Below are 55,648 nucleotides of genomic sequence, written 5' to 3'. Positions count from 1 at the left end.
CGTCGCAGCAGCCGTTTAGCCACAAAGGGGCGTTTTATCAGGTCGAGGATAATCTCACCGAGGTGAAGCCCTGGCACAAGCCGCGCGTGCCGATCTATTTTTCCGGCGCGTCGGCGGCGGCGGTAGAGGTTGCCGCGCAGCACGCCGACGTTTATATGATGTGGGGCGAGCCGCTGGATCAGGTTAAAGCCCGTATCGCCGAGGTGCGCGCCGCAGCGAAAAAGGTCGGCCGCGAGGATCAGATCCGCTTTAGCCTGTCGCTGCGTCCGATACTGGGCGCGACCGATGAAGAGGCCTGGCAGCGCGCCGACCATCTGCTGGCGCAGGCGCAGGCGAATATTGGCGGCAAGGCGATTCAGCCTGACAGCAACGCCGGCTCGCAGCGCCTGTATCAGCTGGCGACGGCGCGCAAGGTCTATGACCGCTGCCTGTGGACCGGCATCGCTGCGCTTTCCGGCGCGGCGGGCAACTCCACTTCGCTGGTCGGCTCGCCGCAGACCGTGGCCGACGCGGCGCTGGAATATTATAAGCTCGGCATCACCACCTTCCTGTTCCGCGGCTTCGATCAGCTGCGCGACGCGGCAGAGTATGGACGCCTGCTGCTGCCGGCGATCCGCGCGCGCGTGGCGGCGTATGAGGCGGAACAGATCTCGGCGGCCTGATCCTTCACGGGCCGCTTTCCGCGGCCTTCTTTATTTTCTTTCACTGCTTTTTGCGAACCGCCTCGACGCGAGGAATTTCATCTCTTGATGGCCGTGCCACTTGCTATGTATAAAATTTTATACAAAAATAGCAGGAGATTACATCATGCCGTCGGATACAGAACTGCCTCAACCCAAACCGCTATTTTGGTGCGGCTCCGCCAAAACCGATCTCATCGCCTTTCCTTCCTTGCCTCGAGCGCGCGCGGGAAAGGAGTTGAGGAAAGTACAGTTCGGCTTAATGCCTGCAGATTTCAAATGGGTCAGTAAATGGGGCGCAGGCGTTATTGAAATTCGCATTCAGGAAGAAGAGAGCATTTTTCGCGTGGTTTGTGTGGTGTGCTTTCCGGAAGGGATCTACATACTGCATAGTTTTCAGAAGAAAACGCAAAAAACCCGTCGCCATGATGTTGAGATTATTCAGGCCCGCTATCGCGATGTCACGCGTCATCGCAGGAGTGAAAAATGAAACAGCAACCCCGTGATCTTGTACAGAATATTACGCAGCCGGACGATAATCTTTTCAGCGAGTTAGGGTTTTCCGATGGCGAAGCAGCACGGCTTCAGGCTGAATCCGACCGCGAAATTGCGCTGCTCATCAATATGAAAAAGCAGATGATGACCGAAATCGCGCAATGGATGCAGGCGCAGGCCATCCGTCAGGTCGACGCGGCCGCCATCATGCATATCAGCCGCCCACGTGTCTCTGACGTGGTGAACCTGAAAACAGAGAAATTCACGCTGGATGCGCTAATTGGTATGGCCACCAGCATCGGAAAAAAAGTGCATCTGGTCGTGGAATAAAAAAGGCGACGCAGGGGTCTGCGCCGCCTGAAGGGCTTTTCTGAGGCTCTGTCAGAAGCGATAGGTCGCCGATACCGAGAAGTTACGCGGCGCGCCGTAAACGTTATAGGCGCCGACCCAGGTGTCGTACTCTTTGTAGAACAGGTTGTTCAGGTTGGCCTGCAGCGACAGGTTCTTATTCACCTCGTAACGGGCGAACAGATCCACCAGCGCGTAGCTGCCCTGACGTGCGCGCCAGGTGCCGTTGCCTTCCGGCGCGCCGACATCCTGCCAGGTGTGCGTCTGCCAGTTGGCGCCGCCGCCCAGCGTCAGCTGCTCCAGCATCGGCAGGCGATAGCTGGTAAAGAGCTTAAAGGTGGTGCGCGGCAGCTGCGAGTTGTAGGCGTTGCCGTCGCGATCCTGCGCCAGATAGGTGGTGCCGCCGACGGTCATCTGCCAGTTGTCGGTGAGCGCGCCGTTCAGCTCAAACTCGACGCCGCGGCTAACCACGCCATTTTTCGCCACGTAGGCGGTGGACTGCGAACCGGGAATAATCTGCCCGGTGTCTTCGCCGACGTTATCCAGCTCGGTGCGGAACACCGAGAGCGTGGTGGTCAGGCGGCTGTTGAGCCAGTCGGACTTCACGCCCACTTCGTAGTTTTTACCGATCACCGGCGACAGGAAGGCGCCGCTGCTGTCGCGGTAATCCTGCGGCTGGAACACCGAGGTATAGCTGGCGTAGGCGGACCAGTTTTCCGCGAAGTCGTAGATCAGCCCGCCGTATGGCGTGGTGTTGTTTTTCTCCAGCTCCTCGCCGGTGGCCAGGGTCTGACGATTCCAGTTGGTATAGCGCGCGCCGAGGATCAGATGCAGCGGATCGGCCAGCGAGATACGCGTCGCGAGGTAGACCGATTTTTGACGCACCGTGGTGCTGTCTGCCGTCAGCTCGCGCGGGCCCCAGTCGGTTTCCGGGAAATCGCCGTTGTAATTGTTGTAGTTGCCCAGCTCCTCCGCTGAGATATTGGCCCAGGAGCTGTAGTATTTGTTGTCCTGACGGCTGTAGTTAACGCCGACCATCAGCTCATGCTGACGTCCCAGCAGCTCGTAGGGCCCGCTGGCGAAGGCGTCCACCGCGTCCACCTTGCGCTTGCCGGTGTTGTAGCCGGTGCCGCCCACCACCGGATAGTTTGCGTACTGCGAGACGCCAAGACCGGTAGTTTTATCGAAGTAGCCGTTGAGGTAGAGCTGCTTGCTGTCGAGGAACATTTCGTTGTGCGTGCCGTTAACCGTAAGGTTCCAGCCGTTGTCGAAATCCTGTTTCAGATTAACGAAGACTTTTTTGTTCTCTTGATCGTTATAGGCCCACTCCGGCGCGGTGTTGTAGCCGCGACGTGAATGGATCTGCGTGCCGTCGGTGTACCAGCGCGGCGTGCCGCTCCACATCGTTGAATCAGTGTCGACCTGGGAAAACTCATAGCCCACAGACAGGGTGGTGGAATCGGTGAGATCGGCGTCAACCACGCCGTAGACAAACTGCTTCTGCGCGCCGTAGCGTTCGATAAAGCTGTTCTTGTCCTCATAGCCCGCCACCAGGCGGCCGCGCACGCTGCCGTCGCTGTTGAGCGGCGTCGAGAGATCGGCGACGTAGCGCTGCTTGCCCCAGCTGCCGTAGGTGGCAGAGACGCTGCCGGTAAACGCTTTGCTGTCGGCGTGTTTGCGCACCATGTTGATGGCCGCCGAGGGGTTGCCCGGCCCGGTCAGCAGGCCGGTGGCGCCGCGCACCACTTCCACGCGCTCGTAGAGCGCCATATCAGATTTGGCGTCGCCCAGGTTCCAGTTCGAGGCAAAGGTGGTCGGGATGCCGTCAACCATAAAGTTGTCGATAGGGAAACCGCGAGCGTAATAGGTGATGCGATCCATATCGGGGCTGACAGCCGTGATCGCCGTGGTGTTGTGCAGCACGTCATTCAGTGAGTTGAGCTGCTGATCTGCCATACGCTGTTTGCTGACGATGGTCACCGACTGCGGGATATCGCGCGCGGTCAGCGCCATTTTGGTGCCGGCGCGGGTAATGGGCACGCTGTAATCCTGCGCCGCCTGCTGGCCGGTGTCGGTGGCGCTGCCGTCGACGGTCAGCGTTTGTTCGCTGGTCGTGGCGGTTTCGGCAGCCTGCGCGCTGTGCGCGACGCTGGCGGCAATCAGCACGGCCAGCAGTGAACGTTGCAGTGGACGTGCGCAGGCGGCGTCGCCGGCGCGGTTTTCCCTGACGCGCTGAACATCAAAAGACATCACTCTTCCTCGTTTTATTATGGGTTGTTGCTGCCACTGTGGCCGGTGACAGGCGCGCTGCCCGGCTGTCGATGCTCTCTTAACGTGATGCTGTAGTAAAGCAAATGAGAAATATACGCATTGTCATTATCATTGCAAGTAATTGTTAGAAAATGCTGCAAAAAGAGAACGCAACGGCGCAGGGAAGAATCCACTGAAAAATAAGAGGTTTTAGGGAGGCCGAAAGCAGAATAACGCGTCACAACTGGAATCTACGGGAAAGTGTGGAACGTCACACGCGTGCTGAGGTTAGCAAATAACGTTATTGAGCTGCACGCGCGTGGCTTTACGTCTGCTGCGGAAAACAGCTATGCCCTCTTTCGCCACCTGGCGACAGACTCCGCCGCTTATATCCCGGCCTGCACCCTAATAAGCATCTCAGCGCGAAAAGGATATTAGCGTGCCAACGGGCGATTAACATCACGCCGCACCTGCCGCGTCGCTTTGAAAATTTATTTCAGATTATTCATTGCTGAAACAGATATAACGCATTTTATGTGCGTTATTGTTGCGCCCGTCACTATTGTTATCGCCGGGCGGGCTATTCGCGTGCCGATATTCGCCGCCAGGGAATATTGCCGCTCTCAACGATCACGCTGCGCAATGGCTAAGACACCTCTGACAGAAAATGGTCCTTTATTGGCTATCCTGTTGATAATGAAAGCAGGCACTGGGTTTACGCCTGTCAACGAGCAGGCTGTTTTATATTTAGTCTTGTTATTTTATGCGGGCGGATTAACTCCCCTGAGGTAGCGAGCCAAATGTTATTTAAACGTGTCAATCTGCACGCTGGCTTATTTCCTTTAAGGTTTTTTTACCGTAAACTGCGCGCTTTACATATTTATATTCGTTAAGGGTTATATCCATGAGTGATGCGCTGAAAGCATTGAATAATCTTCGTACGCTTCGCGTTCAGGCACGTGAAATTGAGCTGGACGTGTTAAACGAAATGCTCGAAAAGTTCTCTGTCGTGGTTGCAGAACGTCGTGACGAAGTAAACGCCGAACAAGCCGCGCAAAAAGAAAAAGCGGAAAAGCTGGCGTTGTATAAAGAGATGCTGATGAAAGACGGCATCGATATTTCCGATCTGGCGGATCTGGCGCAGACCGAAAACAAGCCGAAAGCGAAACGCGCGCCGCGTCCGGCTAAATATAAATTCACCGATGAAACCGGCGAAACCAAATTCTGGACCGGTCAGGGCCGCACCCCTTCGCCGATCAAAAAAGTGCTGGATGCAGGCGGTTCGCTCGACGAATTCCTTATCTAGTCAACAGGCGCTGATTTCAGCGCCTTTTTTATGCCTGCCGCTCCGCCGTCGCGCACAGCAGCGCGCGCAGCCAGCGATGGCCCGCATCGCGATGCGTGCGTTCATGCCAGGCGAGATTCTTGGTAAAACCGGGGATCGCCAGCGGCGGCGCCAGCGCCTTAAGGCCCGGCAGATCGCGCGCCAGCCGCTCTGGCACCACCGCTAGCAGATCGCTGACGCGCAGTATCTCCGGCAGCACCATAAAGCTGCTGACCGCCAGGGTAATGCGGCGTTCGCGCCCCAGTGCCGCCAGCGCCTCGTCCGTGACGCCGCGAAACGGCCTGCCGCTGTATGAGACCAGCGCCTGATCGAGCTGGCAAAAGGCGTCCAGCGTCAGCGGCTGCTGCGCGGCGGGATGATCGTCGCGCAGTAGACAGATATAGCGCTCGTCGTAGAGCGCGCGCGCATGAAGATCGGCGGGCGTGGTGTCGGGCGTCATCAGCGCCGCATCCACCTCGCCCCGCTCCAGCTGTCCCTGAATCTGCTCATTGCTTACCGGCACCACCGCCACGCGGATGCCGGGCGCCTGTTCGCGCAGCGCCGCCATAAAGGGCACCACCAGCGCGCGCAGCGCATAGTCGGTCGCCGCCAGGGTAAAGGTCAGGGTCGCGCTGGCGGGGGTAAAGGCGGCAGGCCGCAGCAGCCGCTCAACGTCGTGCAGGATCTGCTTAACCGGCGCGGCCAGCTCCAGCGCGCGCAGCGTCGGCACCACGCCGCGCTGGCTGCGGGTAAACAGCGGATCGTCGAACGCCTCGCGCAGACGGGTCAGCATACCGCTCACCGCCGGCTGCGTCAGCGCCAGCCGCTCGGCGGCGCGCGTTACGCTGCGTTCATCAAGCAATGCATCCAGGGTTTTTAGCAGGTTTAAATCGAGCGTGCGCAGATCGTGGTGCACAACAGAACTCCTTTGCGGCTATCGTGCAAAAGGGTAGCAAAAAGGCGCAAGGGATGATATCTGCGAGGCGGCCGGCGGCCGCCTGCAAAACGAGAGCGATTAGAGCGCTGGCAGACCGAGATTCTCACGCAGCGTGGCGTAGGCGTAATCGGTCGGGAACAGGCCGCGACGGCGCAGCTCCGGGATCACCAGCTCAACGAACAGATCCAGCTGCTCCGGCATAATGGCGGGCATAATGTTGAAGCCGTCTGCGCCGCCCTGCTCCAGCCACAGCTGGAAGTCGTCGGCGATATCCTCCGCCGTGCCGACAATCACCCGATGCCCGCGCGAACCCGCCGCGATAGCCGCCAGCTCGCGCAGCGTCAGGTTTTCACGTTTCGCCATATCGGTCATCAGCTTGACGCGGCTCTGGTTGCCTTCGCCCAGCGGCACCTCCGGCACCGGGCCATCCAGCGGGAAGTGGGAGAGATCCATACCAAAACGCAGCGAGAGCTGTTTCAGCCCGTTGTCGATATCGACCAGGGTGTTCAGCTCTTTCCACAGCGCTTTCGCCTCGTCGCGCGTGCGGCCGACAATCGGCATCACGCCCGGCATGATCACCACGTGCTCCGGGTTACGACCCGCCGCCGCGACCTGCGCTTTCTGCGACTGATAAAACGCCTGCGCCTCTTCCAGACTGGCAGCGGCAGTAAACACCACTTCGGCGGTCTCTGCCGCCAGCTTCTGCCCGTCGGCTGAGGAGCCCGCTTCGATAATCACCGGACGCCCCTGCGGCGAGCGCGTGATGTTCAGCGGCCCCTGCACCTGGAAATGCTCGCCGACATGGTTAATCGGGTTGATTTTGTCGTTGACGAAGTACTGTCCCGAGGCGGCGTCTGGCTGCACCGCGCCCTCTTCCCAGCCTTGCCACAGCTTGTTGGTGACCTGCAAAAACTCGCGCGCACGCCCATAGCGCTCAGCGTGGTTTGGCATATCGTCGCGGCTGAAGTTTTTCGCCACGTCGGTGGAGAAAGAGGTCACCACGTTCCAGGCGGCGCGGCCGCGGCTGATATGATCCAGCGAGGAGAAGGTGCGCGCCATGGTGAAGGGATCGCTGAAGGTGGTCGACGCGGTGGCGGCAAGGCCGATGCGTCTGGTGTTGACCGCCACCGCTGACAGCATGGTCAGCGGCTCCAGACGCGCCATGGTGGACGGCAGACGATACATGCTGGTCGCCAGCGCATCGCCGACGAAAAAGAGATCGAAACGTCCCGCTTCCGCTTTCTGCGCCAGGCGGATCAGCCAGTCGATATCGGTTGGCGCGCCCAGCTCTTCGGTCAGGCGCCAGCCGCTGACGTGGTGCCCTACCGGCTGAACGAAAAGACCAAGACGCAGACGATTTTTTGCAGATGAACTGTCCATATTGTTTCCCTGATAAAGATAAGCGCCGTCTCTGGGCGGCTATGAAAAATGATCGGTGGCGATTAACGCTTTTTCCAGCGCCGCCGGCGTGACCGCAAACGGCAGCCGCGCCGCGCTGGCGGCCGGAAAGCGGATAGCGCCCGCCAGACGCTGCAGCGCCGCGCGGCGATCGCCCGCCAGCTCAGGCAGCCTGAGCGGCGCGCCAAAGCGGCGCAGCAGCGCCACCAGCGTGGCATCCGGTTCGCCGTCTGGCTGCTCCATTATCGACTGCACCAGCAGGCTAAATCCCACCTTCTCGCCGTGCAGCCAGTGATGCAGCTCCGGCATATCGGTCAGACGATTATGGATAGCGTGGGCGAATCCGGGCGTCGGTAGAGTATCGCGCATACTGTTGGCCAGTCCAGCCAGGACGATACTGGCGTCGATAATGCGCTCCAGCGCGAAGCTGGTCTGCCCCTGCTGGTTGGCCTCGACCGCTTCGTCGCCCCACTGCTGAAAGGCGTCTAACGCGCGCTGCGCCGCCATCACCTTCAAATCCAGCGCCAGGCTGTCGGGATTATGGCGCTGGTAGGGACGAAACTCGTACCACTTCGCCAGCGCGTCGACGATGCCCGCTTTCAGATAGCGCACGTCGCTGCGGGCGATAATCTCGCTGTCCACCAGCACCAGCGCCGGCATCTTGCGCAGCGGCTGACTGCGCAGGTGGCCGCCCTGCGCGTTATAGACGATCGCCACCGGCGACCAGGCGGCGCAGGTGGCGGCCAGCGTAGCGAAGTTAATCACCGCGACCTGCTCCAGCCCGTCGCCCGCCGCTTTGGCGCAGTCCAGCACGCGCCCGCCGCCGACGGCGAGAATCGCCTCTGCGCCCTGCTGCGCCGTATTGCGCTGCAGCCGCTCGATCGCTTCGTCGCTGCATTCGCCGTCCAGCATTTCCAGCTGCCAGCGAATGCCCTGGCTCTCCAGGCTATGGGTCAGTTCAGGATTAACCGCCTGCCAGGCGCGCGGCGATGAGAAGATGCGCAGATGGGTGGCCAGCGGACGGATATGTTCTCCGGCCTGGGCGCGGATCCCGGCCTGCTGTAGATAGGCTTGAGGCGATTTAATGGCTAACACGGCGTATTCCTGCAGTGGGTCTGCTGCCCTAAAAGTAGCGGGGAAACAGAGGGATATTGAGGTTATGCCCTTGCGCGGCGCATGCAGGGCATAGTACGACAACCGGTAATTTAAGCAACGCGTTCCGCCGCGATCCTTCTTCACAAATTCGCATTAGCTTAGCGAGTTTTCAGATATAGCGGCGCGTCACTTGTTGCTACTCTGCGAGTTCCTTTTTTGCATTACGGAGATGATGATGCACTTTTCCCGTTATGCGGCGGTGACGCTGTGAGCCTGACCGCGCAGCTCAGCCAGCCGATCCGCCTGCTGCAACCCGACGACGCCGCGCGTCAGCGCGCCCGCGAAGGGGTGCAGGATTTTCTTGCCGTCAGCTGGCCGGTGCTGAACCGGCAGGTGCCCGACAGCGGCCTGCCCCAGCTGCGCGCGCTTTATGCCGACGGCGGCCCGGCGTCGCGCGCCCTGCTGCTCGGCTACGCCGGACACGCCCTTGACTATGACGATTTTCACGCCGATTTTCGCGGCCATCCCAGCGTGGTTATTCTGCCCGCGCTGCTGGCGTGGGCGGCGGAAAACGGCGCGTTCGACCTCGCGCGCTTTCTCGACGCCTATATCATCGGCGTGGAGATGGCCGGTCGGCTCGGCCTGGCGATGACGCAGCATCACTACACGCTCGGCTATCACAACACCGCGTCGCTCGGCACGCTTGCCGCCGCCGCCGCGCTGGCGCGCTTTAGCGGCGCGGACGCCCGCCAGACCGCGGTGCTGCTCGGCATCGCCGCCACCCAGGCGAGCGGGCTGCGCGCCCAGTTCGGCTCGGCGGTGAAGCCGCTGCACGCCGGCTTCGCGGCCGAGCGCGCGGTGCGCGCCACCCAGCTGGCGCTGGCCGGGTTCGATGGCCAGGCGGATGGCGTGCTCGAGGCCTTTATCGCGCTTGGCAGCGCCGAGGCGGCGCAGCGCGACAGACTGCCGGAAAACTGGGGCGATCCCTGGCGCATCGTCGCGCCGGGGCTGGAGTTCAAACCTTTCGCCACCTGCGCCGGCACCCACAGCGCGGCGGAGGCGACGCGTGAGATCCGCCAGCGCTGGACGGGCGGCGTTGAGACGCTGCTGAGCCGCATCGATCGCATCAGCGTCGCCTTTCCCCCCGGTGGCGATATCGCCGCCTCGGTGCGCCAGCCGCAGAACGGCATTGAGGCGCGTTTCAGCCTCGAGTATGTCATCGCCGCGATGCTGATCTACGGCGACCTGCGCATGGCGGACTTTGCCGAAGGCGAGGTCAATCCGCAGATCATGGCGCTGGCGGCGAAGGTAGCGCGCCAGCCCGACGATCGCGCGCCGCCGGATGCCCTCAATCCCGCGCTGCGCTTTCATGAAGTCACGCTGTTTCTGCATGACGGCGCAACGCTGCGTCAGCGGCGCACCCGTCAGCAGTCGCTGGCGACGCCGGTGGACGTGGCGGGCAAGCTGCGTGCGGCGCTGTCCGATCAGCCTGAGCTGCTGGCCCACAGCGCATTGCGCGACGACAGGGATCTGCGCTGCCTGGCGCAGGCACTGATCGCGGCGCTGTAGCGCCGTCGGGCTAGCCTTGCGGCGGGGTAAAGGCGGCGACTGCCGGCGCCTCGCCGATAAATTTCCTGACGTTGACCACCGCGATCTGGCCGGTGCAGCCCTGCGCCAGCGACGAGGTGCCGATATCCTGCGTCAGCACGTTGGGGTTGCCGTGGCGGCAGAGCGGACGCGCCGCGGCGGGATCGACCGGATCGTACCAGGCGCCTGTCGGCAGGCGCAGCACGCCGGGTTTAATCTTCTCCGTCAGCGCGGCGCTGGCGAGCACATGGCCGCGCGCGTTGTACAGCTCAATCACATCGCCCTCGACAATGCCGAGCCGCTGTGCATCCTGCGGATGGAGGCTGCACACTTCGCGGCCGTCGCGTTTGCCGCTGCGGCTGTAGTCGCCGAAATCAAGCTGGCTGTGCAGGCGCGTCGCCGGCTGGTTGGCGATTAGCCAGAACGGATAGCGCGCGTCAGGCTGCTCGCGCGGCGCGCGCCACACCGGATGGCCGGGACAGTTCTCGTAGCCGAAACCGGCGATAGCGTCGGAGGCGATCTCGATTTTCCCGCTGGGCGTCGGCAGTGGATGCGCCGCCGGATCGGCGCGAAACGCATTCATCATGCGTCCGCCGTCCTGCAGCTGCGGCAGCGCCAGCACGCCTTGCTGCCAGAAGGCGGCGAAATCGGGCAGCTCAACCTGATGCGCCGCCAGTTTTTCCTGCAGCTGCGCGTAGAGATGCTCCAGCCAGCCGCGCGCGTCGCGCCCTTCGGTAAAGGCCGCTTCCCGTCCCAGCCGGCGCGCCAGCTCGCTGAATATCTGATAGTCGTCGCGCGCCTCGCCGAACGGCGCCGCCACCGGCTGCATGGCGATCAGATGGCGATCGGTGGGGGCGCCGCCGATATCCTCGCGCTCCAGCGTCATGGTGGCGGGCAGCACGATATCGGCGTGACGGGCGGTTGCCGTCCAGGCGCTTTCATGCACGATCAGCGTGTCGAGGCGGCAGAACGCCTGACGCAAACGCGCCAGATCCTGATGGTGGTGAAACGGATTGCCGCCCGCCCAGTAGGCGAGCCGGATCGCGGGATAGGTGAGATGGCGGCCGTTATAGTGAAATTTTTCGCCGGGATGGAGCAGCATATCGGCGATGCGCGCCACCGGAATAAAGCGATCGATGCCGTTCTTCCCCTGCGGCAGCGCGGGGAAGCTCGCCAGATTGTGGTGTTTGCCGTAGTGCCCCAGCGCGCCGAGCGCGTAGGTAAAGCCGCCGCCGGGCAGGCCCGGCTGTCCCAGCGCGGCGGCCAGCGCCAGCCCAAGCCAGACCGGCTGTTCGCCATGCTCGGCGCGCTGCAGAGCGTGCGCCACGGTGATCAGCACGCGCCTGCCGTGCAGCGAGCGCGCTAGCGCGCGGATCTGCGCCGCAGGCACACCGCAGATCTCAGCGGCCCAGCTGGCGTCGCGCGCGACGCCGTCCTCTTCGCCCAGCAGATAGGCCTTAAGCTGCGGCCAGCCGTGGGTGTAGCGCACCAGAAAATCGTCGTCGGTCAGCCCCTGGGAGGTTAACTCATGCAACAGCCCGAGCATCAGCGCCGCATCCGTGCCGGGGATCAGCGGTAGCCATTCGCCGCCCGCCTCGTCAGGCAGATCGCTTTTGAGCGGGCTGACCGAGATAAAGCGCGCGCCGCGCCGGGCGGCGCGCTGCATAAAGCCGCGCTCGGTGTGCTCGCTCAGCCCGCCGCTCGCCACCTGCGAATTTTTCAGCGCCAGCCCGCCGAACGCCAGCACCACCTCGCTGTGCTGGGCGATCGACTCCCAGCTGACGCCGCGCCGCGCGATTTCATTCATATCGCCGACGATATGCGGCAGCAGCACCGAGGCCGCGCCGGAGCTGTAGCTGTTGACCGAGCGCACATAGCCGCCCAGCACGGTATTCAGAAAGCGGTGCACCTGGCTCTGCGCATGGTGAAAGCGTCCGGCGCTCGACCAGCCGTAGGAGCCGCCGAAAATGCCGGCTGGCCCATAGTGCTGCCCGACGCGGCGCAGCTCATCCGCCACCAGCGTGTAAGCCTCTTCCCAGCTGACCGCCACATAGCTGTCGAGACCGCGCCGCGCGTCGGCGCCCGGCCCGTTTTCCAGCCAGCCGCGCCGCACCATTGGACGCGTCACGCGCGCCGGATGCGCGAGCGCGTTATGCAGGTTCGCCAGCAGCGGGCTGGGATCGGGGTCGGCGCTGAAAGGAACAATTTTTAACGCGTCGCCTTCACGGCGGGCGCGAAAGGCGCCCCAGTGGGCGCTGTGCATAACGTCGGTCATGATAATCCTGCGAAAAAAACGGTGCCTACAGCACCGTCGCGATAAAGTTACGCACGCGCCCGTTGTTGGGGTCATCAAGCACCTGCTGCGTCGGTCCGGCGGCGACGATCCTGCCGCCTTCCATAAACACAAGGTTGTCGGCGACTTCGCGCGCAAAGCCGATCTCATGCGTCACGATCACCATCGTGATGCCAGAGTGCGCCAGCTGCTTGATCACCTGCAGCACTTCACCCACCAGCTCGGGATCGAGCGCTGAGGTCGGTTCGTCAAACAGCAGCACGCCGGGATCCATCGCCAGCGCGCGGGCGATGGCGACGCGCTGCTGCTGGCCGCCGGAGAGGTTTTGCGGCCACTCCTCTTCGCGGCCCGCCAGCCCGACCTGCTGTAGCAGGGCGCGCGCCTTCTCCAGCGCCTGCTGACGCGGCGCTTTTTTTACCCGTATCGGCGCGTCGGCGATGTTTTGCAGCACCGTACGATGGGGGAAGAGATTGAACTGCTGAAACACCATGCCGACATCGCGCCGCTGGCGCGCCACCTCGCGGCTGCCCAGCTCATGCAGCGCGCGCCCTTTCTGCCGGTATCCCACCAGCTCGCCGCCGATGCGGATGGTGCCGCCGTCCAGTTTCTCCAGGTGATTGATACAGCGCAACAGCGTCGACTTGCCCGAGCCGGACGGCCCAAGGATCACCGTCACCGAACCGGCCGGAATATCCAGATCGACCTCGTCGAGGACGGTGACGCCGGAAAAGCGTTTGCTCACGTTACGCAGGGCGATCGCCTCAGCCATTACTGATACTCCTTTCGCTGCGCGTCGGCGTAAAGCCGTTAAGCAGGCTGCGCCACAGGGTGCGCGATGAACCCCGCGACACGCCGCGCGAGAAATAGCGTTCGATATAGAACTGCCCCACCGACAGCACCGAGGTCATCAACAGATACCACAGCGTCGCCACCAGCAGCAGCGGGATCACCTCATAGGTGCGCTGATAGATGATCTGCGCGGAGAAGAGCACATCCTGCAGCGAGATCACCGACACCACCGCCGTGGTTTTGAGCTGGCCGATCACCTCATTGCCGGCGGGCGGCAGGATGGCGCGCATCGCCTGCGGCAGAATGGTAAAGCGAAAAATCTGCGCCGGACGGTAGCCGAGCGCGCGCGCCGCCTCCAGCTGACCGTTGCCGACGCTCTGGATCCCGGCGCGCACAATCTCCGCCGCGTAGGCGGACTGATGCATCACCAGCGCGATAACCGCGGCGCTGAACGGGCTGATCAGCGCGTTGGACTGGGCGCTCCAGAGTTCGCCGACGCCCGGCAGCGACAGAGAGAGCGTGGGATAGAGCGCGGCGATGTTGTACCAGAGAAACAGCTGCACCAGCATCGGCACGCCGCGAAAGAACCAGGTGTAGGCCCAGCTCACCGCCACCAGCACCGGATTAGAAGAGAGGCGCATCAGCGCCAGCACCGTGCCGAAGGCGAACCCCAGCACCACGGAAATGGCGGTCAGCTGCAGGGTCATCAGCACGCCCTGCAGAATCGAGGCTTCGGTAAAATTCTCGGCGATCACCCCCCATTCGAAACGCGGGTTGTTGATCATCGAATGCGCCATCGCCATCACGCACAGCAGCACCAGCAGCGCGCTCAGCCAGCGGCCGTAGTAGCGTTTGCCGACGATGCGCAGATCGTCTTCAGGATTCACTGAAAGATCTCCTCGTTGCGTTTCGCCTCTTTCACCGCGCCGAAGCCGATATCCCAGTGGTCGAGGATCTTCTGATAGCTGCCGTCTTTGATCAGCGAATTAAGCGCCGCTTGCACCGCCGGCTCCAGCGGCGACGCCTTCGGGAAGGCGACCGACACCGGCGCGTCGTTGACGCTGATTTCGCCGCTCATGGTCAGCGGCTTGATCAGCTTCACCTGCCAGGTCAGCCCTTCATAGGGGCCGAAGAACATCGGCACGCGGCCGCTGACCACCGCCTGCACGCCGGCCGGACGGTCGGGGAAGACGGCGATGTTGATCGGGGACTTCCCGGCGCTGACGCAGGTTTTGCTCGCCTCTTCCAGACGAGTGATTTGCGTGGTGCCCGCGCCCGCGCCCACCGTTTTGCCGCACACCGCGTCAAAGGTGGTGAACGGCGCGATATTGGCGCTTTTCAGCGCAATAATGCCGAGACGGCTGGCGTTGTAGTAGCCGACGAAATCCACCTGCTTCAGGCGCGCCTGAGTGGCGTTGATATTGGAGAGCGCCACATCGTAGCGGCCGGTCTTCAGGCCGGGAATAATATTGTCGAAGCCGCCGGTGTCGCGCCACTGCACCGCCACGCCGAGGCGTTCGCCCACGGCGTTCATCACGTCGATTTCGCGGCCCGCCAGGGTTTTGTTGTCTTCTTTATAGAAGGTGGTGGGCGGCGTGTTGGGGTTGGTGCCGGCGACAATATAGCCGCGCTGCAGAATATCAGCAGGCAGCAGGCTTTTTAGCGCGGGATCGGCCTGCACATGCAGCGAACTGTCGGTCGGCACCGAGGTTTCCGCAGCGCTTACGGCCTGGGCAGCCAGCGCGAACGCGATAAGGGTGACGCCTTGCATGAGTTTCACTGTGACCTTTCTCCTGATCAAATCCACTCCCTTACGGGAAAAAGCGAAGCCGGACAGCGCCGCGCAAACGAAGTTATCTCTTTCTCGGCCCAGAGATGGCTGGACGGCTTTATTCTCTGTGAGGATATGCGGGCTTAACAAATGCGAAAAAACGCTAACTTATGCCGAAATTGAGCATTAGCAGTGAGCGCCTCGCTCTGCGCTGTCAGATTTGGTCTGCGCGACTGGAAAAGGCGGGTAAGGTTATGCAGGGAGCTGAAGCAAAATGCGCTAGCTTATTTTCTTATGATCTAAACGGTGGCTACTGATTAGGCCGCGTCTCACGATGGATAGCCAGCCCCGCCTGAAGCTGTCTCCTCGCCTGTTTCCCTGATTATTTAACGATTTGTTGTAACACCCGCTTCCTTTTGCTGGTTAATTGCGCGACCGGTGCTGACTGTTTCCTGCGCAATTGTGTAGGAATGTAAATATGACAGCACAAACTATACAATGATAATCATTCTCACTATCATGCGCATTTACTTACAATCGTTAACCTATCAGGGAGAAAGTTTAAGTGAATGTAACGCGTTATTTCAGAAAACGCCCTTGCGCCCTTTTAATGGCAGGCGTGCTGAGCGCCACTGGCGTCGGCGCGGCGGAAGAGACCGAAAAGCTGGCCGATGACGAAACTATGCTGGTGACCGCGGAACAGCTGTTAAAGCAGCAGCCTGGCGTTTCTACCATCACCGCAGAAGATATTGAGAAAAGCCCGCCGGTTAACGATCTCTCCGATATCATCCGCAAAATGCCCGGCGTCAACCTGACCGGCAACGGCGCCAGCGGCAGTCGCGGCAACAACCGCCAGATCGACATTCGCGGCATGGGGCCGGAAAACACCCTGATCCTGATTGATGGCGTGCCGGTCTCGTCGCGCAACTCGGTGCGCTACAGCTGGCGTGGTGAACGTGATTCGCGCGGCGATACCAACTGGGTGCCGCCGGAAATGGTTGAGCGTATTGAAGTGATCCGCGGCCCGGCGGCGGCGCGCTACGGCTCCGGCGCGGCGGGCGGCGTGGTTAACATCATCACCAAACGGCCGACCAACGACTGGCACGGCTCTCTCTCCCTGTTTACCAACCAGCCTGAAGACAGCAAAGAGGGCGATACCCGACGCGCCAACTTCAGCCTGAGCGGGCCGCTGGCAGGCGAAGCGCTGACCATGCGCCTGTACGGTAACCTTAACCGGACCGACGCTGACGCCTGGGATATCAATACCGCCGAAAACGGCTCTTACGCCGCCGGACGCGAAGGGGTGCGCAATAAAGATATCAACGGCGTGCTCTCCTGGAAGATTAATCCCGAGCAGATCCTCGACTTTTCTTACGGCTACAGCCGCCAGGGCAATATCTACGCTGGCGACACGCAGAACAGCAACGGCAATAACAGCGCCAACGGGCTGGTGGAGTCGCTGGTGGGCAGCGAAACCAACCGCCTCTATCGCCAGTCGTACGGCCTGGCGCACAACGGCATCTGGGACTGGGGTCTGTCGAAGCTGACCTTCAACTATGAAAAGACCAACAACACGCGCCTGCAGGAGGGCTCCGGCGGCAGCGTCGAAGGGATGATCAACAGCGACACCTTCGCTACTAGCCGGCTGGAGAGCTATCGCGGCAGCGCGGAGGTAAACTTCCCGCTCGACTGGCTGCGCGATCAGACGGTCACGCTGGGCGCGGAGTGGAATCATGACAAACTCAACGATCCCGCCTCGATGCAGGCCGCCAACCAGGCGGGCGTCAATATCGGCGGCGTCAGCGGCAATGCGGCGGATCGCAGCAGCAAAAACAGCGCCACCCTTAGCTCGCTCTACTTTGAAGACAATATCGCTGCCACCGACTCGACGGAGGTCATTCCAGGCATCCGCTTCGACTATCACAACAGCTTCGGCGCCAACTGGAGCCCGAGCCTCAACCTGTCGCAGGGGCTGGGGGACTTTTTCACCCTGAAGGCCGGCATCGCGCGCGCGTTTAAGGCGCCGAATCTCTATCAGTCCACCGAAGGCTACCTGCTGTCGACGCGCGGCAACGGCTGTCCGAAGGATGTCACCACCGGCAGCTGCTACCTGCTGGGCAGCGACGATCTCGAGCCGGAAATCAGCGTCAATAAAGAGCTGGGCCTGGAGTTCGCCCATGACGGCTATGCGGCGGGCATCACCTGGTTCCGTAACGACTACAAAAACAAGATCGTCGCCGGCCGCGAGCGCGTCGGCATCGCCTCGAACGGCTATAACATTCTGCGCTGGGAAAACGCCGGCAAAGCGGTGGTGGAAGGTCTGGAGGGCAACCTGACGCTGCCCGTGATCGCCGATACCCTGGAGTGGCGCAGCAACGCGACCTATATGCTGAAATCGGAAGATAAAGAGACCGGCAATCCGCTGTCGATTATTCCCAAATACACCATTAATTCGCAGCTGGAGTGGCAGATCACCCAGGACTTCTCCGGCAATATCAACTGGACGATGTATGGCCGTCAGAAACCGCGCGAGTTTTCCGAGTCGCGCCTGGAGGTTAATAACCTGTCGCAGCGTGAAATTGGCGCCTACTCAGTGCTGGGCCTCAATTTTAACTACGATGTGACGAAAAACCTGCGCGCCAACGCGGGCGTCAGCAACCTGCTGGATAAGCGTCTCTACCGTGAAAACAGCGGCGCCTCGACCTATAACGAACCTGGCCGCGCCTGGTACGCCGGGCTGACCTACGCCTTCTGAGGATAAGGGTTGCCGTCGTCGCGCGCGGCGGCGGCTTTTCTCCCTCGCCTCGCGTGTTAAAAAAAGGTCCAGAATGCGTCGGAATACGCCTCGCAAAACGTCAAGCTGACGCTATCCCCTGCCGCCTAAGCTCGCTATAATGCGCCGCTATTCAGTGGTAACGAGTGAAAATCGATGGCGAAGCATGACCCGCATTTAGAACATTTAAAACGCTGCCTGAGAAGAGAAGTGATGGTCTCTTCGGCCCCGTTTTCATGGGTCAAAACCATCCACCGCGCCATTAAATGCCCCGGCAGACGTTATTATTTCTGGTGGCGCATCGCCAATTATCTCTATCTGAGTAAGCGTCATCGCAAGCTGGCGATTCGCCTTTCCCGCAAGCTGCGCAATAAATACGCCTGCGATATTCATCCCGGCACGCAAATCGGCGTCGGGCTGCGTATTTCGCACTTTGTCGGCATTGTCATTTCGCATCGCTGTATTATCGGCGAAAGTTTTCATATCAAGCAAAACGTCACCATCGGCGTGCGCCATATCAACCAGTCGGGTCATATCCATATTGGCGATAAGGTCGAGGTCGGCGCGAACAGCTGTATTATCGGCGACGACATCACCATTGGCAGCAATGTGGTGATCGGCGCGATGACTTTTGTGAATAAAGACGTGCCGGATAATGCTGTGGTGCTGAATAAAAAAGAGATGACTATTATTCCTCTCGAGGTCTGATCGCCCACGCTGATGTGAATCACTCAAAAAGCGCCTGGTTTGCCCCCTCCGCCTGCCTTATTTTTTTCCTGTTTTTACTCTCTGAGGAAGCGGGAAAATGACTGAAAAAAACCCTTATGCCGCGGCTACCGCCGCGCCCCGACTGGGCGTCAGCCCGCTGTCGTGGGTTAATGAAGTGCTCCACCATTTGGGCGCCGGCACCACCGCCGCGCAGTGTTTGCGCGAAGCGGCGCAGGCGGGTTATCAGGGCGTGGAGCTGAGCCGCCTCTTTCCGCGCGACGCCGAGGCCCTTAAGCCGCTGCTGGACGCGCACCGCCTGCAGCTGGTTTCCGGCTGGTACAGCGGTTTTCTCACTGAACGCGGCGTGGAGGCGGAGCTTGAGGCAGTGCATCAGCACGCCTCGCTGCTGAGCCGCTGCGGTTCCCGCATTATGGTCTACGGCGAATGCGGCTGGATGGCGGAGAACGCGCTCGATATCCCGCTGGATCGGCGCCGGCTGCTGCCTGCCGACGGCGTCAACGCCTATGCCGAGCGCCTGTCGCGCTTCGCCGAGGCGCTGCGCCGCCGCTACGGCCTGCGGCTCGCCTATCATCATCACCTGATGATGGTGGCGGAAACCTGGGATGAAATTGCCCGCCTGCTGAACGCCTGCTCCTCTGACGTCGGCCTGCTGCTCGATACCGGCCACGCGTTTGCCGCCGGTTTCCCCTACTCGCGCCTGATCGACGCCTTTGCCGATCGTATCTGCCATATCCATCTGAAAGATGTGCGCGCCGACCAGCTGCAACAGGCGCGATCCGGCCAGACCACCTTTAATCAGGCGGTGCTGGACGGCTTGTTCTGCGTGCCGGGCGACGGCGCGGTGGATTTCGCGCCGCTGGCGCGCTTTATCGCCGATAGCGGCTACTGCGGCTGGCTGGTGGTCGAAGCCGAACAGGATCCCGCCAGCGCGCCGCCCCTTGCCACGGTCACACGCGCCCAGCGCTACGTCGCCCGCCATATTCTTACCCAGGAGAGCCTCGCATGAGCAAACCCCATTTGAACGTCGGCCTGATCGGTTCGGGATTTATGGGACAGGCGCACGCCGACGCCTGGCGCCGCGCCGCGCTGCTCTACCGCGATCTGCCGCTGCAGCCGGTGCTGCACACCCTTGCCGACGCCACGCCAGCGCTGGCGCAGGCGGCCGCGCAGCGCTTCGGTTTTCAGCAGGGAACGGCAAACTGGCGCGCGATGGTCGAGGATCCGGCGATCGATATAGTGGATATCACCACGCCTAACAGTTTGCATGTGGAGATGGCGCTGGCCGCCATCCGCGCCGGCAAGCATGTCTACTGTGAAAAGCCCCTCACCGTCGCGCTCGAAGATGCGCAGATGCTGGTCGACGAGGCGGAACGCGCCGGCGTGCAGACCTTTGTGGCGTTTAACAATATTAAAACGCCCGCCGCGCAGCTGGCGAAGCAGCTGATCGCGCGCGGCGATATCGGCACCCCGACGCGCTTTCGCGGCTGGTTCGATCAGGGCTTTTTCAACGATCCCGATTTGCCCTGGAGCTGGCGCTGCTCGCGCGAGCAGGCAGGCTCCGGTTCACTGGGGGATTTAGGCTCGCACGTCATCAGCGTGGCGCAATATCTGATGGGGCCGATTGAGAGCGTGGTGGGCCAGCAGCAGACGGTGATCGGCAGCCGCCCCGCGCCGGGCAGCGGTTCAGGCTACGGCGCACAGGCAGATCGTCACGCGGCGCGGCTGACCGTGGAAAACGACGACCAGTTTCAGGCGCTGGTGACCTTCGCCAGCCGCGCCGGCGGCGTGATTGAGTCGTCGCGCATCGCCGCCGGCAAAGTGTTCGGCATCGCCTGGGAGGTTTCCGGCACGGCGGGCACGCTGATGATGGACGGCGAGCGTTTCAACGAGCTGAAGATTGCGCGCTACGGCGATGAAAAACAGGATCGCGGCTTTAAAACGCTCTACGCCGGCTCGCAGGTCGACGCCTTTAGCGGCTTTTTCGGCTTTGACTTCGCCGGCGGCGGGCTCGGCTACTTCGACGTGAAGGTGATAGAGATCTTTGATCTGATCGGCGTGCTGAGCGGCGCGCGCACGCCGCTGGCCGATTTTCGCTTCGGTCTGGAGAATCAGCGCATTATCGATGCGATGGAGCGATCCGCCGCTGCGGACCAGCGAATAAAGATTGCTGATTTAACCTGATGTAAAGCGAGGCGCGTAGGGTTATGATGCAGGCGCTGCGGGGCAGGCGTCGTCGCTATCCGCCGCGCCGCGCGGGAAAAAGAGCAGAGATGCGCAGGCGCGGGTTTCGACGCCAGGCTACGCTGAATAAACCCGTAATTCAGGAGAGAAAAGCCCGTGAAATTTGAAAATCAGGATGCGTTTAAACTGGCGGTGGCTTATATGGAGCGTAAAGAGAATGTCACCGGCATTACCGTCTACTTTAAATCCTTTATCGAGACCTATCAGAAGTTCGATCGCTGGCTGAGCGCCGCCGATCCGGTGCAGGCCGTCGAGGAGGAGAAGAAAGCGGCTAAAGCCAATCCCGATTCTCTGCTCTGACGCGCAACGCGGCGGGCTAAGGCGGCCTCGTTACCGTCCAGCCTTAACCCGTCTGCCTGCGCGCCCCTTTCGCCCGGCGCTGTCTGGGCGTAACCTGCCTCTGGCGCATTGGTCGCTTATCATCTGCCACCGTTTTATGGTTAACTTCCGTCTACCCTTGGTCTGTACGTGGTAAAAATGCACTATTTTAACGAATTAATGGGGTTTATTGAGGGGAACGTCGCGCTTTCCGCCACCTTTAATATCATCATGCTGGTGCTGGCCGGCATGATCGCCCATTTCGCCTGCAAGCTGTTTATTGTCAAAGTGGTGCGAAAAGTCTTCTTCAGCGCGCATAAAAGCGATGTCCCGCTGGATAAAGATGTTCGCATTTCGGAGAAGCTCTCCAACTTTATTCCGGTTATCACCGTTTATTACCTGCTGCAGTTTATGCCGGAATTGCCCGAGCATCTGCAAATCGCCATTAAGACCCTGTGCGGCATCTTGTTTTTCGTCTATTTATCGCTGTTCTTCAATGAAGTGCTGGAGATTGTTAACAACTCCTATTCGAAGAAGTCGAAGCGCAAAAATCATTCGATTAAAGGCTATATCCAGGTCGGCAAAATCCTGGTGCATATTCTGTCGGCGATTATGATCCTGGCGATTATGTCGAATAAGTCGCCGGTGATTATTATCTCCAGCCTCGGCGCGGCCGCCGCGGTGCTGATGCTGGTGTTCCAGCACACGCTGCTGTCGCTGGTGGCGAATATTCAGGTTTCATCCAACGACGTGCTGCAGCTGGGCGACTGGATCGAGATGCCGGATAAAAACCTCAGCGGCGAGGTGACGGATATTGCCCTGCATACCATCACCATCCGCAACTGGGACAACACCATTTCGCGCATTCCGACCAAAAATTTTCTGACCGAAACCTATACCAACTGGCAGGCGATGTTCTCGTCCGGCGCGCGCCGCATTATGCGCAGCTTCTATCTCGATCTCGATTCTGTCACCTTTGTGAATCAGGAGATGCTGCAGTCGATGGTGCAGCTGCGCGGCGTGAGCGAGCCGCTGACGGCGCTGCTCGACGGACGTGATATCAGCGCGGTCGGCGATCGCTGGTTTATTGAAAACGGCATGACCAATCTCACCGTGTTTCGCCACTATCTGACCGCCTGGCTCGGGCAGCGCGACGATATTCGCAAGGATATGTATACCGTGGTGCGTGCGCTCAAACCGTCGCCGGATGGATTGCCGGTTGAGATCTACTGTTTTACCTCGTCGACGCTCTGGGCGGATTACGAGAACTCGCAGTCGGAGATTTTCGAATATATCTATGCGGTGGCGAGCCTGTTTTCGCTGCGCATCTATCAGCACCCTTCCGGCGCGGATTTCTGGCGCCTGTCGCGCGATCGCGCGCAAAGCGTAGCCAACTCCCGCACCCCCTCAGTGTGAACCACATGCCGCCGCGCGCGGCGGCATGTGCTGTAAATCCAATAACTTCCCGAAAATACTCAACTTTTTCGCTACGGCTCACTTGCGCAGGCGAAACGGCGAACTACGCTATAAGGGTGACTAGCTAGTCCTTTTATCTCATGGAACATTGATAGGAGTTCTGTCTATGACACAACAGAAGTACAGAGGTGGCGCAGGCAATTTTGCCAACGATCCGGATCGCGCTAAAGAAGCGGGCAGTGCAGGAGGCAAGGCCAGCGGAGGCAATTTCAGGAACAATCCTGACAGAGCCAGGGAAGCGGGCCGGAAAGGGGGTCAGAAGAGTCGGCGCCCGCCTGGTAATTCTGAGTAAGGTACCTTCAGGATGATCGTTCGCCACGGACTGGCGTTTTTGCTGACGTAAAAAAGGCCGCCCGAAGGCGACCTGAAAGAAAATGCATGCCCCACCCGGCGCTTATCTCCGGCACTCGCATTGGCTTAGCTCTTGAAGGGGCGTAAGAATAGTCTCATAAAAACCCCGCCTCTCTTTAACCTTTTTTGCTTATGCAATTATTAGCCTGCTAACTTTGATCGCCGCGCCACCCGCCCTGCTCTCTCTGAACCGCGCTTTTATAGCTACACTCAATGCATACCGGCGTTTTTTGCCGTGCCGCTTCCACTCATGAGGTCATGCTTATGCCGTCCGGACAGTTCTATATACTCGATAAGCCTGAACACTCTTTTAGCTGCAACTATCAGCTCGATACCGTTGCCGATCGCGCCTTTGAGTCACGCATGCTGCTGGAGATTCAAAAAGAGAATCAGCCCGTTGAGGTGTTTGCGCCGCTCAGCATTGGGGAGGAAGTGGTTTTTGTCTCCCCCAGCGGAGAAGCGAAAAATCTCTTTCTGATCAGCGAAACCGATAGCCACTTTATCTTCTCTTCCCGCGCCTGACGGCGCGGCAGGCTATAGCGCGTCGATCCGCGCCATCTCAATTTTGGCGCCAGGCATCATCTTCTCCAGCCCGTCCGTCAGCATGCTGGCGGCGGCGTAAAGCGCGTCGAGCGGCATTTCCGGCAGGCTCTCGAGGATAAACCACATATTTGCGTCCGCCGCGCTCAGGCGGGTTCTGACACCCTGCCGCCAGTTCCAGCGGCGGCAGGTGACGCCGATATCGTCGCGCCAGATCGCTTCGCCCGCCTCGACCGTTTCCAGCGCAGGCTCTCCCTCTTTAACGGTATCGAACGTTTCGCTGCCGTCAGCGAGACAGAGTCTTGGTGCGCCCGCATAGGCGGCCAGGTTCTCTCCGCCAACGGGAATGGCATAGCGCAGGCTTACCGCGTTATAGAGATCGACCACCGGATCGAGCGACGCCATGGTACCGTCACGCAGCACGCGCTTGCGCAGCGCTTCCGCCGAGCAGGGCGTGCGTTTGGGCTTCGCGCCGAACGCCTGAAAAACACGGCCCCAGGCGGCGAGATGCGCGTCGCCCCAGCTCGGCTCGCCGGCCAGCACCGCTGCGCAGGCCGCGCGCAGCGCCTCTGAACCTGCCTCTGGAGCGCGCACGGCGGCCGCTTCGACGACAATACTTAACGCGCGAAAGCCTGGCGCGATGCGGCTGATATCTGAACTGATTGACGGCAATGCAGGAGACATTTCATAATCCACTAATGACTAATTTATTGCATAATATCGACCGATGACCAAAAAAGTCAATATAACGACCGACGCGGGTGCTGATGCGATGGCGGTCAGCGAAGCCCTTTCCGCGCGCATCAGGCTTTACCGTAGTCAGAAAAAATTGTCGCTGGATGAGCTGTCGCGCCGCGCAGGCGTCAGCAAAGGTATGCTGGTGGAGATAGAGGCCTGTAGGGCGAATCCCAGCATTGCATTGCTTTGTCGTCTCGCAGCGGCAATGGGCATCTCCGTCGCCGATATCGTTAATGTCGCCAGCGACCCTGGCGTGCACCTTATTCAGCCAGAACAGATCCCGGTGCTGTGGCAGGGTGATCACGGCGGCAGCGCCCGTTTGCTGGCGGGCACCAGCGGACCGAACATGGTGGAACTCTGGCAGTGGCAGCTGTTTCCTGGCGAGATCTTTACCTCTCCCGGCCATCCGCAGGAGACCACGGAACTGCTGCACGTGACCGCCGGCACGCTGCTGTTAACGGTAAACGACGACGTGTTTACCCTTGCGGCGGGCTATTCCGCCGTGGCCGCCACCGACGTGCCGCACAGCTACGCCTGCGCAGGCGACACACCGCTCGCTTTCACCATGACGGTTCATGAAAACGCGCGCTAACAGCGCGTCATCAGAATAAAGGGAGTGTGCTATGTTTACCGGCCTGAATGCCTTTCCCCTAACGCCCGTCACGGCGTCAAAGATTGATGAAACGGGGTTTGTCCGGCTTGTGGCGCGCCTGACGGCGGCGAAAGTCGACGCGATTGGCGCGCTGGGCTCGACCGGCTGCTACGCCTACCTGACGCGGCAGCAGAGACAACGCGTCGCCACTCTGGCGGTGGAGCATGCGGATAATATTCCGGTGATGGTTTGCGTCGGCGCGGTCAGTACTGATGAAGTGCTGCATCTGGCGGATGATGCGCAGCGCGCGGGCGCCCGCGCGCTGCTGTTGCCGCCTGTCAGCTATCAGCCTCTTAGCGAGGAAGAGGTGTTCAACCTGTTCGACACCGTGTCGCGGCATGTCTCTGTTCCTCTCTGCCTGTATGACAATCCTGGCACCACGCGTTTTACCTTCACCTCAGGGCTTTATCAGCGCATCGCCGCCCTGCCTCACGTGCGCTCAATTAAAATCCCCGGCGTGCCGGCCGATGAGGAAAAGGCTTCCGGGCATATTCGTCAGCTGCGCGCGGTTCTGCCAACGCACGTCAGCCTCGGCGTCAGCGTCGACGCGGTTGCCGGGCTGGGGCTGAATGCCGGCTGCGATCTCTGGTATTCGGTGTGCGGCGGGCTGTTTCCGCAGACGGCGAAAGCGATAACCGACGCCGCCGCACAAGGCGATGCGCAGCGCGTTACCCGGTTATCTGCTCGGCTGGAGCCGCTGTGGGCGCTGTTTCGCCAGCACGGCGGCAGTCTTCGCGTGATGGCCGCCGCCGCCAGCGCGCAGGGGCTGACCGACGTCGATTGTCTGCCCCGTCCGCTGCTGCCGCTTTCCGCCGCACAGCGCGCCGAGGTCGCCGCCGTCATTGCGGCGCTGGAGCTGAGCTGACAGCGCCGTCTCGTCACAGGGAAAGCGGTGTCTTAACATACCCGCTTCCACTATACTTTCGCCGTTATTTCAGGAGAGAGAGAGACAATGCAGAACGAATTACACAGCCTGCTGCAGCAGGAGCTGGATCAAATAAACCGCGCAGAAAACCGTAACGATCGACCTTATTTCGACGTCTCTTTTATTAAACAATATTCAGGACTTTATGGCCTGATGTGCTTTCTCTTTGTTATCACCATGGGCGTGCTGCTCTACTCCGCCTCGTTTGGCATGACGGAATATATTGTCTGCTGCGCTATTTTCGCCATCTGTAATTTCTTTTTCTTTTTTCATATCGATCCCGCCTATAAAGTGAACGATATTGATCGAGGCGCGCTGAAAAATTGCTATACCGGCGACTGGTATATGGAGATTCACGTGCGCGAAGCTTTTATCCACTCGCTGCTGAGCGGCAACGTGCTGAGCGAAGAGGAAAAAGCGCGTCTGAAGAAGCAGTACGATAAAAAAGGCTATCTCTACTTTGCGGATATTTACCGTCTACGCCGCTAATGGTTTCAGGATCGGCAGCGGCTACGACCACGCTTTCCTGTGCTACGCTTTTTGTATGTCATAGGCGAGACGAGTAAATATGAAGAATAACGCAGATGAGAGAATGACCGATATCGTTATTGGCGAAGCGATTATGCAACTGGTAAATGCTGGCGAAGAGATTAGCTGGCGCGCCGTGACCGAGGCGCTGCAGCATCAGATGCAAGATGAGCAGGATAGCGAGCGTGTGACCGCGATGCGCTGCGCGATTGCCAAAGTTACCCGCGAGCTGCGCTCGCGTGCGGTCTCTTCCGGCTTTCAGTTGGATCGCCCGGCGGCAGGTCAGCTGCTGCACTGAAACGGGCGGCGGTTGCCCGCCCGCTTCTCTCTCAGAAAAGTCCTTTTCTGGTCGCCAGCACTTTCGCTACCGCGTATCCGTGCCAGGCTAATGTTTATTAACCTGATAAGACCTGGAGAGAGCCATGAAAATCTGGATTGCCGTTTCCCTTGCCGCCGCCGTCAGCTGTTCCGTTATGGCGTCGCAGGGACAGTTTGAAACTGCCCCGCCCGCGTCTGTGAGCCAGACAGCGCCTTAAATGCCTTCGTCATCCGGCGTGCGGCCGACCACGATTTCCAGACAGTGGCGCAGCACGTCCAGTTGTACAACGTCCGTGGTGCTCTCCAGCTCAGCGATAAGCCAGATAATGATGGCTTTGCTGGTGACGCGCTTGCCGTGGATAACGATATCGCGAATCGCCGCCTCGAGCACCTGCGCTTCTGCTTCCAGGCGATCGCCCGCCTCGCGGAAATGGTTAATGATAGCGGCTTCGGTGGAGGGTGTACGCTGCGCGGTTGAATGAGTTTGCATAGTCGATTCTTTTATCAGAGTCTGCGGCTCGAAAGCGCAGCGCCGAAAACAGGAAGATTAATGTCAGGCGAAGCCGAAAGCCTGAACCTTAATCTGGTTAAACAGCTTTAACTTGTCTGCTGACTAAACAGCATGCCGATCAGTAAATGAAGCTGCTGCTCTTCCTCTGGGCCTGACGCCTGTTCAAGGCGACGGATCAGCCGCGAGCAAAGCGCTTTGCGGTTCAGGTTCTGGCCAGCGCGCAGGATCTCTACGACCACTTGCCCCAGGGTTTCCTGCTGGGTCGGCAGCGCGGCGTTGCTGATATAGCGGACGGTGTCTGAAACTGTCACGTTCTGGCGCATGGTAAACCCTCTGCGTTAACAAGCGATTAATGTGTGAGCACTGCTGCATGGGGTAAAGTTAACCAACTCTGCCAAACTTGTACAGCTAATGCGTAGTTGTACAGGTCTTATTTTTGTGCAAAAAGTGCTAAATTACCCTAAACAGGGCATTACGTGGTGTCAGCTCGACAAAATACGCCTGTAAAGTTGTACAACTTTGCCGGCTGCTGATGCAGAACAACAGAGGAAAAGCGTCATCCCTGACAGGGTTCTCCGGCCGGATCGCGTCAGACGCGCCCGATATTGAGGCTATCATTCATCGTCGTTTTCCGGCCGGAGCCGAATGACGTCCTCGCTGTGTTTTCCATCATCGTTCCGACCCGTCACCGTTAGCCAGTGCAGTTCGGACTGATGCCGGGCGTCGTGATGCTGATACCGTTGAAGCCAGCGTCTGGCTTCTTCGATCTCAGTAAGCTTCGCGGCATGCGTCTCCGTTTCCGCCATCAGACCAAGCTCAGCGATGAGTGTCTCAACGCTTATTTCCTTTCCATCGAGAGCGAGGTTGATAACAGCTTCGCCAATTACGGCGTGACCTTTCTCATGGTTGTGAAATAACACGAACTCTCCTCCGTTTGCGAATAGTGAATAACCTCACCTCTCATTTTAGCGGCCATGACCCCGTTGATATTTTATTTTTGTAAAGCCGCGGCTGAGTGGATTAACAGATCGCCGCAGCAGGCTGTACAAAAATAAAATTATTGTACCGTTAAAACAAGCGAAGCGGCATTTGGCTTTAACAGCAAATCAATGCTTTAAAGATCATACAATTCAGTAACTTAAACAGGTATAAATAGCTTGAAATTTACGTAAGCGACGCCAAAATTGTTGTACATCTCTGTTTAATTTACGCCTTTTAACCAGATTATTTCTGATAAATCCTTTTATTACAAAATCAGGCCAATAATAATTCGCTTTAGGCGCGCTTAAGCTGTTATGGTGGCCGCGACAATCACATAAAAGCCGGAGCATTAATGCTTACAACAATAATTTATCGCAGCCATATTTCAGATAGTCTCCCGGTTAAATCACTTCCCGGCATGGTCGATAAAGCCAGCGAGCTAAACGCCTCACATCAGGTGACAGGCATCCTGCTGTTCAACGGCACCCACTTCTTCCAGATTCTGGAGGGACCCGAGGCGGGCGTGCTGGCGATCTACAGTAAGATATGCGCGGATAACCGCCACCATAACGTGGTGGAGCTGATGCGCGACTATTCCCCGTCGCGCCGCTTCGGCAACGCAGGCATGGAGCTGTTCGACCTGCGCGAACACGATCGCTCTACCGTCCTGCAGGCGGTGCTGGACAAGGGCACCTCGCGCTATCGCCTGACGTACGACGATCGCGGCCTGCAATTTTTACGCACCTTTGTCGAATCGCGTGAAAAAGAGAACTATTTTGAAGTGCCGCCGGTGGAATACTGGGAGTTTATCGCCGACCAGACGGGTGCCAGCGAAAACTGGCCAGCCGACCACGGCGTGACCTTTCATCCGGTTATCGACCCGCTGGGCCGTCAGGTCACCGCGCTGGAAGCCATCGCCACTCTCGGCGCTGACGCCGCCGCTGAAGGGCTGCCGAAGTATCAGGCCAGCCTGGACGCCGTCAGGCAGGCGTTTACCCAGGCAGGCAGAGCCTGCCCGGACGGCATGTCGCTCTATGTCAGCCTACTGCCGATGACGCTGGTGGCGATCCCGGAGGCGGTGCGCATTATCGTGGATGATATTCGCAGCGCCGGTCTGGTGCCGGAGCAGGTGATTATTGGCGTCAGCGAAACCGAAGTGATTTCGCAGCTCGACGCCTTTACCATCGCGGTCAGACAGCTTAAAGAGGCCGGCATCAGCCTTTCCATCGATAATTTCGGCGACGGATCCGCTGGCCTGTCGATGCTGACCCGCATTCAGCCTGACCGTATCCGCATCGACGCCGGGATTATTCGCGACGTGCATCGCAGCGGCCCGAAACAGGCGGTGGTGCAGGCGATTATCAAGTGCTGCTCCGCGCTGGAGATTACCGTTATCGCGGCGGGCATTGAGCGCCCGGAAGAGTGGATGTGGCTGGAAGCGGCGGGCGTAATTAACTTCCAGGGCCATCTTTTCAGCCGCACCGGCGCCGCCGTCGCCTGGCCAGAGCTACGCGAAGCGATCTAACCCGCTAGTGACTTACCCGGGCAAGGATGCCTGCTACAGGGAGCTTTTCGTGACTGAAAGAACCTATTTTGTCAGCGACGCGCTGGAGATGGAGAGCTGGGTCACCGGCTGCACCTCCATTGGCGAAGATCGCTTCCACGTTACCCTTTCCGCCACGCTGTTTCATCCTCAGGGCGGCGGACAGCCTTCCGATCGCGGCACCATTAACGGCGTCGCCATGCTTCAGGCGGTTCAGGAGGGCGATGCGCTGATCCACATCACCGATCGCCCGCTGATAGTTGGCCCGGCGCATCTGCAGGTTGACGCCGCACTGCGCGCACGCCATACCCGCTATCACTCAGCCGGTCATATTATTGGCCTGGCCGGGGAAAAATATGGCTGGCTGGGCGTAAAAGGCAACCATAAGCCGGGTGAAGGTCGCATCGTTTTTGAGGCGGCCGGGTCTGTTTTCCCCGTCACGATAGAGAGTTTACGTGCGGACGCGGCGGCGCTGGTGCAGCGCGGCGACAGCCGCGTGATACGCGAAGCAGAGGGCAAGCGCATGGTCAGCTGGGGCGATCTCAAGCCCTACGCCTGTGGCGGCACCCATGTGCAGAACACCAGGGAGATCGGCGCGATCCGCATTCTGAAAGTGAAAGAGAAAAAGGGCCAGCTCTCGGTGCAGTATGAACTGGAAGAGTGACCCAACGGGTTAACGTGCGTCCGCAGCCACCGGCGGATGCGCGGAAGGGGCATCGATCTTCACCGGCACCCCTTCGCGCGCCGAGCGGTAGATCGCCTCCATCAGAATATGATCCTGCAGGCCCTCTTCGCCCGGCGTATGCGGCGTGCGGCTGTTTAGCACGCAGTCGGCGAAATGATCAATCTCCAGCGTGAACTGATTTTTCGGCGCCAGCCGAATCTCGCTCATCTGCTCGCGGCCATCGCGTAGCTGTGCCACATAGAGGCGCTGCCCCTGATAGGCAAAGGCGTTCTCCAGCTCCAGCGACCCTTTCTCCAGCCGGATCTCCATATTTTTACACTCGTGCGCGCCATAGCTGGTGACGCAGTTGGCGATAGCCCCTGAAGGAAAGCGCAGCGTAAAGGAGACGGTTTCTTCAACTTCGGCGTAGCGCTCGTCTCCCACGGGATTGACGATCTGCGCATAAACCTCGATGGGATCTTCGCCCAGCATGGTGCGCACGCCGTTAAGGCAGTAGAGGCCGATATCGGGCAGCGCTCCGCCGCCCGACAGCGCGGCGCGAATGCGCCACTGATCGCCCGCGCCGTGCACCTGCGTATTGGTAGCGTGAATAATGCGCGGCGCGCCAAGCTCGCCGGACTGCGCCAGCCGCGCCGTTTCAAGATTAAGCAGCTCATACTGGCAGCGATAGGCGATCATCAGCTTGACGCCCGCGTCAGCGCAGGCCGCGATCATCTCGCGCGCTTCAGCCGAGGTATTGGCCATCGGTTTCTCGCACAGCACGTGCTTGCCCGCCTGCGCCGCCGCCAGCGCGTGGTCGCGATGCCGGCCGTTGGGCGTAACGATATAAACCGCGTCGATTTCACGGTTCTCCGCCATGCGTGCCATCTCGTCATAGTGATAAACGGCGGCCGGATCGATGCCATACTGCGCGGCGACCGCGCGTGCTTTTTCAGGACGACCAGAAACCAGCGCGACCGGACGCGCCAGCTGGCTCTGAGAGAATGCGGGCAGGATCTGATTAAGCGTAAGGCGTCCCAGCCCGACAATCGCCACGCCGAGCCGCTTGTGCGGCGCGCGCGGGGTGGGCGGCTGCGGCTCTGGCCGATCGCCCTCACCTTTCCAGTTTTCGAACGTGACGCGCTGCTGCTCGACGTGGCCGACATCTATCGGCTGCGGCGACAGCGGCTCGCCAGCGACGGGCAAATGGGGACCGGTGGCGGTTCCAGGACCGGCGGAAGAGAAACGGGGAGCGTGGTGCGACATCTTGCCTCCTTGTCAGGCATCCTGAGTGGCGTAGCCTTGTCCGACGCCGAGAGCCAGGCTGAACCCAGCCAGCACCAGCGACCAGACGGCGATAATCAGTAGGGTGAAGGCGGGGAAGCGGGCATTAAGCGCCGCGCCCGCAAAAGCGGAGAGCAGCCAGACCAGCCAACGCAGCGCCAGCGGCGCGGCGCTGGCAAACGCCCCTTTCGCCAGGTTGCGTCCCAGCCGCACCAGCGTGCCGGTCATAAAGGTGACGCCGGGCTCGTCGGGGTCGACCTGATTCAGCGCGCCCATCGCCAGCGCGATGACTATCACCACCATAACGGGGTACTCCGGCGCGCTGGCGGGCCAGGCAATGAAAAAGAGCAGCGCGATCAGCGTCATCAGCACCGGTGCGCGACGGCCCGCGAGCCGATCGCCAAGCCAGGCGGTTAAGGTGGTGCTGATAAAGAAGGCGCCTATAATGCCGAGCAGCGGCAGCGCCTTCGCCATCTCTCCCTGCTGGAGAAACTGCCCCAGTTTGCTGCTGTCGCCGGTGATATAGACCGCCAGCAGCTCTTTGCTGTGCTGATAAAGCGTGGCGTCGGTCATCCCGGCGACGGTGACCAGCAACAGCACGAAGAGCTGACCAGCGGCCGGTTTGGTATCGCGGAGTGACGGCATAACGCTCCTGATATCGGTGATAAGGCTTAAAGGGTGATATTCAGATATAGGTAATAAAAAGGGATTAAGCCAAACGGAGCGCGAGAAAAGCGGCGCGGCGGCGTAACGCTTTAGACGAGTAAGGATCAACAACGGATGATAAAAACATGCCTGTGAACCACGCGCTCGGCTACCGACGCTTTGGCGAGCCTGAGCAAGTTCTGACGCTGGAAGCGGGAGCGAAAGCCGCGCTTGCCGCGGGTTGTGTCAGGGTAAAAATGCACTATGCGCCGGTTAACGCCTCGGACCTGATCCCGGTTACCGGCGCCTACCGACATCGCATCGCGCTGCCGCAGGTAGCCGGCTACGAAGGCGTCGGCATGGTGGTCGAGGCGCACGGCGCCGACGCCGCGCTGGTCGGCAAACGCGTGCTGGCGCTGCGCGGCGAAGGCACCTGGCAGAGTCTGGTGGACTGCCCGGCCGATCGGGCGATCCTTGTGCCGGACGACATCGACAGCACGCTGGCGGCGCGCGGCTATATTAATCCCCTCGCGGCGCAGCTGATGATCGAGCACTTTTCCCCGGCGGGTAAACATCTGCTGCTGACGGCGGCGGGCACGGATTGCGCACTGCTGGCGGGACAGTGGGCGCAGCAGGCGGGCGCGCTTTCCGTCACGGGCATCTATCGTTCGCCGGTGCATGCAGCGCGGCTGGAGGCGTGCGGCATTACGCCGGTGCAACAAAGCAACGCCGCCGCCGTTCGCCGCTACGCTGCCCGCGCGGAGCGGGTTTATGACGCAACAGGCGGCGCGCTGGCGGAAGCGATACGCGAGGCGATGCCCGCCTCAGGCCTGTTCATCTCCTACGGCCTACTCTCGGGTCAGCCATTCCGTTTACGCCAGGCGTTACCGCAGGTCCACTGGTTCCATATCAGAAACACCCTTCCCGCGCTGGACCCCGCTGAGTGGCAGGCGGCGTTTTCGCGCCTCTGGCCGGCGCTGGCGACCAGCCAGACCGGCGGCGTCATGCCCTTCGCGCTGCAGGAGTGGCGCGCGGCCCTGGCGGCGTGGCGTTCAGCCGGAAGAGTCGCAAAGCCGCTGCTGCTGTTCGAGGATGATCGCGCCGTGCCTTAGCCCATCACGCCCTGTAAAGCGGGCCGATCGCGCTCGAGCCCGTAAAGTGCCCAGTCGACGCGCTGCGCATGCAGGGTGAAAATCATCGTCGCCAGGGTATTTTCCTCATCCGGGTCTTCGGCGCTGAGGCGATAGATCGGCAGCGCATCCTGTGATTGATCTGAGAGAATTGCCAGCGCCGCCGCGGCGTCAGGAAGCGCCTGCACCTCTGACCAGCCGGCCAGCCGCTGCTGGCGCGACGCCGAGCTGTCGGTCACGATCTGCTCAACTGCCGCCAGCGATGGGTGAACAAGATGATTAGCATGGCCGAAGCGGCCGTTTAGCGGCTGCACCGAGCAGCCCGATGCGGTAGCTTCGACGCTGAAGAGGCGAGGGTCACCCATCTGACCAAGCGTATGGTGAAAGGCGCCGGCGCGCGGCGCGGCGGTGAGAATCGCTATCGCCTCATCCAGCGTGGCGGCGTTCAATGCCGCGCGCGCCAGCACCTGACGCGGCAGACCGGCCGGCCGATGCACCGCGCGGATATTATTCACCGTGTTGACGACGCCGCAGGCGTTGACGGCAAAGGTATGGCCGCAGATCGATCCCGGATAGGCGAAGCTCAGAAAGGCGATGCCCTTATCCGGCGTGACCTCGACCAGCGCGCAGTCGGGACGCAGCTGCGGAAAGCCATCCTCGTTATGCGCGATAAGCAGCGCGCCCGACGCGGTGACGCCCGCAACGGTGGTACAGCCGTCGGAGGTCGAGCGCACTAAATCGCCGCGGCAGTTCCAGGCGAACACCTCGTCGATGTCAGCCTCCAGCCCCTGCGCCAGTCCCTGCAGCTCCTGCCAGATCGCCGGATAGTGCGTCATTACGCTGGCGCGCATCTCGCGCAGCTGCGTTGAGGCCTTCAGCGCGGTAACGGTTCGCCACAGCGCAGTTTGCGTCACTTTTTGCTGCCAGGCCTCGCGGCCAAAGGCGCCAAGCTGCCTGCCGATGTCAAAAAAGGAGCCACTTACCACAATTTTTTTCATTTATTCGCTTTTTTCAGGAGACGTGTTGTAAAAAGGTTTTCAGGCGCGGATTGCTGCTGCCGTTCAGCAGCCGGTCAGGCGTGCCGTCTTCCGCAATGGTGCCGCCGTCGATGAAAATTAACCTGGAGGCGACGTCGCGCGCAAAGCCAATTTCATGCGTCACGATAACCATCGTCATCCCCTCTTCGGCCAGCGAACGCATCACCTTCAGCACTTCATGACGCAGTTCAGGATCGAGCGCCGAGGTCGGTTCGTCAAACAGCATCATCTTCGGTTTTACCGCCAGCGCGCGCGCAATGGCGACGCGCTGCTGCTGGCCGCCGGAGAGCTGCGACGGATAGTGATCGGCACGATCCTGCAGACCGACCCGCGCCAGCAGCGCCAGCGCCTCTTCCCGCGCGGCGCGCCGGTTCTGCTTGCGCACCCGCACCGGGCCGAACATCACGTTTTCCAGCGCGGTCATCTGCGGAAAGAGGTGGAACTGCTGAAACACCATGCCCGCTTCGCGCCGAATGTCGCTCTCGTTCGCATGGGGATCGGTCAGGTGCATACCGGCGACCAGCAGCGTGCCGGAGGAGATCGTCTCCAGCTTATTGATACAGCGCAGCAGCGTTGATTTGCCCGAGCCGGAGGGGCCAATGATCACCACTACTTCTCCCGCCGCTATCTTCAGATTGATGTCGTGCAGAACGCGCGTGGCGCCGAAGTGTTTAGAAACCGCGTTAAATTCCACCATGCTCATAAGATATGCATCCTTTTTTCCACACGCTTCAACAGGAAACTCAGACACAGGGTCACAAACAGGTAGATCAGCGCCACCGCGCTCCATACCTCCAGCGCACGAAAGTTGCCGGCGATAATCTCCTGGCCCTGACGCGTCAGTTCCGCCACGCCGATGACAATAAACAGCGAGGTGTCTTTAATGCTGATAATCCACTGGTTGCCCAGCGCCGGGATCATGCGGCGCAGCGCCAGCGGCATAATAATGTAGCGCAGCGTATTACGCTGGGATAATCCCATCGCCAGCCCCGCTTCGCGAAAGCCCTTGTTCACAGACAAAATAGCGCCGCGGGTGATTTCCGCGATATAGGCGCCGGAGTTGATAATAATCGTCACGATAGCCGCCGTGACGGGATCGATGCGCAGCGGCAGCAGCATCGGCAGCGCGAAATAGATAAACATCACCTGCACCATTATTGGCGTGCCGCGGATCACTTCGACAAACAGCAGCGAAACGGTTTTGCTTATCTTGCCGCCTAATGCGCGGCAGGCGCCGGCCAGCAGCCCGATGATAAAGCCGCCCAGCAGGCCAGACAGCGAGATAATCAGGGTTAGCTTGAGTCCCTGCTGCAGCAGCGGCAGGGACTCCCATATATATTTGGCTTCAAAATTCATAAAGGCAGATTCTTTCCTGACAGGCCGTCTGGCTGCATTATTTCGGTTGTTTGTTGAACCACTTCACATAGATTTTGTTATAGGTTCCGTCCGCGCGCAGGGCCGTCAGCGCCGCATTGACCTTCGGCGTCAGGCTGCTGTTTTTCTGCAGTGCGAAGCCATACTGCTGCGGCAGGATGGTGTCGTTTTCGCCGGTGGATTTCACTTTGCCGCCGCCGGCAGTTTTCACGTAATAAAGCACGTTCGGCGAATCATGCACCACCGCGTCGAGGTTGCCTGCCTGCAGATCAAGATAGGCGTTATCGATATTAGGGAACTCGACGTAGCTGGCCGGATATTTACCCTTCATAAAGCTGGCGGCGGCGGTGCCCTGCTTCAGCCCGACGCGCTTGCCCGCCAGATCGCTGAATTTGCTGATGCTGCTGTTGTCACTTTTCACCGCGATTAAGAGATCGGCGTTGTAATAACCCTGACTAAAATCGACCGCCTGTTTTCTGGCGTCGGTAATGGTAATGCCCGCCATGGCCACATCCAGATTGCGCGATTGCAGTCCTGGGATTAGCCCGCTGAAATCCATAGGACGCAGCTCATAGCTGACCTGCATTTTCTTCGCAATCGCATCCCATAAATCGACGTCGAATCCTACATATTTATCGCCCTGTTTAAATTCAAAGGGAACAAAGGCGGTATCGACGCCGACAGTTAATTTATCCTGACTGGCGGCGGTAAAACTCACCGAACAGGCGATAAGCGCCAGCATTAATTTAGCCTGATTTAAATAGGTCATTATCATTACCCTTAGCGTTGGAAAAAAGCAGCCCTTGCGCAGGTTGAAGCCTGCGCAGTTAAACTCACGATGTAATTATCAGGCACGTCGTTATTCTGTTTTCAGCGTCTCTGCCGGAATAATAACGTCCTGCGTTGCTGGCATCGGCGTTTGCGCGCCGTTCATTATCATGGAAAGAAAAGCGTAATAACCGTTGATGGCGATTAAGTCGACCGTTCCTTTTTCTCCCCATAACGCGATGGCCTCTTCCCAGACCACATCGCTGACTTTTTTCTGCTGATGCAGCTGCTGGCAAAAGCGATAAACCACCTGCTCATCCGCCTGCAAATTATCGGGCTGACGGTTCTCGTTGATCGCCTGCACCGCCTCGGCGGCAATCCCTTTCTCACGCGCAATCGGCGCATGGATCGCCCATTCGACCGGCTGAGACCAGTGGCGGGCGGTGATTAAAATCGCCAGCTCTGACAGCCGCTGCCCCAGCGCGCTGCGATAGCGCAGGTACTCGCCCATACGCTGCGCATGGGCCATCAGTTCCGGGCTGCGCAGCAGCGGTTCGAACGGCGGCAGCAGCGCACCACGCGGTCCGTTGATAATCTCTTGCGCCAGCACGCGCTGCTCTTCGCTCCATTCCGAGGGCTGCAGCGCAGGTAAACGGTTAATCATGCGCGCCTCGCCAGCTTGCCGGTCTCTTCCACAATCACCTGACGCAGCGTATCCACCACAAAGTCGATTTGCGAGGCGGTGACGATAAACGGCGGCGCGATCAGAATGTGGTCGCCATATTGCCCATCCAGCGTGCCGCCCATGGGATAGACCATCAGGCCGCGCGCCATGCAGTTCGCTTTAATCTGCGCGTGCAGCTTAAACGCGGGATCGAACGGCCGCTTGCTGGCTTTGTCCTCTACCAGCTCGACCCCTGCGAACAGGCCGCGTCCGCGCGTATCGCCGACGTGCGGCAGCTCACCCAGCACCTCGCGCAGCTGCTGATGCAGTCGGGCGCCCTGGGTTTTCACCGCTTCCAGCAGGTTGTCGCGCTCGATGACCTGCTGCACCGCCAGCGCCGCCGCCGCCGCCGTCGGATGACAGATATAGGTGTGGCCATGTTGAAACAGCCCGCTGCCCGCCTGAAGCGCCGCCACGATTTTCTCGCTGGCCAGCACCGCGCCGATTGGCTGGTAGCCGCCGCCTAAGCCTTTGGCGATGGTAACGATGTCAGGCACCACGTCGTCCTGCTCAAAGGCGTGCAGCGTGCCGGTGCGTCCCATGCCGCACATCACCTCGTCGGCGATATAGAGCATGCCGTATTTGTCGCACAGCCGACGCACGCCCTGCAGATAGCCCGGCGTCGGCGGCGTCGCGCCCGTGGTCGCGCCGACCACGGTTTCCGCGCAAAAACCGATGAGGGTTTCCGGTCCCGCCTCGAGGATCGCCTGCTCCAGCTCGTTTAACAGGCGCTGCGTATAAGCCTGCTCGCTTTCATCGGCGCGTCGATCGCGATAGGCGTTGCACGCCGATACGCGCACCACATCGATCAGCAGCGGCGCGAACTGGCGACGCCGCCACTCGTTGCCGCCGACCGCCAGCGCGCCAAGGGTATTGCCGTGATAGCTCTGTGCGCGGGCGACAAACCGGGTGCGTTGCGGCTGGCCGATCTCGACAAAATACTGACGCGCCAGCTTCAGCGCGGTTTCTACCGCTTCCGAACCGCCGGAGACGAAATAGGCGTAGTTAAGGTCGCCGGGCGCGGTGCGCGTCAGCTGAGCGGCAAGCTGCTCGACGGTGTCGCTGGTAAAAAAGCCGGTGTGCGCATAGGCCAGCTGGTCGATTTGACGATGCATCGCCGCCAGCACGTCCGGGTGCGCATGTCCCAGGCAAGAGACCGCGGCGCCGCCGCACGCGTCAAGGTAGCGTTTACCGGCGGCGTCGGTGATATAGGCGCCTTGCGCGCTCACCGCCACGGGGGGCGTGCTGTGCAGGCTGCGGTGAATAATCTGGCTCATGCTCTCTTTCTGCTCCTGAAAAATAGGCTGGCGGATCTTGAGAGCATCTTGCAGGATCCATTTGAATCACGTCAACGCAATTATGATTCAAACGCATTGCATTTTCTTATGACAGATACAGATGGATCCTTGTTCAGGATTTATCAGGCAGGATATAGGCGCCGGAGTCGATCAGATAACGCTCGGCGTTTTCGATTTTCGCCACCGCCTCGCGGCCGTGGCGCGCCACCAGCATCGCCAGCAGACACTCCGCCAGCCCCATGCCCGAGACCACAGAAGGAAAAAAAGAGGGGCTGTCGACAGAGAATAGCAGCGTACAGTCTGCGGCCTGCGCCAGCGGCGACACCGGCGAGTCGGTCACGGCAATGATACGGCTGCCCGCCTGTTTCGCCGCGTTGAGCACGCTCAGCGACTCGCGCGAATAGGGGGCAAAACCGGTGAGCAGCACGCAGTCGTCAGCGGTCAGCTCGCGAGTGAAAAGCTCGATATTGCTCGCCAGTCCGTCAATCAAACTGGCGTTGCGGTTGAACAGGCGATAGACATAGTAGAGCGACCAGGCAACGGGAAAACTGGCGCGAAAGCCGCAGATATAGACATTTTCCGCCTGGTCCAGCAGCGTCACGGCCTGCTGCATCTCCTGCTTATTCTCCGCCTGGGTAAAGGCGAGATTCGCCTGATGCGCGTTGAACACCTCGTCATACAGCGCGGGCGGCGCATTTTTGGCGATCAGTTTTTCGGCGCGCGAAACATAGGTATCGCTGCGCAGGCCAATGTCGTCGATGCAGGCGTCTTTTAATTCGCTCCAGCCGCGAAAGCCGAGACGCTGCGCCAGCCGCAGCAGCGTCGCCGGCCTGACGCCCGCTTCGGCGGCAAAGGCGCGCATCGACAGCACCACCAGTTGATTCGCGTTTTGCAAAGAAAACTCCGCGGCGCGCTGCAGTTCCGGTGACAGAGCGCTGAACTGACTGATGATATTTTTTCGTAAAGTCATGGCGTTTCGTTGAAGGGGATTTCGCTTCATCTTAAAGAGCCGCGCCGCGGATGCAAAATAAAATGGCGTCAGGCCGCCGTATCGTCCTCCTGACCCTGAGGCTGATAAAGCTTATCGGTGCCCAGCCGTTTCACCGCCCGCTCCCAGTGCGAATGCTGGCAGTAGCGGCACGCCTGCTCCGGTTCGCCCTGTTGTTCAACTACATAGCCGCACTGGCCGCAGGCGTAGCGGCTCTCTACCAGAATGCGCTTATCGAACGCCTCGCTCTGATGCGGCAGGATCCACAGCCCTGCGCGCGGCTGACTGTAACGCAGCAGGCTAATGCGGCCCGACGGCTCCAGCCAGGCGCGCCGCAGCTCGCCCAGATGCTGCACGTCCAGCGCGCGCTGCTCAGAGAAAATACGCGCGCGCGACAGCTCGGCATGGCGCAAATGCTCCAGCGCCAGCCTGCCCTCTTGCACCAGCATCGTGGCGTCGCCCTGGCTGAGGATCTCTATTTTATGGGAGCGAAAGGTTATCCAGGCGAGCAGACGGAAACAGGCGAACAGCGTCACCAGCAGCGCCACGGTCGGCAAGATGCCTTTTTCCGGCGTCTGCAGCGGCGGGCCGATGGCCGCACCGAGCATCACCATAATCGCCAGCTCGACGATGCTCAGCTGACCGGCGAAGCGGCGTCCCATCAGGCGCAGCACCAGCAGCAGCGCCAGATAAATAATCGCAAAGCGCAGCAGCACTTCGAGCGCGAAGCTCCAGGGCGCTTCGCCCATTAGCCATCTGTGTACGATTTCCATTGGCGATCAGTCCTCCAGCGCAACGGACGCCGGCGCCCACTGGCGGGCGTCGCAGGCGCGGCAGCGCGCGTCGAACGCTGGCGCTTCCAGCTGACCGCAGCGCGTGCAGACGCGATAGCGATCGTCGCGCATCGCCGCGCGCAGTTCGCTGTCGTTCTCCGGCACAATGGCCAGCCCGGCGCGCGGCGTATCGCTCCACACCAGCGTCAGCGCGCCGGAGGGTTCGATATAGACGCGGCTCAGCTGACCCAGCTGCTGGACCCCGCGTCCGCGCAGCAGCGAAAAGAGTTTTTCCCGCGACAGCGCCGTGGACTGCAACGACGAAAGATCGAGGCGGCCGTCGTCCAGCGCCACGCTGGCGCGACCGGTGAAAAGCCGATCGAGACGACGGTTGTGAACGCTGAGAAAGCCGAGCAGATGCTGAACCGCGACGATGCCGCCAACGATCAGCAGCGGCGGCAGTAGCCCGCGCTTGTCATCCAGCAGCGGCACGCCGATGGTGCCCGCCAGCGCAATCGCCGCCGACAGCTCGATAAGGGTATATTGCGAGGCCACGCGCCTGCCCACCAGGCGCATCGCCAGGATAATCAGAACAAAAAACAGCAGCGCGCGGGCGACCACCTCAAGGAGAAAGATCGGCGGCGTTTGTCCAAAAAAGATGCGCGTCAGGTCGGACAAAAGGATCTCATCCTGCTTCATTGAAGGCTCCCCATTTAACCGCTGGAGTGATGAGTATACGCGCTATTTTTCCCTTGCCCGGTTATCGCCTGTCAGAGGTATCGGCAGAACGTTGCCGCCGGCGGCTCCCGCTGCGCTATGCTGTAGAGGTAACACACAGCAACGTGTTGCCTACGAAATCAATAATCTAAAGACACGCTCTGTTGCCCGCCTCGCGCGGGCCTTTTTTTGCCTCACCGCCCGATACACGCGGCGTAATCCGCCTGCTCGCTGCAGCGGATGCGTCCGCTGACGCGCGCCATCATATCGCTGAAAAAAGGATTAGCGGTGGCGCGCATAAAGGTTTCTGCGCCCACGGTCAGGCTGTCGCTCTCGCCGCGCAGCGAGATTGTGCCGAGCGAAATGCCGTACAGATTTTTTTCGCTGGGTTGTTCGCCATACAGCGCGTCGTTTAGGGGAAAAGGCACGGCGATATGGGAGAGCGAGAACATATCCTGCGGCCAGGCGAGATCTAACGGCGTCACCTGCTGCTGTATTTGGCCAGCCGCAAGGGTGCGCGCCGCCGTCCTGTAGTCGTCGGGCGCGCGATTAGTGATAACGGTGGTGGCGTAGCGGCGCGGTGGCGCGGGCAGCAGCCGATCGACCGCCGAGGCGAGCGGCGCGCGGAACAGGGCGCGCATATTGGCGGCCTGATTGATATCGTAAATCACCAGCTCGCTGCCGTTACGCGGCAACCGGTTAAAAAGCGCCTCCACCAGCGCCCGGGCGTCGACCGTGGCGTCCAGTACCGACTGAAAAGCGAGCACCGGCGCCAGCGCGGCAATCTGCCCGCTGCGCGCCGCCTGCGCAATCTGCGCCTGCAGCGACTGCGTCAGCAGCCAGGACTGACGCGCGGCGTTAACGGGGAAAGAGTTATATTTAAACGGGTTGTATTCCGGCGCCACGTTAAGCCAGGCGGTGCGGGCGAAGGCGGGAAACAGCGCGGGCCAGCCCGCCAGACCGGCGAAGCGGGCATAGCCGGTGACGCCGATCATCGGCGACAGCAAAACAATCTGCTGTGGCGCGCGCAGCCGCCTGTCGTTCAGGCTCTCCAGCGCATATTTCATCGCCAGCGCGCCGCCGTTGGAGTAGCCGACCAGATGCAGCGGTCGCTGTGCGCCCGCCAGACGCGTCGCTTCCCGCACCGCCAGCCGGGTCGCCGCCATCCAGCTCTGCCAGCTCACCGCCGTCAGCGAACCCGGCGCGGTGCCGTGCCCCGGCAGGCGCGGCGCTACGGCGACGAACCCGTGCTGCCGATAGGTTTCCGCAAGATAGCGCACGCTGTAGGGCGAGTCGGTCAGGCCATGCAGCAGCACCACGGCGCCGCGAATGGGGCCGCGCGGCATCAGAATAAACGAGCGGTTCCAGTCGGTTGCGAAACGCGCTGGATAGACCGCGCTGGCGGGAGAAAAGCGGTTCAGCCCGGTTTTCTCCTCGTCGCTCAGCGCCTCGTTCAGATGAATTTTCATCTCCTGAAAGAGGCGCGCCTCGTGTCGCTGATAGTCGGCGAAGCTGGCGCGGTCCATCTCGTCGGGCGTCATTTCATCGGCCACCCAGCGGTGCCAGAGATGCAGCGACGGCCCCTGCTCCGACTGATAGATGCGGCCGATAAGAAATACCAGCAGCAGCACGGCCAGCGCGGTAAGGGTTTTTCTGAGCAGCCTGAAGAGAGTCTGGTGGCGCGCCATCGGTTCATCCTGTTATCAACATGACGCCGATTCTGGATCAGAAGCCGCAGCGCAGCCAGACCCTGCGCGCTTTTTTACGCTTTAATCGCCAGGCGAACCATCGCGCCGCCGAGCGCCAGCCCCGCGGCGGCCAGCAGCAGCGCAGGCTGCAGCGAGTGAAACAGCGTGACGCTGGCGGATGAGACCAGCGGGCCGATCAGCTGGCCGCTGGCATAGCCCGAGGTCAACACCGCGACGATGCGCGCCGTCGCGCCCTGCGAGATCTCGCGCGCCAGCCGCATCGAGAGCTGCATAATCGACAGGAAGCCTAAGCCGGTCAGCAGCGTGCCGATAAGCAGCCCTTGCACATCAGGAAGCAGTACCACGCTCGCCACGCCAAACCCCTGCACCACCATCGCCGTCGCCAGCGCGGAACGGGTATTGAGACGCGACGCAAAGGCGATCACCAGCAGCACGCCCGCCACCGCCGCCAGACCAAACAGCGGCCAGAAGAGTGCCGCCTGATTACCGCTGGCGAACACGCTGTGCGCCATCTGGGACAAAAAGGTCGCCGGCAAAATATAGCCAAAGCCCGCCAGCGTATAGGCCGCCAGCAGAAATTTCAGGCTGCGGTTGAGCGGCGCCGCCTTCGCCGTGCGGCTGGCCGCAGGCAGGCTCGCGGGCAGGCGTTTCATAATCAGCAGCGCGGCGGCCGTCGCCGCCAGGCCGTAAATCAGCCAGGCCTGCGAGGCGCTCAGCCCCGCAGCGGCGACGATCCACGCCAGCAGGCCGGTCAGGGCAATGCCGACGCCCGGCCCGGTAAACACCGCCGCCGAGAGTTTTGGCGCCTGACGCGCCGCCAGCGTCAGCTGGGTCCACGAAGTGACGATAATCAGCGCCCAGGCGCCGCCGACGCCGGAGATAAAGCGAAACAGGCACTGCAGCACAAAGTTATTGGTGGCGGCGGAGAGCAGCGTCACCAGCACCGTGGCGATTAGCCCGACTTTTAAAAAGGCGGCGTGGCGCTGGGTTAAGCGGCTGACGTGGAGCGCGCCCAGCAGGTAACCGATATAGTTCATCGCCGCCAGAATCCCGGCGCTGGAGAGAGTCAGCGCGCCCTCGTTGATCATCAACGGGATCTGCGGCGTTAAAGAGAAGCGGCCGACGCCCATTACGGCCACCAGCGTCAGGATCCCGGTTAACAGCGTGCTGATGGCGCCTGGCGTGCGCTCGGACAGGGAATGAATCGACATATTTTTGCTTTTTTCTCGCTAAGTCACTTAATCTGGCGCCCATAGTAAAACTGCACCGCTTAGTGAAAAATGGGGCGAATTATCCTATGACCAGAGGTCATACCCAGGAGAAAAGATGACGCGTAACGAGAACGTGAAGCAGTTTCTGGTTCATCATCGCGCGCGCGTCAATCCGGAAGCGTATGGATTCAGCAACCAGCAGCGCCGCGTGCCGGGTCTGCGCAGAGAGGAAGTGGCGCAGCTCGCCGCCGTTAGCGTCAGCTGGTATACCTGGCTTGAGCAGGGCCGCGACATTCGCATCTCCCCGTCTGCGATCCAGCGCATCGGTAAAGTGCTACAGCTCTCGCCCACCGAGCAGGCCTATCTCGACGCGCTGGTTTTCGGCAGCCGGCACCAGCCGCCGCATAACGCCGCGATTCCGCGTGAAGTGATCGCCATGGCCGAGGCGCTGTCGCCCCATCCGGCGTTTATTCGCCGCGCCAATATGGACATTCTTTACTGGAATGCGGCGGCCCGGGATCAGATCTATGACTGGTCTACAGTGCCAGAACAGGATCGCAACTCGCTGAAACTGCTGTTTATCAACGAGGAATACCAGCAAAAGATCCATGACTGGGAGCAGGCGGCCAGGCACAGCATCGCCGCTTTTCGCGCCTATTATGCCGCCAGCAACCATGCTGAAGCCTTTGAAGAAATCGTGCGCGATCTCGTCGCGCGCAGCGAACGGTTCAGAACCATGTGGCACGCGCAGGCGGTCAATAAGGTCGGCGCGGGCAATAAAGCGATTATTGACCACCACGGCAAAATAAACCATTACACCTATACCGCGCTGGAGGTAGAAAGCGCGCCGGGTATCTTCCTTATTTTCTATCTTGCGCGCGATCCTTCCCAAATCGCTGTTTAAAAATGTGCGCGGCAACACATCGGCTTTTATTACACCGACCATAATGAGAGGTTAAATAAGCCGATGTGCGCAATGAATATTATTATTGCCACATGGTAAAACCATCGCTATCTCATATACTCAACAGGTACCAGATAAATAAACAGCATTAATCCCGACCCCGGCGTTATTCAGGTCTGACGGAGAGCGTTGCGATGCGTAAATTCAGCCTACCGATATTAATCACGGTTTCTCTGTTATGCGGCTGTCAGACCTCGCCGCAGGAAACCCGAATGAAAAGCGCGGCGTTTAGCGAGACGAGCAACAGAAGCGTAGAGCAGGTGAGTGAATGTATTTACCGCGGCTGGTCGTCCACCGAGGTGATTGAAAAGGATCCCTCTACCCATATTGAACATGCAAACGAGCGGCTGACGGTTTACGCCTGGCAGGACTCGATGTTTGCCGACCTGTACCGACGCGGCAAGGGTTCCGAAGTGCGCTTTTATAAAACCTTTAATATGGGGCCGGAAGTGCTGGCGGATCGAAGCGGCATCGTGAAACGCTGCGCCTGAATGGATTACGGCGATTAATGCAGTTATCACCTTTTCCGCCCAAAAACCTTTAATTAATATAATCACCTCAACGGCGCAACCTGTCCTGCGCCGTTTTTTTACCCCAATAAGTAACATTATGCCGTCTGTTTTCACCCTGTCAGCCTTTATATGCCGTGGCCGTGACGGCCTCGCTCACCTCCTGTACGGCTTTTAACGCCATACGTTTACGAGGATGCGTTAAGCCTCTTCTCTCGCTTTTGCCCATTCTTATCACTTTTTACCCCCGCGGTTTCTTTTCTCCCGTTGCTCAGAACTGTGCACTCGATCGCGACATTACGCCACACTCTCAGATATATCTATTATCTCGATATATCTAGAAAGAGAGCGTTACCGATGTCAGTAGTGATAACGCGCCAACCCAGCGCCAGCCGCTGGTAACAGACACCCATAACAACACTGACGTTTACCTTGTCTGAGAGAGAACATATCCATGTCACAGATTGATGAGTTCGTTCTGCACCCGCCGTTTAATATCACTCGCGCCAGCCATGTCGTGCTTTATGTGCGTGATTTGCAGGCAAGTAAACGGTTCTATACCGAGCTGGTAGGTCTCGTCGTCAGCGACGAAGATGAGTCCGCCATTTATTTACGCGGGCTTGAAGAGCGAGGTCATCACAGCCTGGTGTTACGAAAATCGCAGCATGCCAGCTGCGCGCGTATCGGCATGCGCGTCTGTCAGGATGACGATATCGTTAAGGCGCAGGCCTGGTTCACGGCGCAGGGTAAGGCCGCAACGCTTGTTGAGGTGCCGTATCAGGGGTTAACCCTACAGGTCGAAGACGATGTCGGCGTGCCGCTGGAATTCTGCGCCTCAATGCCGCCCTGCGAACGTATGTTTAAACACTATGACGCCTACCGCGGCGCCTGCGCGCAGCGTCTCGATCACTATCAGTTGCAGACGCATGACGTGCGCAAAACCTGGTCTTTTTACCAGCCGCTGGGGTTTCGCGTCAGCGAATACACCTATTCGCAGCAGGCCGACGAGCAGCCCTATCTGTGGGGCGTCTGGCTACAGCGCAAAGGCAATCCGCACGACATTGTTTTTACACAAGGCCCAGGCCCGCGGCTCCATCACTTCGCCTACACCCTGCCCGATAGCAACGATCTGATCCGCGCCTGCGACGTCGCCGGCGCGCTGGGCTATGCCGCGCGCCTTGAACGCGGTCCGGGACGTCATGGCATCAGCGGTGCGCTGTTTGTTTACTTCCGCGATCCCGACGGTCATCGCATCGAGCTCTTTAATACCCACTATCAGCATATCGATCTGGAGCCTGCGCTGGGCTGGGATCTGGCCGATCCAAAACGCGCCGATCAGTGGGGTCTTCCCGCCCAGAGTAAATGGTTTAGCGAAGCGACCACCTTTACCGATACACCGCTTACGCACCCTGATTTGCACGTTGATCCCCCGACGCTGGAGCGTTTTCTGGCGCTGGCGAATGACGCCTGAGAAATATCCGTCGAATAAAACCGCTGACTGCAACCGGGAGAGAGCAACGTGAGAACACTGATTCAACAGCCTTTAGTCAGAATACTGGTGGCCTATGCCCTTGGCGTCATGGCCGCCATGACCGTAAGCGAAGCGGTCACGGAGCTGGGCGCTATCGCCAAAGAGTTTCATATTGTCGAGCACAGCGAGATCGGTCTGATTATGTCGCTGCCCTCGCTGATGGTGGCGCTGGGCGCGCTCTGCGCCGGCTATCTGGTCGATCGCGTCGGCGATCGGGCCGTTCTGCTGCTGGGCGCGACGGTTATCGTGGTGGGCGATATCGCCGTGGTGGCGGCTCCGGCGTTTCATCTGCTGCTGCTGGGGCGCGTGGTGACGGGCGTCGGCTACGTGTTAACCGCAGTGGCGGCGGTGACCTTGCTAATCCGCATCACCACCGGCAAGCAGCGCAACATGGCGATGGCGCTATGGTCGACGTTTGTTCCGGCCAGCTTCCTGCTGCCTTTTCTCTCCGCCGGGCTGGCCGACTATTTTAGCGACTGGCGCGCAGCGTTTCTGGCGCACTCGGCGCTGACGCTGCTGCTGGCGTTTATCGCCACCTTCAGCCTGCCGCGTCGCACGCCCGAAGAGAAGGCGCAGTTTTCCCGCACGCGGGGATTGCGATCCGTGCTGCGCAGTCCGTTGATCTATCTGCTGGGTATCTCATTTGGCGCGGACGCTTTTCTGCAGACCGGCATCATCTCCACCCTGGCGCCCTATCTCGCCAAACGCTACAGCGTGCCGCTGGTGGAGGTCGCCCACTGGAACGTGGTGGCGATGGTCTGCAACGGCATTGGGTGTCTGATGGTCGGCGCGCTGCTTAACCGTGGGGTAAGAGCGGTAGTGATAGGCATGGTGGGGTTGGTGCTGACGGGCTTGCCCGCCCTGGCAATTTACACCTTGTCGTTTGGCTTCGCCTTCTCTATTGGCGCCTCGTGGCTGTTTATGTTTGGCAGCGGCCTGCTGGTCGGCATGTGGGCGCTGGCGCCACGCGTGGCGCCGTCACGGGAAAGCATCGGCGCCACCAGCGGCCTGATCACTCAGCTCACGCTGGTGGGCGTCTTTCTTGGGCCACCGCTGTTTATCGCGGCGCAACACAGTGAAAGCAGCTCCTCTCTTGCGCTGCTGGTCACAGGCGGACTAGTGGTCTGTCTGGCTGGCGTGCCGATTTGGCTTCGCGAGCGAGATCCTCAGCCGGAACGGGGCAGCGCTGCGTCCCGAACCAATACCCTGAAAAGTCACAGTTAATTCCCTTTCAGCAATCAGTCGTCACACAAGAGGAAGTTATCATGTTGGATATCGTCATCATTGGCGCCGGTCCGGCTGGACTGGCGGCCGCCCTGCGCCTGCATCAGCAAGGCTTTCGCCCGCGTCTGTTCGAAGCGGTGGCAGAAATCAAACCGCTGGGCGTGGGCGTGGATATCAAGCCCTATGCCGTGCAGGAACTCACCGAGCTAGGCCTCTATCAGGCGTTCGTCGACATTTCTGTTGAAGCGAAGGAGTCCATTTTTTACACCGGACACGGTCAGCAGATCTTCGGCGAAAAATGCGGCAAGCATATGGGATACGCCTGCGATCAACGCTTTGTTCACCGAGGCCATCTGCAGATGATGCTCTATAAAGCGGTGCAGGAGCGGCTGGGCCCGGAGGCGGTGACGCTCGGCACGCGCTGCAGCCATTTTGAGCAGGATGAACAAGGCGTCACCCTTTATTTCGATACCCGTCTGAATCCCGACGCCCCCGCTCGCGTTCGCGCAGATATTGTCATCGGCGTTGACGGCATTCGCTCCGCCATCCGTTCCAAGCTGCTGCCCGATTCGTCTCGCAGCCACTTTTCCGGGCTCACGCTCTATCGCGGCGTGACCGTTATGCCGCCGTTTAAAAGCGGCGGCAGCATTCTGCACATCGGCGATCCGATCCGCCAGGGAACGCTGATCGTCTATCCCATCCAGAACAATGTCGATGACCAGGGCAATCAACTGGTGAACTGGGTGATTGAGCAGAATGAAAAACCGCAAAGCGAAGAGGACTGGAATCAGGAAACCGGCGTGAAAGAGATTGAGCATGTGTTTGACGACTGTCGGCTCGACTTTCTTAACGTCAGCGAAATGATCCGTAACGCGCGCGAATGCTATCTCTTCCCGCTGATCGATCACGATCCCCTACCTCAGTGGTCATTCAACCGCGTCACGCTGCTGGGCGATGCGGCGCACGCGATGTATCCGCGCGGCGGTAACAGCGTTTGCCAGGCATTTGTCGATGCGCGCGTGCTGGCGGAAAAGCTGGGCGGCATGGCCGATCCGGTGGCCGCGCTGCAGGCCTATGAAGAGGAGCGCCGTGAGAAAGTGAACTGGCTGGTGCTCGCCTCACGCGGCGAAGGCCCGGAAATCGTGCGTCGCATTGTAGAAGAACGCAGCGGCGGTCAGCCCTTCGAGGATATCGAAACCCTCTTCCCACACGAAGAAGCCCTGTCGATTTTTAGCGAATACCACGCCAGAGCGGGAATGCGCATTCCGACAGAAAACGAGAGCGAGCAGCCGAAAAAATATAAATCGGTGTTTGCCAGCCAGAAATAAAACATTACTGAAACAGGATAAGGAATAAATCATGAGCAAGATTATTGATGCCAATATGCACTGGTTGCCAGGCGAGTTGTTTTCCGACAAGAACCTGCTGAACGCTTTTTTGAACTGCGTGCCGAAACAGTATGGCGTGCATACGCGGGTCGAACAGATCGAAGGCAAGGATCTGAGCCAGCTGATCATCGAACAGCCCAAAGGCTATATCAATCTCAACTACGCAGAAGGTCAGTACACGCTGGAGAGCCAGCTGGCGGATATGGAGAAAGCCGGCGTAGACCACGCCATTTTTCGTCTGCCGGTCTGGCAGGAGTGGCTGGATCTGGAGACCTGTAAAGAGGTCAACACACGAATGGCGGAATATGTGAAGCGCAGCGAAGGCCGTATGTCGGCGCTGGCGGTGGTGCCGCCGTGGGGCGGCGACGCCTGTTTACGCGAAGTGGATCGCTGCCTGAACCAGCTTGGCTTTAAAGGCGCGCAAATTGTGGCGCACTACGGCCAGATCTATCTGGATGATGAAGCCTTCCGCCCCTATTTGCGCTATCTCAACGATCTGAACGTTCCCGTGGTGGTGCACCACACGCCGCTGCCGGTCGATTTCAATTCTGTGCTGCCCTACACCAACCAGCGTCGCCAGTTCGGCCGCTGCGTCGATCAGGCCACGGCGGTGGGCCGCGAGCTGTTCAGCGGCATGTTCGATGAGCTGCCTAACCTGCGTTTTATTCACTCTATGCTGGGCGGCGCCTTTTACGCCTTCGCCGATATGCTGGTGCCGCCGCAGCATCAGTTCAACGATGCGGTGGATCGCTTCCAGGCCGGCACGGGCAATCTGCGCGCCCAGCTGAGCAACAATATCTTTTTCGATACCTCAGGGGCGCCGCAGTGGGGTAAAGCGCAGCTGGAAGCCGCCGTGAAGGTTATCGGCGGGAAAAATATTCTTTACGGCAGCTCCTATCCCATTCGTAAGGACTGGTTCTTCAAAGGCATTGAAACTATTGAAGGTCTGGATATCAGCGCAGAAGACAAAGCGGCTATTTTAGGCGGGAATGCCGCCCGGATGTTTAACCTGAACTGACGCGTCACGGCACGGCATTAACGCCGTCCACTCCTCTTTTATTTTTTTACTGCACAGCCTTTGGGCTGGAAGCGGCGGGTTTCTGCTCGCCGCGTTATTCTCACACCCTATGGAGAAAACGCTTGGAACAGCCAAAATTTATCCGTTTTACCATCAAAGGTGAGCAGCGCGCTCGCTATGGGCTGATCGACGCACAAGGCGTGACAGATTTAAGCGATCGCCTGGCGGACCGCTGGCCCACGCTCGACGCGGTCATTGCCGATAACGCCCTCTCTCTCGCCGCGGCGCAAGCGGCGGAATGCGCCGATCGTATCCCCGTCAATGCTATCCGTTTCGAAACCCCACTCGCCTCGCCAGGTAAAATCATCTGCGTTGGCGTCAACTACCCCAATCGGGATGCCGAATATCAGGATGCTCAACCGCCCGCCGCCTACCCTTCCTTGTTTGTGCGCTTTCCTGACTCGCTGACGGGTCATCAACAGCCCTTGCTGCGTCCGCGTGAAAGCGAGCAGCTCGACTACGAAGGCGAGATCGCGCTAATTATCGGCAAGCCGGGACGTCGCATCGCGCAGGCGGCGGCCTTGAGTCATATCGCCGCGCTGACGCTGGCCAACGAAGGCACCGTACGCGACTGGGTACGCCACAGTAAGTTTAATGTCACTCAGGGTAAGAACTTCTATCGCTCCGGCGCGCTCGGCCCCTGGCTCGTGCCCTATCGCGATGCGTCGCAACTTGCGGATATCCGACTGACCACCACGGTAAATGGCGAGCTGCGGCAGGACGATCGCACCCGCAATATGACCTTCTCATTTGCCTGGATCATCGCTTACCTCTCCACCTTTATTCCGCTGCACGCCGGCGATCTGATTTTAACCGGCACGCCCACCGGCGCAGGCGCGCGATTAACGCCGCCGCAGTGGTTGAAAGCGGGCGATGTGGTGGAGGTCAGCGCGGATGGCTTAGGCACGCTGCGCAACAGCGTCGTTGATGAGGAGTAGAGCATGTTAACGCAACAACAGCTGATGAGTGCGGCGGACGCGCTGGATCGCGCCGAACGTGAACGGGTGCAGATTGATTTACTTTCGCTTCAGTATCCGCAGATGACCCTGGACGATGCCTACGCGGTGCAGCAGCGCTGGATTGCACAAAAGAAAGCCTCAGGCCGGCAGGTTATCGGCTGGAAGATAGGCCTGACCTCAAAAGCCATGCAGGCCGCGCTTAATATTGATACGCCTGATTCCGGCGTCCTGCTGGACGACATGCTTTTTGAAGATGGCGCCACCATCGCCGCCGATCGTTTTATCCAGCCGCGCGTCGAGGCTGAACTGGCTTTTATCATGAAAACCCCGCTGCAGGGCGCGCATATCAGCCTGACAGACGTGCTTAACGCCACGGCCTTCGTGGCGCCGGCACTGGAAATTCTGGATACGCGCATTGTGCGCCGCGATCGTGCGAGCGGCCAGATGCGCACCATCGTCGATACCGTGTCGGACAATGCCGCCAATGCGGGGATTATCCTTGGCAGCCAGCGTTTCTCGCCGTCTCAGCTCGATATGCGCTGGGCAGGCGCCATTGTGTCGCGCAATGCCGTGGTTGAAGAGACCGGGCTTGGCGCAGGCGTATTGAATCATCCGATGCGCGGCGTCCTGTGGCTGGCGCAGCGTCTGGCGCAATACGGCGAGCGGATCGAGGCGGGCCAGACGGTGCTGTCAGGATCATTTATCCGGCCGGTGGAAGCCCGGCATGGCGATACCATCCACGCTGACTTTGGCCGCTACGGCACAGTCAGCTGCTATTTTGCGTGAGGTGTTTATGACGGCTCCCTTAAATCGCTTTAAACAGGCGCTGCGCGATCGACAACCGCAAATCGGCCTCTGGCTGGCGCTGGCAAATCCCTATTGCGCTGAAATCTGCGCAGGCGCGGGTTTCGACTGGCTGCTGATTGATGGCGAACATGCGCCCAACGATATTCCCCTGATGATGAGCCAGCTACAGGCGCTGGCAGCCTCTGCCAGCCACAGCGTGGTTCGCGCGCCGATGGATGCGCCCTGGCTGATTAAACAACTGCTTGATATCGGCGCGCAGACGCTGCTGATCCCGATGGTGGAGAGCGCAGAGCAGGCGAAGGCGCTGGTGCGCGCGGTGCGTTATCCGCCACAGGGCATACGCGGCGTGGGCGCCGCGCTGGCGCGCGCGTCCCTTTTTAACCGCACGCCGGATTACCTGACAACGGCAAACGATCAGATATGTTTACTGGTACAGATTGAAAGTCGAGCCGGACTGGCGCAGCTGGACGCCATCGCCAGCATCGAGGGCGTAGACGGCGTCTTTATCGGCCCGGCGGATTTAGCGGCGGATATGGGTTTTCCAGGCAATCCCGGCTGCGCTGAGGTGCAGCAGGCGGTGGAACAGGCGCTGACGCGCATCCAGACGCACCACAAAGCGGCGGGGATCCTCAGCGCTGACGCCGCGCTCTGCGCACGCTATTTTGATTTGGGGGCGCTATTTGTCGCCGTGGGCAGCGATGTCGGACTACTGGTCAAAGCCACCTCTCTTCTGTGTGAGCACTTTCGCCCGCCGCACCCGCCTTCTGTTACGCCGGCAGCCAGTGGATATTAAGCGTTTCACGCACCGCCGCCTCTTCCAGATGACGCGCCAGAATATGCTGCATTTCGGTGAGCTTTTCTGGACTTAGCGCGGTGAGCCGCACCCGGAAGAGGCCTTCGTGCGCCTCCATCCGCACCTCACCCATGCTCATTCTGAAATGTCCGCTGTTCTCGTCGGTGACAACGGGCGTGCGGTGCTGAAAATGGCTGCAGAGGCGACGCAAATAACGCTCGCTGTTCGGCGTGAGGATATCGGCTACGCAGCTTACCGCACCTTCATTCAACATCGGCGCGTTGAGCAACGCCTCGATCTGATTAGCGGCAACGGTAATAATGCTGCCGATGTGGGCAACGACCTCATCGGCAACCGGCGCCATTTTCGCCCGCAGGCTAAGGGCGCGTTTAAGTTGATCCATCGCCTTAACGATAGCCTGCGGTGAATCACCCTGCGGCCGGGAAACCGCACGCGCCAGCAGCATATCGATGGCGGCTTTATTGGCGCTGAGAAAGTCGTTGCCTTCGGCGGTGATGCTGTAGCGTTTGCGGCCGCCTTTTTCTAAATCTATCTCGGTATAGCCGCGATCGTACAGCCAGGTCAGCGCAGGATAGAGCACCCCTGGGCTGGGTTTATAGGTTCCGCCGAGACGCTCGTTGACGGCATGGATCAGCTCATAGCCGTGGCTGGGCTGCTGCGCGATAATCGCCAGCAGCAGCAGCCGCAGTTCGCCATAGTCAAAGGCGCGCATACGGCGCTCTGGCTTACCGCGCGCGTCCTCTGCCGCCGCGTTGGCGTTAGGATCGCCTTCTTTTGCGCCTGAACGGCGTTTCTGCACCATTATCACCCCGGCTAAATAACCCTACCCTGAAACTGGTTAAATTATATCTAAATTTTCGTAACAGACCAGAATTATGAGGTTATTCAATCGATTTGCTAGCAGGCAGGCGACTATTTTTTAGGTTGAACGGCCAGCATCAACGCTGGCCGCGTCTCACAGGCAGATTACTCTGACAGCACCGCGATAAAATCACACTGAATAAGCAGGGTTCCGCTAAAGTCGCCCTGCAGCGCATGGCGCGCCGGACGGGAGGCCTTGTCCGGGAACGCCTTTTCCCACCAGCGATTAACTACATCGCGCTGCGTTTTATCCTTCATCCATAACGTGACTTTGATCACGTCCTGCAGCGAGCCGCCCGCCGCCTCGACGATCGCCTTAAGGTGCTGAAACATTAGCTGACACTGTTCATCGAGGCTGGCCGGCACCTGCTGCGTCGCGCTGTCCCGTCCGTAAATCACACCGGAATAGAGCAGTGAACCGATGCGGCAGGCCGCCGGAATCGGATTGGCATGGGGAAAAGCGTCAATATAAATACTCTGGCGTGTTGTCATTGTCTCTCCTGATTAGTAGTCGTCATCAGCCATCTGGGCGCCAAAGCGATACACCAGGCGCAGTCGCTCGGCATGGTAGTTACCCGTGACGGCAGAAGGGGAATGAACGTAGTCAAATTCAAACTCCAGATGCAGGCGCGGCGTAACGTTGTAGCCGAGGATCATAAAGGCCGCGTTGATGTTTTCAGCGGGCAAGGGATAATAGATGCCGGTTGAGTCTTTCAGCTCCAGACGCGTTACGCCGAAAACGCCAAGGTACTGCTCGTCGTGATAGGCATAGCGCAGGGCGAAGGCGTTGCCGGGCTGATTGGTGGTCACCATCGACACCAGCGGCTGGCCGCTTTCCAGCGGCGTATGGTCGTAAATACCGTAGCTGTAAGGCGCAAAAAAGCCGCCGCTAAGAAAGGCGCCCTGTTTCGACGGAACGTGCGTGGCGGCGAAGTAGATATCGTGGTTGCGCGAACGCAGGCCGATTCGCCCTGAGTAGAGGTCGGTATCGATATTGTTATAGGGATAGGCCTGGTCGCTGGCATCCCACTCATGCAGATACTGCGCGCCCCAGTAAGGCGTCCAGTTGCCCATCTTCAGGCTCTCCAGCGGTAGCTGAACGCCGCCATAGCCAAGCTGCGCGCGCTTGTCGAAATTATAGTACCAGGCCTCCGCGCTGGTGCGCCACTGCTGTCCGTAACGTACGCCCAGCGTGGTAAATCCGTCGCTATCCACAGAGGGCATGCTGGTGTCTTCGATCTCCGGGCTGCCGGCGTCGCCCTTCTCAAAGCTATCGCTGCTCAGCGGCTTGAAGCGATAGATACGCCAGGCATGCAGCTTGAGGTCTCCCTGCTTATCGAGCGCGTAGCTGCCGCCGAATCCCTGATAGAGAGCTGGGATCATCGTCCAGCCTTCGCCTTCGTTCGCGAAGGGCGTATCGAGGCCGACGCGCCCCGCCTGGAGATCCAGCCCGGCGCCTCGGTAGCGCAAAAACGCTTTCCCCAGCACCGTCGTATTGTCTGACGGCAAATAGATCTCCGTTTTCTCCTTTTCCGAAGGATTCAGGCCAAGGTTGTAAGCGCCGTATGCCCCGAGACCGACGCTAAAACCGCCCGCCTCC

General features: G+C 59.9%; 57 protein-coding genes (2 of these 57 only partly in view). 29 read left to right on the top strand and 28 right to left on the bottom strand.

Annotated features, from left to right (window positions below; translation table 11 throughout):
• The 3 genes from B2J69_RS21475 to B2J69_RS21465 all read left to right on the top strand — a co-directional run.
• Positions 1–662 carry the 3' portion of an LLM class flavin-dependent oxidoreductase gene (locus B2J69_RS21475; RefSeq protein ID WP_081142174.1) on the top strand. The gene continues 424 nt to the left of window position 1, outside the view, so only the last 662 of its 1,086 coding nucleotides appear in the window; its start codon lies beyond the left edge, outside the window; its stop codon occupies positions 660–662.
• Positions 663–807: 145 nt separating this feature from the next.
• Positions 808–1,170, top strand: coding sequence for a type II toxin-antitoxin system RelE/ParE family toxin (locus B2J69_RS21470; protein WP_081142172.1), 363 nt, complete (start codon positions 808–810; stop codon positions 1,168–1,170).
• Positions 1,167–1,505 carry a helix-turn-helix domain-containing protein gene (locus B2J69_RS21465; protein WP_081142170.1) on the top strand — a complete coding sequence of 113 codons (339 nt, stop codon included), beginning with the start codon at positions 1,167–1,169 and terminating at the stop codon, positions 1,503–1,505. The genes B2J69_RS21470 and B2J69_RS21465 overlap by 4 nt, the downstream gene beginning before the upstream one ends.
• Before the next feature lie 51 nt (positions 1,506–1,556).
• Here the strand turns inward: B2J69_RS21465 and fhuE are convergent, their stop codons facing one another.
• Positions 1,557–3,773, bottom strand: coding sequence for a ferric-rhodotorulic acid/ferric-coprogen receptor FhuE (fhuE, locus tag B2J69_RS21460; RefSeq protein ID WP_081142168.1), 2,217 nt, complete (start codon positions 3,771–3,773; stop codon positions 1,557–1,559).
• Between the two features lie 904 nt (positions 3,774–4,677).
• On the opposite strand from fhuE, the gene B2J69_RS21455 reads away from it, so the two are divergent.
• A complete protein-coding gene (locus tag B2J69_RS21455; protein WP_081142166.1) occupies positions 4,678–5,079 on the top strand; it encodes an H-NS family histone-like protein in 402 nt (133 codons plus the stop codon).
• 28 nt (positions 5,080–5,107) lie between these two features.
• On the opposite strand, the gene B2J69_RS21450 is transcribed toward B2J69_RS21455, so the two are convergent.
• From B2J69_RS21450 to B2J69_RS21440, 3 genes are all read right to left on the bottom strand, one after another.
• Complete coding sequence (locus tag B2J69_RS21450; protein WP_081142164.1) at positions 5,108–6,013, bottom strand: LysR family transcriptional regulator; 906 nt, start codon at positions 6,011–6,013, stop codon at positions 5,108–5,110.
• A 99-nt stretch (positions 6,014–6,112) separates the two neighbouring features.
• A complete protein-coding gene (locus B2J69_RS21445; protein ID WP_081142162.1) occupies positions 6,113–7,414 on the bottom strand; it encodes an LLM class flavin-dependent oxidoreductase in 1,302 nt (433 codons plus the stop codon).
• Between the two features lie 39 nt (positions 7,415–7,453).
• The gene (locus B2J69_RS21440; protein ID WP_081142160.1) at positions 7,454–8,527 is read right to left on the bottom strand and encodes an iron-containing alcohol dehydrogenase family protein; all 1,074 of its coding nucleotides are present in this window, start codon (positions 8,525–8,527) and stop codon (positions 7,454–7,456) included.
• A gap of 267 nt (positions 8,528–8,794) precedes the next feature.
• On the opposite strand from B2J69_RS21440, the gene B2J69_RS21435 reads away from it, so the two are divergent.
• The gene (locus B2J69_RS21435) at positions 8,795–10,096 is read left to right on the top strand and encodes an MmgE/PrpD family protein (RefSeq protein ID WP_081142158.1); all 1,302 of its coding nucleotides are present in this window, start codon (positions 8,795–8,797) and stop codon (positions 10,094–10,096) included.
• Positions 10,097–10,106: 10 nt separating this feature from the next.
• Here B2J69_RS21435 and B2J69_RS21430 read toward each other — a convergent pair whose 3' ends face one another.
• From B2J69_RS21430 to B2J69_RS21415, 4 genes are read right to left on the bottom strand one after another with little or no spacing between them, the layout of a single operon-like run.
• On the bottom strand, positions 10,107–12,389 hold the full coding sequence (locus tag B2J69_RS21430) for a molybdopterin-dependent oxidoreductase (protein WP_081142156.1): 2,283 nt from the start codon (positions 12,387–12,389) through the stop codon (positions 10,107–10,109).
• 25 nt (positions 12,390–12,414) lie between these two features.
• Complete coding sequence (locus tag B2J69_RS21425; RefSeq protein WP_081142154.1) at positions 12,415–13,176, bottom strand: amino acid ABC transporter ATP-binding protein; 762 nt, start codon at positions 13,174–13,176, stop codon at positions 12,415–12,417.
• Positions 13,169–14,083, bottom strand: a complete 915-nt coding sequence (locus B2J69_RS21420; RefSeq protein ID WP_081142152.1) for an amino acid ABC transporter permease — start codon at positions 14,081–14,083, stop codon at positions 13,169–13,171. The genes B2J69_RS21425 and B2J69_RS21420 overlap by 8 nt, the downstream gene beginning before the upstream one ends.
• On the bottom strand, positions 14,080–14,967 hold the full coding sequence (locus B2J69_RS21415) for an ABC transporter substrate-binding protein (protein ID WP_201789487.1): 888 nt from the start codon (positions 14,965–14,967) through the stop codon (positions 14,080–14,082). The genes B2J69_RS21420 and B2J69_RS21415 overlap by 4 nt, the downstream gene beginning before the upstream one ends.
• 610 nt (positions 14,968–15,577) lie before the next feature.
• Here B2J69_RS21415 and B2J69_RS21410 point away from each other — a divergent pair.
• The 8 genes from B2J69_RS21410 to B2J69_RS21375 all read left to right on the top strand — a co-directional run bounded on the left by B2J69_RS21410 (position 15,578) and on the right by B2J69_RS21375 (position 23,377).
• The gene (locus B2J69_RS21410) at positions 15,578–17,722 is read left to right on the top strand and encodes a TonB-dependent siderophore receptor (RefSeq protein ID WP_094078540.1); all 2,145 of its coding nucleotides are present in this window, start codon (positions 15,578–15,580) and stop codon (positions 17,720–17,722) included.
• 231 nt (positions 17,723–17,953) lie between these two features.
• A complete protein-coding gene (locus B2J69_RS21405; protein WP_236722764.1) occupies positions 17,954–18,448 on the top strand; it encodes a serine O-acetyltransferase in 495 nt (164 codons plus the stop codon).
• Between the two features lie 97 nt (positions 18,449–18,545).
• Complete coding sequence (gene iolE, locus B2J69_RS21400; protein WP_081142144.1) at positions 18,546–19,475, top strand: myo-inosose-2 dehydratase; 930 nt, start codon at positions 18,546–18,548, stop codon at positions 19,473–19,475.
• On the top strand, positions 19,472–20,650 hold the full coding sequence (locus tag B2J69_RS21395) for a Gfo/Idh/MocA family protein (RefSeq protein ID WP_081142142.1): 1,179 nt from the start codon (positions 19,472–19,474) through the stop codon (positions 20,648–20,650). The genes iolE and B2J69_RS21395 overlap by 4 nt, the downstream gene beginning before the upstream one ends.
• A 156-nt stretch (positions 20,651–20,806) precedes the next feature.
• Entirely contained in the window at positions 20,807–21,010 is a 204-nt protein-coding gene (locus tag B2J69_RS21390; RefSeq protein ID WP_033748479.1) for a hypothetical protein, read from the top strand.
• Between the two features lie 177 nt (positions 21,011–21,187).
• On the top strand, positions 21,188–22,444 hold the full coding sequence (locus B2J69_RS21385) for a mechanosensitive ion channel family protein (protein WP_081142140.1): 1,257 nt from the start codon (positions 21,188–21,190) through the stop codon (positions 22,442–22,444).
• Between the two features lie 166 nt (positions 22,445–22,610).
• Positions 22,611–22,796, top strand: coding sequence for a con-10 family general stress protein (locus tag B2J69_RS21380; RefSeq protein ID WP_071997410.1), 186 nt, complete (start codon positions 22,611–22,613; stop codon positions 22,794–22,796).
• 317 nt (positions 22,797–23,113) lie between these two features.
• Positions 23,114–23,377, top strand: coding sequence for a hypothetical protein (locus B2J69_RS21375; RefSeq protein ID WP_236722763.1), 264 nt, complete (start codon positions 23,114–23,116; stop codon positions 23,375–23,377).
• Between the two features lie 12 nt (positions 23,378–23,389).
• Here B2J69_RS21375 and B2J69_RS21370 read toward each other — a convergent pair whose 3' ends face one another.
• Entirely contained in the window at positions 23,390–24,079 is a 690-nt protein-coding gene (locus B2J69_RS21370; RefSeq protein WP_081142138.1) for a B3/B4 domain-containing protein, read from the bottom strand.
• 43 nt (positions 24,080–24,122) lie between these two features.
• Between B2J69_RS21370 and B2J69_RS21365 the strand changes: the two genes are divergently transcribed.
• The 4 genes from B2J69_RS21365 to B2J69_RS21350 all read left to right on the top strand — a co-directional run bounded on the left by B2J69_RS21365 (position 24,123) and on the right by B2J69_RS21350 (position 26,536).
• Positions 24,123–24,725, top strand: a complete 603-nt coding sequence (locus B2J69_RS21365; protein WP_081142136.1) for a helix-turn-helix domain-containing protein — start codon at positions 24,123–24,125, stop codon at positions 24,723–24,725.
• 31 nt (positions 24,726–24,756) lie between these two features.
• Positions 24,757–25,650 carry a dihydrodipicolinate synthase family protein gene (locus B2J69_RS21360; RefSeq protein ID WP_081142134.1) on the top strand — a complete coding sequence of 298 codons (894 nt, stop codon included), beginning with the start codon at positions 24,757–24,759 and terminating at the stop codon, positions 25,648–25,650.
• 87 nt (positions 25,651–25,737) lie between these two features.
• Positions 25,738–26,199 (top strand): YlaC family protein, encoded by a 462-nt coding sequence (locus B2J69_RS21355; protein WP_081142132.1) that lies wholly within the window; start codon positions 25,738–25,740, stop codon positions 26,197–26,199.
• A gap of 79 nt (positions 26,200–26,278) precedes the next feature.
• Complete coding sequence (locus B2J69_RS21350) at positions 26,279–26,536, top strand: hypothetical protein (protein ID WP_143806325.1); 258 nt, start codon at positions 26,279–26,281, stop codon at positions 26,534–26,536.
• A 234-nt stretch (positions 26,537–26,770) separates the two neighbouring features.
• Here B2J69_RS21350 and B2J69_RS21345 read toward each other — a convergent pair whose 3' ends face one another.
• The 3 genes from B2J69_RS21345 to B2J69_RS21335 form a co-directional block, all read right to left on the bottom strand.
• Positions 26,771–27,046, bottom strand: coding sequence for a biofilm development regulator YmgB/AriR family protein (locus B2J69_RS21345; protein WP_081142128.1), 276 nt, complete (start codon positions 27,044–27,046; stop codon positions 26,771–26,773).
• Between the two features lie 107 nt (positions 27,047–27,153).
• Positions 27,154–27,390, bottom strand: a complete 237-nt coding sequence (gene ycgZ / locus B2J69_RS21340; protein ID WP_081142126.1) for a regulatory protein YcgZ — start codon at positions 27,388–27,390, stop codon at positions 27,154–27,156.
• Positions 27,391–27,681: 291 nt separating this feature from the next.
• A complete protein-coding gene (locus B2J69_RS21335) occupies positions 27,682–27,987 on the bottom strand; it encodes a hypothetical protein (RefSeq protein WP_081142124.1) in 306 nt (101 codons plus the stop codon).
• A 413-nt stretch (positions 27,988–28,400) separates the two neighbouring features.
• On the opposite strand from B2J69_RS21335, the gene B2J69_RS21330 reads away from it, so the two are divergent.
• Together B2J69_RS21330 and B2J69_RS21325 are read left to right on the top strand one after the other, a co-directional pair.
• The gene (locus B2J69_RS21330) at positions 28,401–29,573 is read left to right on the top strand and encodes a diguanylate phosphodiesterase (RefSeq protein WP_081142122.1); all 1,173 of its coding nucleotides are present in this window, start codon (positions 28,401–28,403) and stop codon (positions 29,571–29,573) included.
• Between the two features lie 49 nt (positions 29,574–29,622).
• The gene (locus tag B2J69_RS21325) at positions 29,623–30,255 is read left to right on the top strand and encodes an alanyl-tRNA editing protein (RefSeq protein ID WP_081142119.1); all 633 of its coding nucleotides are present in this window, start codon (positions 29,623–29,625) and stop codon (positions 30,253–30,255) included.
• Positions 30,256–30,264: 9 nt separating this feature from the next.
• On the opposite strand, the gene B2J69_RS21320 is transcribed toward B2J69_RS21325, so the two are convergent.
• Together B2J69_RS21320 and B2J69_RS21315 are read right to left on the bottom strand one after the other, a co-directional pair.
• On the bottom strand, positions 30,265–31,521 hold the full coding sequence (locus B2J69_RS21320; protein WP_081142117.1) for a Gfo/Idh/MocA family protein: 1,257 nt from the start codon (positions 31,519–31,521) through the stop codon (positions 30,265–30,267).
• A 12-nt stretch (positions 31,522–31,533) separates the two neighbouring features.
• Entirely contained in the window at positions 31,534–32,184 is a 651-nt protein-coding gene (locus B2J69_RS21315) for a DUF1275 family protein (protein WP_081142115.1), read from the bottom strand.
• Between the two features lie 146 nt (positions 32,185–32,330).
• Here B2J69_RS21315 and B2J69_RS21310 point away from each other — a divergent pair, with 146 nt between their 5' ends.
• On the top strand, positions 32,331–33,296 hold the full coding sequence (locus tag B2J69_RS21310; protein WP_081142113.1) for a zinc-dependent alcohol dehydrogenase family protein: 966 nt from the start codon (positions 32,331–32,333) through the stop codon (positions 33,294–33,296).
• Here B2J69_RS21310 and B2J69_RS21305 read toward each other — a convergent pair.
• The 11 genes from B2J69_RS21305 to B2J69_RS21255 all read right to left on the bottom strand — a co-directional run bounded on the left by B2J69_RS21305 (position 33,293) and on the right by B2J69_RS21255 (position 43,913).
• Positions 33,293–34,312 (bottom strand): C45 family autoproteolytic acyltransferase/hydolase, encoded by a 1,020-nt coding sequence (locus B2J69_RS21305; RefSeq protein ID WP_081142111.1) that lies wholly within the window; start codon positions 34,310–34,312, stop codon positions 33,293–33,295. The two genes, B2J69_RS21310 and B2J69_RS21305, sit on opposite strands and share 4 nt — an antisense overlap.
• Before the next feature lie 13 nt (positions 34,313–34,325).
• A complete protein-coding gene (gene glnQ, locus B2J69_RS21300) occupies positions 34,326–35,048 on the bottom strand; it encodes a glutamine ABC transporter ATP-binding protein GlnQ (RefSeq protein ID WP_081142259.1) in 723 nt (240 codons plus the stop codon).
• A gap of 2 nt (positions 35,049–35,050) precedes the next feature.
• A complete protein-coding gene (gene glnP, locus B2J69_RS21295; RefSeq protein WP_081142109.1) occupies positions 35,051–35,707 on the bottom strand; it encodes a glutamine ABC transporter permease GlnP in 657 nt (218 codons plus the stop codon).
• 37 nt (positions 35,708–35,744) lie between these two features.
• A complete protein-coding gene (glnH, locus tag B2J69_RS21290) occupies positions 35,745–36,494 on the bottom strand; it encodes a glutamine ABC transporter substrate-binding protein GlnH (RefSeq protein WP_081142107.1) in 750 nt (249 codons plus the stop codon).
• A 90-nt stretch (positions 36,495–36,584) separates the two neighbouring features.
• Positions 36,585–37,157, bottom strand: a complete 573-nt coding sequence (locus B2J69_RS21285; RefSeq protein WP_174580929.1) for a carboxymuconolactone decarboxylase family protein — start codon at positions 37,155–37,157, stop codon at positions 36,585–36,587.
• Positions 37,154–38,494, bottom strand: a complete 1,341-nt coding sequence (locus B2J69_RS21280) for an aspartate aminotransferase family protein (RefSeq protein WP_081142104.1) — start codon at positions 38,492–38,494, stop codon at positions 37,154–37,156. The genes B2J69_RS21285 and B2J69_RS21280 overlap by 4 nt, the downstream gene beginning before the upstream one ends.
• A gap of 133 nt (positions 38,495–38,627) precedes the next feature.
• Complete coding sequence (locus tag B2J69_RS21275; RefSeq protein ID WP_081142101.1) at positions 38,628–39,485, bottom strand: MurR/RpiR family transcriptional regulator; 858 nt, start codon at positions 39,483–39,485, stop codon at positions 38,628–38,630.
• Between the two features lie 68 nt (positions 39,486–39,553).
• Positions 39,554–40,276: a DUF421 domain-containing protein gene (locus B2J69_RS21270; RefSeq protein ID WP_143806324.1), complete on the bottom strand. Its 723-nt coding sequence runs from the start codon at positions 40,274–40,276 to the stop codon at positions 39,554–39,556.
• 6 nt (positions 40,277–40,282) lie between these two features.
• Positions 40,283–40,975, bottom strand: a complete 693-nt coding sequence (locus tag B2J69_RS21265; RefSeq protein WP_081142097.1) for a DUF421 domain-containing protein — start codon at positions 40,973–40,975, stop codon at positions 40,283–40,285.
• A 212-nt stretch (positions 40,976–41,187) separates the two neighbouring features.
• Positions 41,188–42,681, bottom strand: coding sequence for an alpha/beta hydrolase (locus B2J69_RS21260; RefSeq protein ID WP_081142094.1), 1,494 nt, complete (start codon positions 42,679–42,681; stop codon positions 41,188–41,190).
• 74 nt (positions 42,682–42,755) lie between these two features.
• Positions 42,756–43,913 (bottom strand): YbfB/YjiJ family MFS transporter, encoded by a 1,158-nt coding sequence (locus B2J69_RS21255; RefSeq protein ID WP_236722762.1) that lies wholly within the window; start codon positions 43,911–43,913, stop codon positions 42,756–42,758.
• 115 nt (positions 43,914–44,028) lie between these two features.
• Here B2J69_RS21255 and B2J69_RS21250 point away from each other — a divergent pair, with 115 nt between their 5' ends.
• From B2J69_RS21250 to hpaI, 9 genes are all read left to right on the top strand, one after another.
• Positions 44,029–44,817 (top strand): helix-turn-helix transcriptional regulator, encoded by a 789-nt coding sequence (locus tag B2J69_RS21250; RefSeq protein ID WP_081142092.1) that lies wholly within the window; start codon positions 44,029–44,031, stop codon positions 44,815–44,817.
• A gap of 272 nt (positions 44,818–45,089) precedes the next feature.
• The gene (locus B2J69_RS21245) at positions 45,090–45,368 is read left to right on the top strand and encodes a hypothetical protein (RefSeq protein WP_081142089.1); all 279 of its coding nucleotides are present in this window, start codon (positions 45,090–45,092) and stop codon (positions 45,366–45,368) included.
• Between the two features lie 472 nt (positions 45,369–45,840).
• On the top strand, positions 45,841–46,857 hold the full coding sequence (gene hpaD / locus B2J69_RS21240) for a 3,4-dihydroxyphenylacetate 2,3-dioxygenase (RefSeq protein ID WP_081142087.1): 1,017 nt from the start codon (positions 45,841–45,843) through the stop codon (positions 46,855–46,857).
• 48 nt (positions 46,858–46,905) lie between these two features.
• On the top strand, positions 46,906–48,141 hold the full coding sequence (locus tag B2J69_RS21235; RefSeq protein ID WP_081142085.1) for an MFS transporter: 1,236 nt from the start codon (positions 46,906–46,908) through the stop codon (positions 48,139–48,141).
• Positions 48,142–48,182: 41 nt separating this feature from the next.
• Positions 48,183–49,469 carry an FAD-dependent monooxygenase gene (locus B2J69_RS21230; RefSeq protein ID WP_081142083.1) on the top strand — a complete coding sequence of 429 codons (1,287 nt, stop codon included), beginning with the start codon at positions 48,183–48,185 and terminating at the stop codon, positions 49,467–49,469.
• Between the two features lie 31 nt (positions 49,470–49,500).
• Entirely contained in the window at positions 49,501–50,547 is a 1,047-nt protein-coding gene (locus B2J69_RS21225) for an amidohydrolase family protein (RefSeq protein ID WP_081142081.1), read from the top strand.
• 122 nt (positions 50,548–50,669) lie between these two features.
• The gene (locus tag B2J69_RS21220) at positions 50,670–51,545 is read left to right on the top strand and encodes a fumarylacetoacetate hydrolase family protein (protein ID WP_081142079.1); all 876 of its coding nucleotides are present in this window, start codon (positions 50,670–50,672) and stop codon (positions 51,543–51,545) included.
• A gap of 3 nt (positions 51,546–51,548) precedes the next feature.
• Positions 51,549–52,352: a 2-oxo-hept-4-ene-1,7-dioate hydratase gene (gene hpaH / locus B2J69_RS21215; protein WP_081142077.1), complete on the top strand. Its 804-nt coding sequence runs from the start codon at positions 51,549–51,551 to the stop codon at positions 52,350–52,352.
• 7 nt (positions 52,353–52,359) lie between these two features.
• The gene (hpaI, locus tag B2J69_RS21210; protein ID WP_081142255.1) at positions 52,360–53,166 is read left to right on the top strand and encodes a 4-hydroxy-2-oxoheptanedioate aldolase; all 807 of its coding nucleotides are present in this window, start codon (positions 52,360–52,362) and stop codon (positions 53,164–53,166) included.
• Here hpaI and B2J69_RS21205 read toward each other — a convergent pair.
• The 3 genes from B2J69_RS21205 to B2J69_RS21195 form a co-directional block, all read right to left on the bottom strand.
• Positions 53,141–53,989, bottom strand: coding sequence for a DUF2218 domain-containing protein (locus tag B2J69_RS21205; RefSeq protein WP_081142075.1), 849 nt, complete (start codon positions 53,987–53,989; stop codon positions 53,141–53,143). The genes hpaI and B2J69_RS21205 overlap by 26 nt on opposite strands.
• 164 nt (positions 53,990–54,153) lie before the next feature.
• Positions 54,154–54,540 (bottom strand): RidA family protein, encoded by a 387-nt coding sequence (locus B2J69_RS21200; RefSeq protein ID WP_081142073.1) that lies wholly within the window; start codon positions 54,538–54,540, stop codon positions 54,154–54,156.
• Between the two features lie 12 nt (positions 54,541–54,552).
• Positions 54,553–55,648: the 3' portion of a hypothetical protein gene (locus B2J69_RS21195; protein ID WP_081142071.1), read on the bottom strand. It continues 236 nt past the right edge of the window; 1,096 of the gene's 1,332 nt are visible here — the last part of the coding sequence; its start codon lies beyond the right edge, outside the window; the stop codon is at positions 54,553–54,555.

The sequence above is a fragment of the Pantoea latae genome, from assembly GCF_002077695.1.
Lineage (GTDB): Bacteria > Pseudomonadota > Gammaproteobacteria > Enterobacterales > Enterobacteriaceae > Pantoea > Pantoea latae.
Note: the sequence above shows the minus strand (reverse complement) of the source record. Positions and strands in the feature narration are given on the sequence as shown.

Bases quoted from the DNA above. Each gene is read 5' to 3' on its own strand.
- B2J69_RS21360 (WP_081142134.1), top strand. From the start codon at position 24,757: ATGTTTACCGGCCTGAATGCCTTTCCCCTAACGCCCGTCACGGCGTCA.
- B2J69_RS21365 (WP_081142136.1), top strand. From the start codon at position 24,123: ATGACCAAAAAAGTCAATATAACGACCGACGCGGGTGCTGATGCGATG.
- B2J69_RS21310 (WP_081142113.1), top strand. From the start codon at position 32,331: ATGCCTGTGAACCACGCGCTCGGCTACCGACGCTTTGGCGAGCCTGAG.
- B2J69_RS21255 (WP_236722762.1), bottom strand. From the start codon at position 43,913: ATGTCGATTCATTCCCTGTCCGAGCGCACGCCAGGCGCCATCAGCACG.
- B2J69_RS21275 (WP_081142101.1), bottom strand. From the start codon at position 39,485: ATGACTTTACGAAAAAATATCATCAGTCAGTTCAGCGCTCTGTCACCG.
- B2J69_RS21285 (WP_174580929.1), bottom strand. From the start codon at position 37,157: ATGATTAACCGTTTACCTGCGCTGCAGCCCTCGGAATGGAGCGAAGAG.
- B2J69_RS21270 (WP_143806324.1), bottom strand. From the start codon at position 40,276: ATGGAAATCGTACACAGATGGCTAATGGGCGAAGCGCCCTGGAGCTTC.
- hpaH (WP_081142077.1), top strand. From the start codon at position 51,549: ATGTTAACGCAACAACAGCTGATGAGTGCGGCGGACGCGCTGGATCGC.
- hpaI (WP_081142255.1), top strand. From the start codon at position 52,360: ATGACGGCTCCCTTAAATCGCTTTAAACAGGCGCTGCGCGATCGACAA.
- B2J69_RS21260 (WP_081142094.1), bottom strand. From the start codon at position 42,681: ATGGCGCGCCACCAGACTCTCTTCAGGCTGCTCAGAAAAACCCTTACC.
- B2J69_RS21415 (WP_201789487.1), bottom strand. From the start codon at position 14,967: ATGCAAGGCGTCACCCTTATCGCGTTCGCGCTGGCTGCCCAGGCCGTA.
- B2J69_RS21305 (WP_081142111.1), bottom strand. From the start codon at position 34,312: ATGAAAAAAATTGTGGTAAGTGGCTCCTTTTTTGACATCGGCAGGCAG.
- glnH (WP_081142107.1), bottom strand. From the start codon at position 36,494: ATGACCTATTTAAATCAGGCTAAATTAATGCTGGCGCTTATCGCCTGT.
- B2J69_RS21380 (WP_071997410.1), top strand. From the start codon at position 22,611: ATGACACAACAGAAGTACAGAGGTGGCGCAGGCAATTTTGCCAACGAT.
- ycgZ (WP_081142126.1), bottom strand. From the start codon at position 27,390: ATGCGCCAGAACGTGACAGTTTCAGACACCGTCCGCTATATCAGCAAC.
- B2J69_RS21350 (WP_143806325.1), top strand. From the start codon at position 26,279: ATGAAGAATAACGCAGATGAGAGAATGACCGATATCGTTATTGGCGAA.
- B2J69_RS21355 (WP_081142132.1), top strand. From the start codon at position 25,738: ATGCAGAACGAATTACACAGCCTGCTGCAGCAGGAGCTGGATCAAATA.
- B2J69_RS21470 (WP_081142172.1), top strand. From the start codon at position 808: ATGCCGTCGGATACAGAACTGCCTCAACCCAAACCGCTATTTTGGTGC.
- B2J69_RS21385 (WP_081142140.1), top strand. From the start codon at position 21,188: ATGCACTATTTTAACGAATTAATGGGGTTTATTGAGGGGAACGTCGCG.
- B2J69_RS21330 (WP_081142122.1), top strand. From the start codon at position 28,401: ATGCTTACAACAATAATTTATCGCAGCCATATTTCAGATAGTCTCCCG.
- hpaD (WP_081142087.1), top strand. From the start codon at position 45,841: ATGTCACAGATTGATGAGTTCGTTCTGCACCCGCCGTTTAATATCACT.
- B2J69_RS21345 (WP_081142128.1), bottom strand. From the start codon at position 27,046: ATGCAAACTCATTCAACCGCGCAGCGTACACCCTCCACCGAAGCCGCT.
- B2J69_RS21230 (WP_081142083.1), top strand. From the start codon at position 48,183: ATGTTGGATATCGTCATCATTGGCGCCGGTCCGGCTGGACTGGCGGCC.
- B2J69_RS21395 (WP_081142142.1), top strand. From the start codon at position 19,472: ATGAGCAAACCCCATTTGAACGTCGGCCTGATCGGTTCGGGATTTATG.
- B2J69_RS21315 (WP_081142115.1), bottom strand. From the start codon at position 32,184: ATGCCGTCACTCCGCGATACCAAACCGGCCGCTGGTCAGCTCTTCGTG.
- iolE (WP_081142144.1), top strand. From the start codon at position 18,546: ATGACTGAAAAAAACCCTTATGCCGCGGCTACCGCCGCGCCCCGACTG.
- B2J69_RS21280 (WP_081142104.1), bottom strand. From the start codon at position 38,494: ATGAGCCAGATTATTCACCGCAGCCTGCACAGCACGCCCCCCGTGGCG.
- fhuE (WP_081142168.1), bottom strand. From the start codon at position 3,773: ATGTCTTTTGATGTTCAGCGCGTCAGGGAAAACCGCGCCGGCGACGCC.
- B2J69_RS21205 (WP_081142075.1), bottom strand. From the start codon at position 53,989: ATGGTGCAGAAACGCCGTTCAGGCGCAAAAGAAGGCGATCCTAACGCC.
- B2J69_RS21405 (WP_236722764.1), top strand. From the start codon at position 17,954: ATGGTCTCTTCGGCCCCGTTTTCATGGGTCAAAACCATCCACCGCGCC.
- B2J69_RS21370 (WP_081142138.1), bottom strand. From the start codon at position 24,079: ATGTCTCCTGCATTGCCGTCAATCAGTTCAGATATCAGCCGCATCGCG.
- B2J69_RS21265 (WP_081142097.1), bottom strand. From the start codon at position 40,975: ATGAAGCAGGATGAGATCCTTTTGTCCGACCTGACGCGCATCTTTTTT.
- B2J69_RS21425 (WP_081142154.1), bottom strand. From the start codon at position 13,176: ATGGCTGAGGCGATCGCCCTGCGTAACGTGAGCAAACGCTTTTCCGGC.
- B2J69_RS21200 (WP_081142073.1), bottom strand. From the start codon at position 54,540: ATGACAACACGCCAGAGTATTTATATTGACGCTTTTCCCCATGCCAAT.
- glnQ (WP_081142259.1), bottom strand. From the start codon at position 35,048: ATGGTGGAATTTAACGCGGTTTCTAAACACTTCGGCGCCACGCGCGTT.
- B2J69_RS21430 (WP_081142156.1), bottom strand. From the start codon at position 12,389: ATGACCGACGTTATGCACAGCGCCCACTGGGGCGCCTTTCGCGCCCGC.
- B2J69_RS21410 (WP_094078540.1), top strand. From the start codon at position 15,578: ATGGCAGGCGTGCTGAGCGCCACTGGCGTCGGCGCGGCGGAAGAGACC.
- B2J69_RS21445 (WP_081142162.1), bottom strand. From the start codon at position 7,414: ATGGACAGTTCATCTGCAAAAAATCGTCTGCGTCTTGGTCTTTTCGTT.
- B2J69_RS21320 (WP_081142117.1), bottom strand. From the start codon at position 31,521: ATGTCGCACCACGCTCCCCGTTTCTCTTCCGCCGGTCCTGGAACCGCC.
- glnP (WP_081142109.1), bottom strand. From the start codon at position 35,707: ATGAATTTTGAAGCCAAATATATATGGGAGTCCCTGCCGCTGCTGCAG.
- B2J69_RS21465 (WP_081142170.1), top strand. From the start codon at position 1,167: ATGAAACAGCAACCCCGTGATCTTGTACAGAATATTACGCAGCCGGAC.
- B2J69_RS21250 (WP_081142092.1), top strand. From the start codon at position 44,029: ATGACGCGTAACGAGAACGTGAAGCAGTTTCTGGTTCATCATCGCGCG.
- B2J69_RS21455 (WP_081142166.1), top strand. From the start codon at position 4,678: ATGAGTGATGCGCTGAAAGCATTGAATAATCTTCGTACGCTTCGCGTT.
- B2J69_RS21245 (WP_081142089.1), top strand. From the start codon at position 45,090: ATGAAAAGCGCGGCGTTTAGCGAGACGAGCAACAGAAGCGTAGAGCAG.
- B2J69_RS21225 (WP_081142081.1), top strand. From the start codon at position 49,501: ATGAGCAAGATTATTGATGCCAATATGCACTGGTTGCCAGGCGAGTTG.
- B2J69_RS21375 (WP_236722763.1), top strand. From the start codon at position 23,114: ATGCTTATGCCGTCCGGACAGTTCTATATACTCGATAAGCCTGAACAC.